Consider the following 55,423-nt stretch of genomic DNA (forward strand, 5'->3'; position numbering starts at 1 on the left):
CACCCGGTTCATCTCCACCGACGCGATGGCCAAGGCGATCCTGTTCCACGACATCGAGAAGAACAACGCCAAGAACCAGTTCGGCGACGGCAAGGGCCGCCACGACGCCGAGCCGGAGCACAAGCTCGCCGTGCAGATGATGGACCGCTACCAGGGCCTGTGGGCCGACCAACGCGAGTTCGACGCGGTCAAGTCGATCGTGGACTCCGACCCGTTCGGGTTCTACCTGCGCAACAAGCTCTCCGCCGATGAGACGTTCAAGTTCATCCACGACCTGGCCGAACGGATCGGCGACCCCGACCCCACGCACAGCGGCCCGCCGAACCCGGACAACGCGCGCAAGTTGTTCGACGAGTTCCACCAGTACTACCAAGCGGACTTCTCGTCCTACACGACGTACAGCAGCTACACCGACGCCGGAGGCAAGGAGAAGCACGGCCCGAACGCCTTCACCAAGAGCTTCGAACCGGGCACGGACGGCATCACCCGCACCGAGGACGGCCGGCACTTCCAGTACGCCGACCCGCAGAAGATGGACGACCTGCGCGCCATGTTCGCCGACCCGGACACGATCACCGCGCACCGTGACCGGATCCGCGAGGTCGACGCCCGCAACCAGGCCGCCGACCTGGGCGCACCGCCACCCGCCACCTCGTGGCTGGCCGACCCGTCCCGGCCCGGCACGCCCGAACCGGCCCAACCCGGCACCCAGGACCCGGCCACGTCCTGGCTCGCCGACCCCAGCCGCGCCAGTTCGCCCACCTCGTGGCTGGACGACCCGTCCCGCCCCACCACGCCGGCCCCGAACGCCCCGACGACACGCCGCGGGCCGAACGGCTCACCGACCCCACCGACCCCACCGGCCCCACCGACCAGGCCGAACGAGCGCCTAACGCGCGGTCCGGCACCGGAGTTGTCGCTGGACATCCCGCCGGCCTCGGTGCCGTCCCCGGAGCAGTCGGCCCGCATCGACGCCCTGGCCGCCGACCTCGCCGAGTCCAACGCGATGCGCGACCGGAACGGCTACCGGCCCGCCGTGGTCGAGGTCTCCGGCCCGAACGCCCAGGTCGTCGCGGACGCACTGGCCGCCAAAGGCATCGACGCGACCGTCCGCGACACCAACGGCACCACCACCGACGTGCACGTCGACCACGACCTGCGCCGGCCGGAAGGCTGGACACCGCCCGCCGCACCGCAAGGCGTCAAGGTCACCGACACCGTCATCACCTCACCCGAACCGCAGGGCCCGCACCCGGTCCTGGACAACCCCGACTGGCGGCACAGCACCGCACCCACCGCACCCTGGTTCGACACCGATCCCAACGCCGCGACCTCCGCCGACATCCGGGACGCCCGCGCCAACACACCCGTCACGACCACCGTCCGCGGTGAGGACGGCGGGGTCCTGGACAGCACCACCGTCGGCCCGGACGGCATCCAGATGAAGGCCTGGCGCGGGCCGATCGCCTACGACACCCGCGTGCTGGACGTCAACGGCGTGCCGGTGCGCGACTTCACCGTCAAGGTCTTCCTCGACCCCGACGGGAACGCGACACCCGACCAGATCGCCGAGGTCCAGACCAAGACCCGCCAAGGCGTCGACGCCTTCTACAACAACGGCAACCGGCTGCCCAGCGGCGAGCAGTTCCACGTCACCGTCGAGTTCACCGACAACCCGGCCGACGCGCACGGCACCGTCGCGATCACCGGTCCGGACGGCCGCGCCAACCAGCTGAACTGGCCGGTCGACTCCGATGCCGCCGTGCTCGGCCACGAGATCGGCCACTTCCTCGGCCTGCACGACGAGTACTTCGAGACCGGCGAGGTCAAGCCGATCTTCCAGCACCAGGAGGGCAAGGGCCGGGTCGTCGACGACAACGGCCCGATGACCGACAAGTTCGACGCACCGGACGCGAGGGTCAAGCCGCGCAACCTGTGGCTGGTCGAGAACCGGATGCACGCGCTGGAGTCGTTCAACCCGCCGAGCGCCCCGGCCACTCAGGACACCGACGTGGCGGCGCCGAACGCGCCGTCCCGCCACACCACGCCGAACCCGGTCATCCCGCTGGTGACCGTCACCCCGGCCGGCCCGCCGCCCGCGGTGCTGCCGGGTGTGCCGCTGCCGTCGTTCTTCCAGAGCAACCAGGCGCTCGGCTCGGTCGCCGTCAACGACGTGCGCGGCGCGGACCAGGTCGCGACCGCGGTGAACGGCCTCCTGCCCGCCGTGAACGGCGTGGCGCCGCAGGGCGTCGACCGCATCGGCAAGGCGCTGGACGACAACTTCGAGTCGTTCCTCGGCAACGGTCGCACGTTCCAGGTCCAGGTGGGCAAGAACTTCTACGACGCCAACGTCACGGCCGTCCTCAACCCCGTGACGGGTCCCGGCACGGCGTCGCCCGCCAAGGTCGACAGCCGGGTGGACAGCGGCGCGACCAGCACGACGACCACGAGCCTGACGACCGGTAACGACGTCTCGCTCAACGCCACCGCGAGCCAGGGCATGGGCGCGTACGGCACGGTCGGCGCGAAGACCACCCTCGCCACCCCGGTCACCAGCAACACCACCACGACGACCGCGCTGGACGACCGCGAGGTCCGCGGCGGCGACAGCTCGACCAAGCACGACGTGCCGGTCACGTACCGGGTCACGCTGACCGACGCGCGGGGCGTCGTCATCGGCACCACCGACGTCCACGACAACGGGACCGGCGTCGCCCTCCAGGTCCCGGACGACCTGGGCAACCTGGCGAACACCGACAACACCGCCGGCGTGGTGCGGCCACCCGACGCCGCATGGGGTGCGAAGGTCGAGCACCTCGTGCCCGAGGCGGTCACGGACATCGACTCCGACCAGGCGTTCAGGGACGTGGCCGCGAAGCTGCACCCGTCGGTGACGAAGCCCGGCGCGGACGGCCGCACGGTGCTGCGCGACTTCCTCAGCGCCACGAACATCCGCGACAACCTGCACGTGATGCTGAACGGCTGGGTCACCTCGCCGAACCTGACCAGCCCGCACTCGGCGTACGGCTCGGCCGTGCAGATGAAGGCGACGCTGCTGGACGCCGAGCTCGTCGGCACGCACGGCGGCACGCAGTTCCGGATGCACGACACGGCGACCACCAACGCGGGCGTCACGGCCACCGTCGGCTCGGGCGTCGAGGTGAACGCGGCCGTCGGCGGCGGTGTCGGTGTGCCGGGCGTCCCCATCGGCGCGGCGGGCATCACGGGTTCGGCGTCCGCCAAGACCTCCGAGACCTCGTCGTCGGGCACCACGTCGGTCAACCGCGCAGGCATGCAGGTCGGTGGGCAGACGGGCCTGTACAAGGTGACCGCGAACGTCGAGGTGCGCACGCCCAACGGCGACACGGTGACCGTCCCGGTGACCGCGCACGTGCGGCTGGGGCTGCCGGAGGCCAACGCGCACGGCCTGCCCGTGCCGGAGAACACCCAGGCGAAGATCACCGAGCCGGGTACGGAGAACACCCGGTTCGAACCGCCCTACCTGGCCGAGGGCTTGGCGGCGGGCAACATTCGCGTCGGCGAGTTCACCGCGGCGAACCAGGTGCAGGCGCAGGTCGAGAACGCCCTCAAGGGCCTGCCCGGCTTCGACGGCTTCCTGCCCGAGTGGAACCGGGGCACCGATCCGCGCGCGGACGGCAAGAACTTCGCCGACGTCGTGGAGATGCTGAACAACCAGCGCAAGCTCGACGCGGAGCTGTCGCCGACCGCGCTGAAGGCGCAGATGGACAGCCTGCTCGGTCCCGGCGTGCAGGTGCAGCTCAAGCGCCAGGGCTTCGCCACCAACGAGTTCGTCAACGTCACGGTCAGGGCCAAGCTGGGCAACGCCAACCACCTCGGCGAGGCCGACGCCCGCCAGGTGCGCGGCCTGTCCTCCACGGCACCGAAGCTGGACAGCTCGACCACCACGACGAAGGGCTGGAGCGCGGGCGTCGAGGGCCGCGGCGGCGCGAACGTCAAGCCGGGCACCGCGTCGCTGACGCCCACCGGCAACGCGGCCGTGAAGTACAGCAGCACTACGGCGAATAAGACCACCGCCGGTCCGGTGGTGAACGACGTGGCGCTCAACGTCGGTGACGCCAAGTCGCAGGTGTTCGCGCACGACATCGAGTTCGAGGTCGAGATCACCACGTTCAGCCGCAACCAGTCGTGGGTCAAGCGGATGACGCCGGGCTCGCCGCTGCTCCAGGTGCCGAAGGAGAAGACCGTCGTCCGGACGGTCGACCCCAAGAAGCTGCTGGACCCCAACGCCCGCGACAACCCGACGATCCTGCCGCAGATCAGCGGCAAGGTGCAGCTCTGGGTGCCGGACGGCTCCGCGCTGAAGACACCGTCGGCCGAGTTCAAGCCCGGCGACCCGGTGGACGGCACGCTACCGCCGAACACCACCATCTCCAGCCTGCTCAAGCCGGGCACGACCCGCCCGCCGCGGCACGAGTGGCTGCACGTCGAGGCGGTGGCGAACGCCGAGGCGTTGCGCAACGGCGCGATCGAGCTGGTGAACGCCTCGGCGGGCGCGGACGGGTCGCTGACCGTGCCCGGCACGGAGGCGCGCAACCAGATCGACATGATGTTCAGCCCGGAGAACCTCAAGGCGAACCTGCGCAAGATGGCCGAGACGGGCCTGGTCACCGACAGCCTGCGGTTCGACCGCCGGGTCACCGACCGCACGGGCGCGATCGGCATGACCGTCAAGTTCGACAAGCCGAAGCTGGTGTCCATCTCGGACACCACGCCGGTCGAGACGTGGACGACCGGTGGCTTCAAGGCGGGCGAGAGCGTCGCGCACGGCCAGTCGGTGGAGGGCTCGGCGGGCTTCGCGCTCGGCGGCAAGCCGAACGACACGACGCCCCAGGGCGGCGGGACGTTCAACGCGGGCGCGAAGTGGACGCCGTGGTCGAAGACCGAGACGACGGCCCGCGAGGTCGGCGGCAACGTCGACCGCAAGCTCGTCCGCCCGTCCGGTGAGCGGACCGTCCTGGTGCAGCTGCACGCGGAGTTCTCGATGGTCGGCGAGAGCCGGTCGGGCAACGCGATCTACAAGGGCACGCCGCACGCCAACGGCAAGACGGTGACCCTGCCGGGCGGTGTGTTCGTGCGGGTCAGCGAGCAGGTCGCGCGGGACATGGGCCTGCTGGAGGACGTGCCGCCGCACACCTCGCCCGACCACGGCTCGATGCGCCCGCCCAAGCGGCTCAACCCCGGCGAACCCGGCGGGCTCGGCCTCAGCGTGGTGGACGACGTGCCGGACCTGTCGCCCGTGGTCGCGCAGCTCACCACGGTCGTCAACCAGAACACCAGGGGCAAGCTCGTCCCCGACTCGGTGCTGGACGACTCGATGCGCAACCTCCAGCGGCTGGTCGACCTGACCTCGCCGACGAGCGTCAAGGGCCTGATCGACTCCGCGGTGGACGGCGGCGTGCCGCTGCTGCTGCACAAGCCGGGCACGGTGATCGGCAAGGACACCTACCAGGTCACGCTGAGGGCCAAGGTCGGGCAGCCGAAGTTCCTGGAAGCGGTCAACGACGGCCGCGACATGGAGCACATCCTGGCCGGCTCGAACAAGGACTCCGACGCCCTCACCAAGGGCAGCTCCTGGGGCGTCAACGCCAGGGCGGGCGGCCAGCACCTGCCGGACGTCCAGAACGGCCAGTCGCCCGCCGTGGGTGGCGCGATCGGCGCCGGCCTCAACTTCTCGCAGAGCAAAACCACCACCGACACCACGACCGAGCTGTTCGGCCACAAGCACACCGCCACCGGCCCGGCCGTGCGCTACGAGGTGCCGGTCGAGTTCGAGCTGGTGGTGCACAAGGGCGGCAAGGAGGTCGGCCGGGTCAAGGCCGACGAGGCGCCGATCACCGTGCGGCTGCACGCCGACAACGTCCGCGTGGACTCGCCGGACGTGCCGGACAACCGCCGCCCGTACGAGGCGGACGCGACCAGCCGGCCCAAGGACGAGGCGACGCAGGCCAAGATCGACGAGTGGCTGCGGGACGGCACCGAGGTGCCCAGCGGCGCGTCGGTCGAGGGGATGCGCGGCATCCAGGACATCCGGATGGCGGCCATCGCGGCGCTGGAACGCGCGGGCGCGGGCAAGGGCATCACCGGCAAGGGCACCGGCTCGCACAACGCGCTGCTGTCCACGCTCAGCTCCGAGACGCTCCAGTCGATGCTGCCCGGCATGACGAAGACGCCGCTGGAGGTGCCCGGCCTGCACGAGGCGACGCTGGGCAAGGCGCAGCACGCCTCCCTGAAGGTGTACGCGAAGGTGGTCGACACCCGGCTCGACTCGCTCAGCGACGGCGTCAAGCTGGAGAACCCGACCTCCACCACGCACACCACCGCGTCCGAGGCGAAGCACACCCAGAGCGGGGACGTGATCATCGCGCCGACGGGCGGTGTGAACAAGAAGACGGACGACGCGCAGGGCAACCCGGACCTGGTCAACTCGGCCAACTCCGCGTTCGCCTTCCCGGAGTTCAAGCACACCAGCGACGACTCGACCGCCGACTCGGGCGGCCCGGTCACCGGCACGCAGCAAAACCTGAAGCCGTCCGAGCGCACCGGCCTGACCGAGTCCACCATCGTGTACCGGTTCGTCGCCGACCTCGGCAACGGCAAGGTCGGCGTCTACGACCTGACCGTGCCAGGCTCGGCGGACCTGCGGATGCCGGTGGCGGACGTGGAGGCGACGCTGGGCCGCACCGTCACGCCGGAGCTGGCGACCGCGCAGGACGGCGTGCGGGACGCGGCGAAGGCGTGGCGCACCGCCGAGGCCGCCGTGGAGGTCGCGCGCCACCAGGCGCAGGACCTGCTCGCCCAGCGCGCCGGCGCGGACATCGAGATCACCAACCGCCAGACCGTGCTGGACACCCGGTCGCAGGAGGTGGTGACGGCGTTCGACGCGCTGGGTCCCCACGACACCGCGGTCGACAACCCTCGCACCGCCCGGGACACGGCGGACACGGCGTTGGAGGACGCGACGACCCGCGCGGTCGACCTCGACCTCGCCTCCCGGCGGGCCGACAAGGCGCTGGGCGACGCGGCGGAGGACGTCCGGACGACGCGGGAGGGCGTCGAGCTGGCGGAGATCCAGGCGGCGGCCGTCGACGACGCGCGTGCCCGGGCGGACCAGGCACTGCTCGACGCCGAGGCCGCCCTGGGCCGGTACGACCAGGCCAACCCGCCGAGCACCGACCCGAACGCCGCGCCCGACCGGGTGCGGGAGGGCCTGGTGCGGGACGTCAAGGACGCGACCGAGGTCCGCGACAACCGGCAGGCCCTGCAGGAGCGGGCCGCGCGGGACCTGGCGGACGCCCGGCAGGAGCACCAGGCCGCCCTCGACCGGCAGCGGGCGGCGGCCGACGCGGCCGCGGATGCCAAGACGGCCGCGGACCAGGCCAAGACCGACCTGGACGCGGCCGAACGCGCCGCCGTCGATGCGCGCAGCGACCTCGACGCGGCCAACGACCGGCTCCGCGAGGCCCGCGCCAACGCCCGTCAGGCCGAGCAGGCCAGGCAGACCGCCGAACAGGAGTACCAGCAGGCCGTGCGGGACCGCGCGGACCTGGAGACGCGGATCGCCGACGCCCAGGCCGACCTGGCGCGCGAGCAGGACGTCGCCGACGGCCGGCAGGCGGACTGGTGGAACGCCAAGACCGCGGCCGACCGGCAGCTGGCGGCGTTCAACGCCCCGCCGACCACCGCCCCGCCCGCCAACGCACCGGCCACGACGGCCACCTCGTCCACCAACGCACCTCCGCCCGGCCCGGGGGTCACCGCTCCCGTGCCGAGCTCGCCCTCGCCGGCACCGCCCGGCGTGCAGACCTTCGGCGCGCCGGCGGCCACCGCCACGAGCACCTTCGGCGCACCCACCGCGAGCGGCACGCCCACCGCGAGCACGTCGACACCGAGCACGTCGACCACGCCGAGCACCACCGCTCAGCGTGACGCCGACGCCGCCGCCCTGGCCTCACGCCACCAGGCCGAGCGGACCGCGGAGAGCAACGCCCTCGCGGCACGCCTGGCCGCCGAGAAGCAGGCCGCGTCACTGGCGCTGCAGGCGAAGCAGCAGGCCGAGCACCAAGCCGAGGGCGTCGCCCTGGCCACGAAGCTCGACGCCGAACGCCTCAAGGCCGAGGCGGACCTGCTCGCCAGGCAGCAGCAGGACCGCACCAACGAGAGCAACGCGTTCGCCGCCCGGGCACAGGCCGAGCGCAACCGCGTCGCCGCCGAGCTGACGGCCAACCAGCAGGCACACCGGCAGCGGGTCGCCGCCCAGGTCCTGGCGAACCAGGAGCTGGAGCGCAACCAGGTGGAGGCGCAGATCCAGCAGCAGCTCGCCGTCGCGCCGGGCTCGTTCGACCCGAACCAGGTCCGCCAGCAGGTCCTGAACAACCAGGCGGCCGTCCAGCGCAACGTGGAGCAGCAGCTCGACAACGAGCAGACCGCCGAGCGGCAGCGGGTCGAGCAGGGGGTGCTCGCCCGGGAGGAGAACGACCGCCGGGCCGCCGAGCACCAGCTCAACCAGCGGCAGCTCGCCGAACGGCAGCAGGCCGCGCAGCAGCTCCAGCTCAAGCAGGACGCCGAGCGCGCCAAGGCGGAGCAGGACCTGAAGGCCAGGCAGCTGCTGGAACGGCAGCAGGCCGAGGCGGCGCTCGACGCGAAGCAGGAAGCCGAGCGCAAGGCCTACGAGGCTCAGCTGAACGCCAGGCAGGACGCCGAGCACGCGGCCGAGCTGGCCAAGTGGCTGCCGTCGGGCACGAGGCACTTCGCCGCGTTCGCCGACGACAACGCCGCGGCGACGTGGGCGAACACGGCCTACCCCGGCCTCGCGACCGTGAACCGGACGAACTTTGAGAGCGGCGTCCCCGGCCACGACGTCAACTGCACGAACTGCGTGATCGCCACCCACGAGACGCTGCACGGCCGCCCGGTCGCGGCGCCGCCGCTGCCCGCACCGGCGCCGGGCACGTACCTGGAGAACACCTTCAAGTCGACGTTCCAGACCGTCGGGAGCTACCACGAGGTGGTCGACTACCTGGCCGCGCAGCCCGGCAGGCACGTCAGCGTCGGCATCACCCGTGCCGACGGCACCGGGCACGTCTTCAACGCCTGGAACGACGGCGGCGACATCACGTTCTTCGACTCGCAGAACCAGCGCCCGGCCAAGCTGGAGCGCGAAGCGGTCAAGATCGAGTTCATCCCGCTGCCGGACCTGCCGAAGCCGGCACCGCCGCCCACCACGGCGACCGCACCGCCCGCCACCGCACCGCCCGCCACCGCGACCCCGCCGACCGGCCCCGTCCCGTAGCGTCGTCGGACGACCCAACCCACCAGCAGACCTTCGGAACTGATGAGGTACGCGTGACGCAAGCACGGGACACCGCCGACCAGTGGCTCGACCGGGTCTACGGCGGCACGGTGAAGTCCAGCAGGCACCCGCTGCTGGAGACGCCGCGGGTCGCGGTCTTCGGCTGCCGGTTCCGGGAGAGCCGGGAGGCGATGCTGGCCGCCGCGATCGCCGTGCCGACGACCGGCGGGGCACCGTACCCGCTGCCGAACGACCGCCCGTTCGACGACCTCGGCCTCAACGACGACGCGGCGGGCTGGCGGGCGCCGGCCGAAGCCGACTGGACCAGGCGCGTCAACGCGCGCAACTGCGTCATCGCGCTGGACGCGGCCGTCGACCACGCCCCGGCCTCCGCCCTGCCGTGGCGCCCCTCCGACGAGCAGCCGGGGTGGTGGGACCGGCTGCGCACCGGGCACTTCCCGAAGGCTGAGGTGGCGACCTGCGCGACGTGGCCCGAGGTGGTCGAGGCGGTGCGGGCGGGTGGTCCGGACACCAGGGGCGTCATCTGGGTGCGGCGTGAGCTGGCGGGCGTGGAGGTGACCGGCCACTTGCTCTACGCGCACAACAACGACGGCGAGGTGGCCGTGCTGGACGCCATGCGGGGCACCGTCGCCCACTTGGAGACGACGGCGGTCGGCAGCCTCCTGCTGGCCCGCTTCCACCGGCCCCGGCCGGACGTGTCCGAACTGGACTTCGCCGCCGCCGTCCGCGCGGCCGAGCGGCACCTGGCGGGTGCCTACGGCGACGAGGTGGTGCTGGTGGACCCGTCGCCGGAGGACGAGCTGGCCAACGGCTGGCTGTTCGCCTGCACGACCCGCGCCTTCCAGTCGTCGGGGGACCTGCGGGACCTGATGCTCGACGCGGCACTGGTCGTGCCGAAGAACCCGGGCCGCACGCCGTTCGCGCTGCCCAACGCCGACCCGTGGGAGTGGCTGTCGCGGTGGGACGCGGGCGCGGCGGACCTGCCGGCACCACCGGCGCCCGGCCCGGCCGCCTGGCTCGCACCCACCCTCGCCCGGCTCGGCGAAGTGACGGAGGCCACCAGCCACGCCCGGTGGAGTGACGTGCTGGCCGACTTCACCACCCGTCCGGTGGGCACCGCCGCGGTGATCTGGATCCGCCGCCACGACCGCCGCGGCCGCGAGTCCGTCGGCCACCTGGTCAACGCGCGACGGGTGGAAGGCGGCCTCGAACTGGCCGACGGCACCACCACGACCCCGTTCACGCCGTCCGACGAGGGCACGACCGGTCTGCACGTCATCTACTACCGCTGACGCGCCGCTCCCCGACCCGCCGACCGGTCCCGCTGACCAGCGGAGAGGTCCGCAGTGGACGGTGTCCGTCACCCGTTCGGGGTGACCTGCACCGCACAACCGAGTGCCTGTCGCTGTGAGGGGAATCGATCAAGTCGCCACCCGGTGTCTCGTCGCTCACAGACGGGTCGGGCTGTTGGGTCGGGTGGCTCGAGCGGGTCTAGCATCCGGGGGTCAAGGTCCGAGTACGCACGTACCGGAGACCAGTCCACCACTGACGCTGGAGGCCGTTGCGCATGGCCGGCACCACCGCACCCGAGCGGGCGGGCACCTCTAAAGGGGGCGGAACGCTCTACCGCGGCGACCTGGGGATGTGGTCCTGGGTCGCCCACCGCATCACCGGTGTGTTGACGTTCTTCTTCCTGTTCGCGCACGTCCTGGACACCGCGCTGGTGCGGGTGTCGCCGGACGCGTACGACAAGGTCATCGAGACCTACAAGAACCCGATCGTCAACCTGTTCGAGGTCGGACTGGTCGGCGCGGTCCTCTACCACGCGCTCAACGGCATCCGCGTGATGCTCGTCGACTTCTGGGAGAAGGGCGCCCGCTACCAGAAGCAGATGCTGTGGGCGGTGCTCGGCGTCTGGGTGCTGGTGATGATCCCCGGCACCTACTACATGATGGTCCGCACGGTTACCGACCTGCTCGGTGGGGGTCACTGATCATGAGCGAATCCCTGACCCTCGACAAGCCGCGCTCGCCGCGCCGCCCCGCCGCCCGCCGCAGCAACTTCGAGCTGTACAGCTGGCTGTTCATGCGCATCTCGGGCGTCGCGCTGGTGGTGCTGGTGCTCGGGCACCTGTTCATCATGAACATCCTCGACGGCGGTGTGCACCGCATCAACTTCGGCTTCGTCGCGGGCCGCTGGGCCTCGCCGTTCTGGCAGTTCTGGGACCTGGCGATGCTGTGGCTGGCCCAGATCCACGGCGGCAACGGCCTGCGCACCGTGATCAACGACTACGCCCGCAAGGACGCGACCCGGTTCTGGCTCAAGGTGCTGCTCTACGTCTCGATGGTGCTGATCATCGCCCTCGGCACGTACGTGATCTTCACCTTCGACCCGAACATCACCGACTGACCCGCCGCGGGGAGTACTCAAGACATGCAGTTCCACAAGTACGACGTCGTCATCATCGGCGCGGGTGGCGCCGGGATGCGCGCGGCGATCGAGTCCGGCCAGCGCGCCCGCACGGCGGTGCTCACCAAGCTCTACCCCACGCGTTCCCACACGGGCGCCGCGCAGGGCGGCATGTGCGCCGCGCTGGCGAACGTGGAGGAGGACAACTGGGAGTGGCACACCTTCGACACGATCAAGGGCGGTGACTACCTGGTCGACCAGGACGCCGCCGAGATCATGGCGAAGGAGGCCATCGACGCGGTCCTCGACCTGGAGAAGATGGGCCTGCCGTTCAACCGCACGCCCGAGGGCAAGATCGACCAGCGGCGGTTCGGCGGCCACACCCGCAACCACGGCGAGGCGGCCGTGCGCCGGGCGTGCTACGCGGCCGACCGCACCGGCCACATGATCCTGCAGACGCTGTACCAGAACTGCGTCAAGCACGGCATCGAGTTCTTCAACGAGTTCTACGTCCTCGACATCTGCCTGACCGAGACCGAGGACGGCCCGGTGTGCACCGGCGCGGTGGCCTACGAGCTGGCGACCGGCGAGATCCACGTGTTCCAGGCCAAGTCCGTGGTGTTCGCCACCGGCGGCTTCGGCAAGGTCTTCAAGACCACGTCCAACGCGCACACGCTGACCGGCGACGGCATGGGCATCGTGTTCCGCAAGGGCCTGCCGCTGGAGGACATGGAGTTCTACCAGTTCCACCCGACCGGCCTCGCGGGCCTGGGCATCCTGCTGACGGAGGGCGCCCGCGGTGAGGGCGCGATCCTGCGCAACGCCTCCGGCGAGCGGTTCATGGAGCGCTACGCACCCACCATCAAGGACCTCGCGCCGCGCGACATCGTCGCCCGCTCGATGGCCCTGGAGGTGCTGGAAGGCCGCGGTGCCGGTCCGAACAAGGACTACGTGCTGCTGGACTGCACGCACCTGGGCGCCGAGGTGCTGGAGACGAAGCTGCCCGACATCACCGAGTTCGCCCGCACGTACCTCGCGGTCGACCCGGTGAAGGAGCCGGTGCCGGTCTACCCGACCGCGCACTACGCGATGGGTGGCATCCCGACCAACGTGCACGGCGAGGTGTTGCGGGACAACGACAACGTCGTCCCCGGCCTGTACGCCGCCGGTGAGTGCGCGTGCGTGTCCGTGCACGGCGCGAACCGGCTCGGCACCAACTCGTTGCTGGACATCAACGTGTTCGGCCGCCGCGCGGGCATCGCCGCCGCCGAGTACGCGTTGTCCCACGAGCACGTGGAGCTGCCGGAGAACCCCGCCGCGGCCGTCGAGGCGCAGGTGGCGCTGGTGCTGTCCGAGCACGGCGAGGAGCGGGTGGCGGACATCCGCACCGAGCTGCAGGCCACGATGGACGCCAACGCGTCGGTGTACCGCACCGAGGACACGCTCAAGCAGGCGCTGCACGACGTGCAGGCGTTGAAGGAGCGGTACTCGCGGATCACCGTGCAGGACAAGGGGAAGCGGTTCAACACCGACCTCCTGGAAGCCGTCGAGCTGGGCTTCCTCCTGGAGCTGGCCGAGGTCCTGGTCGTGGGCGCGCTGGCGCGCAAGGAGTCCCGCGGCGGTCACGCGCGCGAGGACTACCCCAACCGCGACGACACGAACTTCATGCGCCACAGCATGTACTACAAGCAGGGCGACGGCTTGCTGGCCGACATCCGGCTCGACTACAAGCCCGTGACGTTCACCCGGTACCAGCCGATGGAGCGCAAGTACTGATGACCGCTACCGCTGAAGTGTCCACCGGCTCGCGCGGGAACCAGCCCCCCGTGCCGGACGGCGCGATCACCGTCACCCTGAAGGTGCGCCGGTTCAACCCGGAGTTCGACACTGATGAGTCGTCCGCTGGGCCGCGCTGGGACTCGTTCGAGATCCCGGCCCTGCCGTCGGACCGCGTGCTGAACCTGCTGCACTACGTGAAGTGGTACATCGACGGGACGCTGACGTTCCGCCGGTCGTGCGCGCACGGCATCTGCGGGTCGGACGCCATGCGCATCAACGGCGTGAACCGGCTGGCGTGCAAGGTGCTGCTGAAGGACCTGCTGGCGGGCGGCGGCAAGCCGACCACGATCACCATCGAGCCCATCAAGGGGCTGCCGGTCCACAAGGACCTGCTGGTCGACATGGAGCCGTTCTTCGAGGCGTTCAAGGCGGTCAAGCCGTACCTCATCACGTACGGCAACGAGCCGACGCGCGAGCGGATCCAGTCCATCGCCGACCGCGAGCGGTTCGACGACACCACCAAGTGCATCCTGTGCGCGGCGTGCACCACGTCGTGCCCGGTGTACTGGACCGAGGGGTCCTACTTCGGCCCGGCGGCGATCGTGAACGCGCACAGGTTCATCTTCGACAGCCGTGACGAGGGCTCCGAGGAGCGGCTGGACATCCTCAACGACGTGGACGGCGTGTGGCGCTGCCGCACGACGTTCAACTGCACCGACGCCTGCCCCCGCGGCATCCAGGTCACCAAGGCCATCCAGGAAGTCAAACGCGCCCTCCTCTTCAAGCGCGTCTGACCCCACCCACCTCCGCCTCCGGCCCCCGGACTCCGTCCGAGGGCCTCCCCATCCCGCGTGTCGAACGCTCAGGTCCCGTGTGTCGAACACTCAGCGCCCGAGAGTCGAACGCTCAGGTACCCCGAATTCAACGCTCAGGACGGCATGGGGCGACCTCCCGTGCGTCCTGAGCGTTGAATTCAGCGGTCCTGAGCGTTCGACACACGGGACCTGAAGGTTCGACTCTCGGGTTAGGAGGGTTGTTGGCGGGCGGCGCGGGCGGCCTTGGCGCGGCGGCTGCGCAGGTACATCAGCAGGGCGAGGACCAGGCCCAGGCCGGCGATGGCGGTGATCGGGCCGCCCACGTTGCCGAACGCCGTCTGCATCGCGGAGGGTTGGGTGCCGTCCGGCGTGGAGTTGGCCACCTCGCCGACACCCGCGCTGGTCGGCGTCGGCCGGGGCTCGGTGGTCTTCTTCTTCACCTGCGGCGCGCCCTCGACCAGCCTGCCCACCGGGTTGCCGGACGCGGCCGGTGCCAGGGCGAAGCCGTAGTCGAGCAGGCGGACCGCCTGGTCGGTCATCCTGGTCGGCTGCTGCTGCCCGCGCAGCAGCACGACGACGAGCCGCTTGCCGTTGCGCTCGGCCGCACCGACGTAGGTGTGCTGGGCGTCGTCGGTGAACCCCGACTTGCCGCCCAACGCGCCCTGGTACGTGGTCAGCAGCTTGTTGTCGTTGACGATCGGCACGGTCCCGCCGTTGGGTGCCGGGAAGTCGATCCGCCGCGTCATCACGGCCTTGACGAAGTCCGGGTACTTCATCGCCTCGCGGTAGATCAACGCCACGTCGTACGCCGACGTCGACGTGCCCGGCGCGTCCAGCCCGGACGGCGTCACGGCCCGCGTGTCCAGCGCGCCCAGCTCGGCCGCCAGGGCGTTCATCTTCCGGATCGCCGACGGCACCCCGCCCAGCCGACGGGCCAGCGCGTGCGCCACGTCGTTGCCCGACGCCATCACCAGCGCCTGGAGCAGCTGCTCGACGGTGTACTCACGGCCGTTGCGCAGCCCGATGCACGTGCACTCCTGCGCGATGTCCTCCGGTGTCGCCGCCACCGTGGCGTTGAGCGGCAGCTCCTTGGCCACCACCATGGCCAGCAGCACCTTGATCACCGACGCGGGCCGCTGCCTGCCGTGCGGGTCGACGGCCGCGAGCACGGCGCCGCTGTCCATGTCGGCCAGCAGCCAGCTCTTGGCCGTGATGCCGTCCGGCGGCACAGGCGCGTTCGGCGGCAGCACCAGGCCGCACTCACCGAGGCGCTGTCCCCCGATCGGACTCTCGGGTACCTCCAATGGTGGCGGGGGCTTCTCACCCGGCGCAACCTCTTCGGACGCGTCGACCGCCGGGGGCGGTGACACCTTGTTCTCGCAGGCCGGCTGGGCCGCCGCGAGCGGTGCGGCCACGGTCGACACGCCGGTCATCAGCGCGCAAGCAGCCAGGACCAGGGCAACGGGCCGTCGGAACGCGGGGGAACGCACCCGCCCAGGCTATCCACCCCGGATGAGTGACCTGCACCCGCCACGTCGGATACTGCTCCGGTGAAGCTCTCCCGCGGCACGTCCGTGTTCCTGCTTGCCTTCGGGGTGTGGTCCTGGCTGCTCTGGCCGAACTTCCTGCGCAACATCTGGAAGGACCCCCGTTCGTGGGACAGCGGCCCGACCACGTTCTTCACCGTCCACCTGCTGCTGATTGTCGCGTCGCTCACATTCGGCACGATCATCGGCGTGTTGGGCGTGCGCGGGCTGCGCGCGGCCAGGAGCGGCCGAAGCACCAAGACAGACTGAACCCACCACACCTGGAGGCTCCGCCGTGGAGTTCGTGCGCCTACTGCTGGTGTTCCTGCACCTGCTCGGCATGGGCATGCTGATCGCGATGTTCTTCGTCCAGCGCCGGACGGGGGCCGACGCGCCGCTGAACAAGGGCTGGCTGCACGGCAGCGCGCTGCAGCTGCTGACGGGCGTGGCGCTGATGGGCCTGGCCCCGCTCACCGACCAGGACTACAACGACATCAAGATCGGCGTGAAACTGCTGGTCCTGGTCGTCATCGCGGCGCTGGTGGCGGTCAACCTGAAGAAGAAGCCCGCCGCCTGGCTCACCCCGGCGCTGGCCGGTCTGGTCGTGCTGAACGTCGGCCTCGCCGTCTTCTGGACCTGAGCCTCACCTGCGCCGGAACAACGCACCCAGCAGCAGCCCCGCGCCGACGAGTCCCGCGGCGGCGCGGGGGCTGGGTCCCGACCGGACCTCGACCACGGGCCGGATCACGGCGGGAGGCGGCGGTTCGGGTGCGTCGCGCAGCAGGTTCTCCCGCGCGGTGGCGGTCCAGGCCGTGATGAACAGCAGCGACTGCGCCACCAGGTTCGCGAAGAACAGCACACCGATGATCGGCCCGAACGCCGCACCCGCCGGCGACGACGTGACGGTGCTCAGGTAGAGCGTCCCGCCCTGCTTGAGCACCTCGAACACGATCGCGGCGGCGGCGGCGCCCTTGGCCGCGCTGCGCAGGCTGAACGGCTTGCGCGGCAGCTTGGCGAGCACCCAGAGGAACACCAGCCAGTTCGCCACCAGGCCGAGCATTATCGTGCCGACCTTCAGCAGCGCCTCGGCCCACCCGACACCGTCCAGGCCCACCCACCGCAGCACCAGCTCCGCCAGCCCGCCGCCCGCCGCCGTGAGGCCGAACGACACCACGAGCGCCGCGCCGAGGCCCAGCAGCGCCAGCAGGTCCTTCAACGCCGTCTTGAGTAAAGGCAGGTCTTCCTTCGGGTGCCCCCACTGCGCGGTCAGCGCGTCGCGGAGGTTGCTCATCCACCCGTAGCCGGAGTAGACGGCGGCCAGCAGGCCGAGCACACCGACCGTGCCCTTGGACGTGATGGCCTCCTCCACCACCTCGTTGATGGTGTTGCCGAGCGCGCCCGGCACCGCCTCGGCGATGGAGACCTTCAGCTCGTCCAGCAGCCGCGGCTGCGAGACGAGGATGAAACCGGCGACCGCGAAGCCGATCATCAGCATCGGCACCAGCGACAGCACGCTGAAGTACGTCACCGCCGCCGCGTAGTGCGCGCCGTAGCTCTCGGTGTAGCGAGCGGCGGCGCGGAACAGGTGGTCCAGCCACGGCCGTTCCCGGCGCATCCGGTCGAGCTTCGACCCCGTGCCAGCGTTGTCCGCCACCAGGAAAAACTAGCCCGTGCGGTGATCACTCGCCAGTCGGCAGGAACCCGATCCGGTCGTACGCCCTGGCCAGCGTCCTCGCCGCCACCGAACGCGCCCGTTCCGCACCCCGCGCCAGCACCTTGTCCAGCTCGGCCCGGTCGTCCAGGTACTCGGCCACCCGCGCCCGCACCGGCGTGACGAACTCGGTGAACACCTCGCCGAGGTCCTTCTTCAGGTCCCCGTAGCCCTTGCCGTCGTAGTCGGCGACCAGCGACTCCACCGAACGCCCGGTCAGCGCGGAGTAGATGACCAGCAGGTTGCTCACGCCGGCCTTGTGCTCGGGGTCGTAGACGATCTCGCGGCCGGTGTCGGTGACCGCCGAGCGGATCTTCTTGGCCGACCGCTTCGGGTCCTCCAGCAGCTCCACCACGCCCGCCGGCACGGACTTCGACATCTTCGACGTCGGGTCCTGCAGGTCGTAGATCTTGGCGGTGTCCTTGACGATGTAGGGCTCGGGCAGCCGGAACGTCTTGCCGTAGCGGGTGTTGAACCGCTGCGCGAGGTCGCGGGTCAGCTCCAGGTGCTGGCGCTGGTCCTCGCCGACCGGCACGTGGTGCGCCTGGTACAGCAGGATGTCCGCGGCCTGCAGGATCGGGTAGGTGAACAGGCCGACGCCGACACCCGTCTCCTGTCGAGCGGACTTGTCCTTGAACTGGGTCATCCGGCTGGCCTCACCGAACCCGGTCAGGCACTGCAGGACCCAGCCGAGCTGCGCGTGCTCGGGCACGTGCGACTGCACGAACAGCGCCGAGCGGTCCGGGTCGATGCCCAGCGCGAGCAGCTGCGCGGCCGACACCCGGGTGTTCTGCCGCAGCACCTTGGGGTCCTGCTCGACGGTGATCGCGTGCAGGTCGACGACGCAGTAGAACGCGTCGTGCGTCTCCTGCAGCGCCACCCACTGGCGGATCGCGCCGAGGTAGTTGCCGAGGTGGAACGAGCCCGCGGTCGGCTGGATGCCGGACAGCACGCGGGGGCGGCTCACCGGAGCCGGGTTCTCGGCAGGCAGGCCGACGGCCTCGCCTGCGGCGTTCTCAGCGGAGTTTTCGACGGCCACGCCGACGATTCTCCCAGGTCGATCAGACCCCGGTGGTGGCGGGCCGCACCTCGGGCGCGCTGTCGCCGCCGACGGTCGGCTGAGGGGCGACGGGCTCGTTGGCCGCCGTGCGCACCACCGCGGCCCTGCGCCGGCGGACCAGGCCGAACACCAGGCCGATCGCGCCGAACGCCACCGCGGCGATGCCGACCGGCGCATCGAGGGAGACCGGAGCCGCCACCGCGCCGTCGGCCGCCACCGCGACACCTTCGACGACCAGGGAAGACGCCGCGCCCAGGACCAGACCCAGGACCGCACCGCGACCGCGCACCGCCCAGCCTCCTCACCAACACCGTGCCACTCCACGGAGGAGTGAACCTTGTTGACGGACGGCCGCGAACCTACCGAAGCTGTGGGACTGGCGTGCCCGGTTCGGCTGAACGCGACCGGCGGCAGACTAACCACCGCCGCGCTCACCCCTCCCCGCAGGGGGTTACCTTAGGGCGTCCACTCGGCCATATGTCGTAGTGCGCTGCCGGGCCGGGCGACCCGCCAAGGCCGCCGTGGCGTGCAGCTGCTCGGCCGTGCGGGCGGAGCCGTGCTCGGAGCCCGCCATGCGGCTGATGGTCTCCTCCATGAGCGTGCCGCCCAGGTCGTTCGCACCGCCGCGGAGCACCTCGGCGGTGCCCTCGTCGCCCAGCTTGACCCACGAGCACTGGATGTTGGCCACGCGGCCGTGCAGGGCCAGGCGGGCGAACGCGTGCACGGCCCGGTTGTCGCGCCGGGTCGGGCCGGGACGGGCCACGCCCGCCAGGTAGATCGGCGCGTTGCGGTGCACGAACGGCAGGCCGACGAACTCGGTGAGCCCGCCCGTGCGGTCCTGGAGGGCCGCCAGCGCGCGGAAGTGGCCGAGCCAGTGGCCGGGGTGGTCCACGTGGCCGTACATCATCGTGGACGACGAGCGGATGCCCACCTCGTGCGCGGTGGCGACCACGTCCAGCCAGGTGGCGGCGGGCAGCTTGCCCTTGGTCAGCACCCAGCGCACGTCGTCGTCGAGGATCTCGGCGGCGGTGCCGGGGATCGTGTCCAGGCCCGCGTCGCGCAGCTCGGTCAGCCACTCGCGCACGCTCACGCCCGCCTTGGCCGCCGCGGCGACGACCTCCATCGGGCTGAACGCGTGCACGTGCATGCCGGGCACCCTGACCTTGATCGCCCGCACGACGTCGGCGTAGTAGGTGACCGGCAGCTTCGGGTCGATGCCGCCCTGCATGCAGACCTCGGTGGCGCCCGCGTCCCACGCCTCCTGCGCGCGGTCGGCGACCTCGGCCACCGACAGCCGGAACGCGTCGGCGTCGCGCTCGCGCTGGGCGAACGCACAGAACCGGCAGCCGACGTAGCAGACGTTGGAGAAGTTGATGTTGCGGTTGACCACGTAGGTGACGTCGTCGCCGACCACCTCGGCGCGCAGCTCGTCGGCGAGCCGGGCCATGGTCTCCAGCGCCGCGCCGTCCGCGGTCAGCAGCGCCATGGCCGCGTCCGTGTCGTCCAGGAGCTTCTCGGGGCTGTCGGCGGCCAGCTTGAGGGCACGGGCGGTGTCCTCGGGCAGCCGTTCGACGGCCTTGGGGACGGTCAACGACGCCCAGTCGCCGTAGACGCTGTCGAAGTCGCCGCGCCGGTCCTCGGTGCGGCCCTCGGTGTCGATGGCGGTGTGCAGGTCGGCACGACCGTAGGTGTCCAGGCCGCCGTCGGGTTCCTGCCACTCGCGGCCGACCACCGGGGCGTCCGGCTCGGCCAACCCGTCGGGCCGCGCCAACGCGGACACGTGCGCGGTGAGCCGGGTGTCGATCCACTGCCCGGCGGGCGCGGTCACGTACCGCGGGTAGACCGCGAGGCGTTCGCCCAGCTCGAACCCGGCCGCGCGGGTGTGCCCGGCCAGCGCGTCGACCTGCGGCCACGGCCGCTCGGGGTTGACGTGGTCCGGCGTCACGGGCGACACGCCGCCCCAGTCGTCGATGCCCGCGCGCAGCATCAGGTCGAACTCGCCGCCGACGAGGTTCGGCGGTGCCTGCACGCTCGTGGACGACGGCATGACCAGCCGCGCCACCGCGATCGTGGCCGCCAGCTCGTGCAGGTCGGCGTCGGGCATGCCGCGCATCGCGGTGTCCGGCTTCGCCCGGAAGTTCTGGATGATCACTTCCTGGATGTGCCCGTACTGGCGCGCGACACCGCGCATGGCCAGCAGGGACTCGGCGCGCTCGGTGAGCGTCTCGCCGATGCCGATCAGGATCCCGGTGGTGAACGGCACGTTCACCCGGCCCGCGTCGGTGAGCACCCGCAGCCGGACCGCGGGCTCCTTGTCGGGGCTGCCGTAGTGCGGGCCGCCCTTCTGCGACCACAACCGCTCGGCCGTGGTCTCCAGCATCATCCCCATGCTGGCCGCGACCGGCCGCAGCCGCTGCAGCTCCTCCCAGCTCAGCACGCCGGGGTTGAGGTGCGGCAGCAGGCCGGTCTCCTCCAGCACGGCGATCGCGCTGGCCCGCACGTAGTCCAACGTGGACGAGTAGCCGCGCGCCTCCAGCCACTCGCGCGCCTGCGGCCACCGTTCCTCGGGCCGGTCGCCGAGCGTGAAGAGGGCTTCCTTGCAGCCCTGGGCGGCGGCCCGGCGGGCGATGTCCAGCACCTCGTCCCGCTCCAGGAACGCGGCGGGCAGCTTGTGCGGGACCGTGGCGAACGTGCAGTAGTGGCAGCGGTCGCGGCACAGGCGGGTCAGCGGGATGAAGGCGTTGCGGCTGTAGGTGACGACACCCGGCCGCCCTTCCGCCAGCAGGTGGGCGTCACGGACGCGGCCCGCCGCGGCCAGCAACTCCTCCAGGTCGTCACCGCGGGCGTGCAGCAGCACGGCGGCTTCGGTGGCGTCGAGCACCGCGCCGTCGGCGGCACGGCGCAACGCACGTCGCATCGCCGATGCGCTGGGCGGCGGTTCCGGCGGGGTGATCGAGATGTCCAGGGCCACGACAACGACATTAGGGGTGGAAAATTCCTGATCACGACCAGTGTGACGTCCGACACGCAGCGCAGTCGGGTCACGGTGGCGCTACCGCACGGGCGCCCGGCCGGCCACGAGCAGCTCGGTGTTGCGGTCGGTCACCGCGCCGACCGCGGCCGCGTTCGCGTGCGGGTCGTTGCACGCGAACTCGCGGGCCAGCGAGGCCAGGCCGCGCGGTGAGAAGTCGTCGTAGTCGGCCTGGTAGGGCGCGTCACCCTCGACCAGCGTCGTGAACAGCGACAGCGTGCCGTCGCCGTTGTCCGCCAGCTCGATGATCCGGGCGTGCTGCGGGTGGTCGACGTGCGCGGCGGTGTTGATCTCCCAGAACGCGCGGTCGCCCGTGCCGTGCGGGACGATCCGGTTCTCGTGGGTGTGGCCGTTGACCCAGGCGACGACGTTCGGGAACCGGCCGAGGAGGTCGACCAGGGCCTTGCCGTCCAGCCGCGGGTCGAGCGGGCGGCGGCGGTCGGGCAGGACGTTGCCCATGGTCCAGCTCGTGTGGTGGCTGAACAGGATGAACAGCTCGTCGGTGACGTCCTGGCGGTGCCGGAAGCCGAACACGTCGTAGTAGCGGGCGCTGCCGCGCTTGAGGGTGCGCTCCAGCCAGAGGTACTGGTGCAGGCCGATCGAGCCGTCGGCGAAGCCCGCGGTGGTCGTGGTGTCGAGGCTGACGCCCGTGACGCCGGGCGCGATCGGGAACGTGTAGAAGACGTCCACGCCGTCGGCGTTGTCCTGGGTGAAGCCGTGGCCGTGCGGCCCGGGACCGGTGTGGCGCGGGTCGAGGTGGGCCTGGACGAACTCGGCGGTGGTGAACGGGCGGCGGCGGGCGTCCGGGGTGACCGTGCGGACCAGCCCGCCCTCGGCGACGACGGCCGCCGCGTCGAGCACGTGCGCCGGGTCGGTCATGGCCCTGGCGAGCCGCTGCGCCTGTGCGTCCGCGAAGCCCATGATCTTGCGGTTCGAGGTGTAGAGGCCGTCGATGATCGGGAGGCCGTCGGGCAGGGAGCCGACCACGCTGTCGTCGTGGTTGCCGAACGTGCAGTACCAGGGGATGCGCAGGCCGGGGCTGTCGAACGGGCGGATGGCGGCGTCGAGCAGGCCCGGCAGGTGGGGGAAGCCCTTGGCCTTGTAGTCGTCCAGGAGGGTGGAGTGCGGGTTCCAGTAGGCCGTGACGCCGGAGTCCTGCACGCCTTCGTAGCGGGCGGGGTCGCCGGTGTTGGCGGTGATCCGGCCGCCGTTGAGGACGGTGAGGAACCAGTCCAGCTCGACCAGTTCGTGGTTGTCGGTGTTGTCGCCCGTGGTCATCATGAAGTCGATCGGGCGGTTCGTGAACGGCCCGGTGCGGATGGTGTTGACCTTGTTCACCAGGGCGGTCGACGTGTGCTGCGCCAGCGTTTCGTGCGCGCGGAAGGCACCGGCACCCAGCAGCGGGTGGGTGTACTCGAAGCGGGCCGGGCTCTGCGTGTCGACCATGTGCATGTCGGTGAACTGGACGAAGCAGGCCAGCGGCGTGCGCCGGTCCGCCCGCCCCGCGCCCGGCGTGGCCAGGTCGGACCGGACCACCAACGGCCAGCCGGGTCCGGCCTGCAACCTTCGGTAGCCCGTGGTGCCGACCGCCGTCGCGGCGACGTCCAACGTCGTGTCGGTGGTGGCCGCCCAGGCGGGCCCACCCCACAGCAGCACCGCACCCGCCGCACCCGTCGCCTGGAAGAAACGCCGCCGGCTGATCCCCATCGAACGCTCCCGTGTCTCGGTTAGGTGAAAAGTTCTCACGAACCGGGAAGCGCGTCACGAACTCGGGATGAAGTGCGGCCGAACGAGCGAAGTCGATCGTCGGGTGGATCGGTTCCGTTGCCCCGCAACGACTTCACCGCGACCGGGCGTCCTGAGCGTTGAACTCGGGGGTCCCGAACGTAGGACACGCGCGTTCTGAACGTAGGACACGCGCGGGGGTCAGCCGTAGACGACCGTCACGGGGGCGTGGTCGGACCAGCGTTCGGAGTAGGTGGCGGCCCGCTCGACCACGGCGGAGGTCGCGGTCCGCGCCAAGGCTTCGGTGGCGACGTGGAGATCGATGCGCCAGCCCGAGTCGTTGTCGAACGCCTTGCCGCGGTAGGACCACCAGGTGTACGGCCCTGCCACGTCCGGGTGGAGGGAGCGGACCACGTCGACGTAGCGGGCCTCGCCGAAGACGCGGTCCAGCCAGGCGCGCTCCTCCGGCAGGAAGCCCGATGACTTCTGGTTCGTCTTCCACGCCTTCAGGTCCTCGGGCCGGTGGGCGATGTTCCAGTCGCCACACACCAGCACCTCGCGCCCGTCGGCGGCGGCTTTGTCGCGCAACTCCACCAGGTACGGCAGGAACGCGGCCATGAACCGGTCCTTCTCGTCCTGCCTCGGCGTGCCGACGTCACCGCTGGGCAGGTACAGCGACGCCACCACGACGTCGGCCAGCTCCACCTCGACGTACCGACCCGAGTGCTCGAACTCCGCCACGCCGAACCCGATCCGCACGGCCTGCGGCGCCTCGCGCGTCAGCACCGCGACCCCGTTGCGCCCCTTGACCTCCGAGTACGCGTGCGCGACGTGCCAACCCTCCGGCGACCGCACCTCGTCCGGCAGCTGGCCGGGCTCGGCCCGGACCTCCTGCAGGCACACGACATCCGCCGCCGTCGCGGCCAGCCACTCCAGGTAGCCCTTCTTCGCGGCGGCGCGCAGCCCGTTGACGTTGATCGTGGAGACAGTCAGCACCGGGGCAGCCTAGCCGCGCGGGGCGACCGCCCAGGTGTACGGGTATTCGGCGCCGCAACCGGTGCAGGACGCGGACAGGCCCAGCATCAGCACCAGCGGGCTGCTGCCCTCCGGCGACGGCACCCCCGCCACCTCGTGCCCGTCCACCACCGCGCGCAGACCCGGCCACTCCGGCTCGCACGCGCACGTCACCACGCCACGCCGGAACGACCGCCACTTGAAGAACATCCGCGTATCAGATCACGTGCAGCCGCTGTCCGACGTCGGCGTCACGAACTCGTCCTTCACCCAACGCCCGTCCGACAGCAGCCGGAAGCCGTTCTCGACCCGGTGCTCCGCCCGCACCACCGCGTCGCGCGGCAGGGTCGCCACGATCGGCTGGGTGTCGGCGGGCCCCGAGCGCACGTTGAGGATGTCGGCGATCACCGTCACCTTGCACTCGCGGGCGGCGACTTCCTCCACCCCGAGCTTCTTGCCCTCGTTGGCGACGTACATCAACCCGGCCGCCGCCAGCACACCCGCGACGACCATGCCGCGCACCGGAATCCCGAACATCACGCCTCCCGACACCTCTGCTGAAGTGCAGATATAGCGCGTGCCAGGTGGCCGGGAGCCGCCCGAGGGCACATTCCACCCCACCGGGGAACCGGACGGGTGACGCCGTCACGGAAACGGATCAGGGGACCGCCCGCAGGCGGTCCCCTGATCACCAACCCCGGAGAAGTGGTCAGCCGGCCATCTTCTTCTGCAGGTTCTCGTCCAGCGTGCCGAGGAAGTCCTCGGTGGTCAGCCACTCCTGGTCCTTGCTCACCAGCACGGCCAGGTCCTTGGTCATCCGGCCGCTCTCGACGGTCTCCACGATGACCTGCTCCAGCGTCTCCGCGAAGCCCGTCACCTCCGGGGTGCCGTCCAGCTTGCCGCGGTGCTTCAGGCCACCGGTCCACGCGAAGATCGACGCGATCGGGTTGGTGGACGTCGGCTTGCCCGCCTGGTGCTGGCGGTAGTGCCGGGTCACCGTGCCGTGCGCGGCCTCGGCCTCGACGGTCTTGCCGTCCGGCGTCATCAGCACCGAGGTCATCAGGCCCAGCGAGCCGAAGCCCTGCGCGACCGTGTCGGACTGCACGTCACCGTCGTAGTTCTTGCACGCCCAGACGTAGCCGCCCTCCCACTTCATCGCGGCGGCCACCATGTCGTCGATCAGGCGGTGCTCGTAGGTCAGGCCCGCCGCGTCGAACTGCGCCTTGAACTCCTCCTCGAACACCTTCTGGAAGATGTCCTTGAACGCACCGTCGTACGCCTTGAGGATGGTGTTCTTGGTCGACATGTACACCGGGTAGTTGCGCTGCAACCCGTACGAGAACGAGGCGCGCGCGAAGTCCTCGATGGACTTGTTGAAGTTGTACATGCCCATGGCCACGCCGCCGTCGGGCCCGTAGTTGGCCACCACGTGCTTGATCGGCTCGGAGCCGTCCTCGGGCGTGAACGTGATGGTCAGCTCACCCGCGCCGGGGACCTTGAAGTTGGTCGCCTTGTACTGGTCGCCGTGGGCGTGGCGGCCGATGATGATCGGCTTGGTCCAGCCCGGCACCAGCCGCGGGATGTTGGAGATGATGATCGGCTCGCGGAACACCACGCCGCCGAGGATGTTGCGGATCGTGCCGTTCGGCGAGACCCACATCTTCTTCAGGCCGAACTCCTCCACCCGCGCCTCGTCGGGCGTGATGGTGGCGCACTTGACGCCGACGCCGTGCTTCTTGATGGCGTGCGCGGCGTCGATCGTGACCTGGTCGTCGGTCGCGTCCCGGTACTCGATGCCCAGGTCGTAGTACTCGAGGTTGACGTCCAGGTACGGGTGGATCAGCTTGTCCTTGATGAACTGCCAGATGATCCGCGTCATCTCGTCGCCGTCGAGTTCGACGACGGTCCCCTGAACCTTGATCTTGCCCATACTCAGGGCGCTCCTCTCGCGACAATGCAAGCAAGACAAGCGTACTGCTATGTCGGGTTGCTTGCTCCACCCAGGCGGAAAAAGGGAACGGCGTCACACCCGCTCGCTCGCCGCGACCGCCGGTGGCACGTGGGTTCTCGGGGCCAATACAACCAGCCGCGCCGCCGGACCGCCGCACGGGGACGCCCCACGGCGACACTCGAACACGCGTTCGCGGAATGCGCCCTCCACCCGCGTCCGCCCCGCTAACCTCGCCTCCGTACGAGTGATCAAGGGGGCAGCGTTGTCGACGGGTCCGACCCACGCCATGAGCGGTCTGCTGGCTTGGGCGGCGGTGACCGCGATAGCCGAGAACCACCCCATCGGCCAGCTCACGCCGCAGAGCTGGGCGGTCGGCGCGGTGCTCGCCACCGGCGCCGCCCTGCTGCCCGACCTCGACCACCCGTCGTCCACGATCTCGCGCACGTTCGGGCCGGTCAGCGCCGGTGCGTCGGCGCTGATCAACACGGTGAGCTCGTTCGTCTACCGCACCACCCGCACCCGCAAGGACTCCAACCGCGACGGCGGGCACCGCGGCCTGACCCACACGCTGGTGTTCGCGCTGGCCGCCGCCGTCGGCACGACCGCCGTGGTGCAGCAGTCGCAGAAGTGGGCGCTGCCCGCGCTGATGTTCGTGTTCGCGGGCCTGGCCGTGCGCGGGATCATGAACGACTGGTGCCCGCAGAAGGACGCCCTGCTCATCACCGGCGTCTCGGCCGCCATCACGGTCGCCTGCGTGGCCTGGACGGCGCAGACACCGGCCAGCGCGGCGGCGTGCGGGGTGGCGGTCGGCGTCGGGTGCGTGGCCCACTACCTGGGCGACGCGATCACCGAGCAGGGCTGCCCGATCCTGTGGCCGCTACCGCTGATGGGCAAGACGTGGTTCCCGGTCGCGCCGCCGAAGATCATGCGGATGAAGACCGGCGGCAAGGTCGAGATGGCGATCGTCGGCCCGCTGATCACGATCCTGAGCATCTGGCTGTCCGCCGCCGCGCTCCAGCAGGCCGGCGCGATCCCGTTCCTCGAAACTTTCGACCTGCTACCGATCTAGGTTTCAGATAACGGCCATTCGGCGGCTACCACTACATCACCCGATCGGACTAGCCTCCACCGAAATCCTGTCCCGCGCTCACCCGCGTCGAGGAGGACTTCGTGCCCCACCCCACGCACGACAACGTTGTCGAGGCGGCCGGATGACCACCTGGCTCGGCCTCAACGCCGGTCACGACGACCGGGCGACCGCGGACACCGTCGCGGTCTCGCTCTACGAAACACTGCTGTTCCACGCCCAGCTCGTGTGCGTGCACGAGGTGGAGGGCCGACACGCGATGTCGTTCCGCCTGGCCGAGGAGCCGTCCGAGAACACCGTGTCCACGCTGATCGAACGCGGCTACGGCGTGGCGGTGCACAACGGCTCGCTGCAACGGCTCGCCGGACCCGAGGAGCTGACCCGCGGCGCGCTGCGGGCCGCGTTGGCGCACCGCCACCGGCGGGAGGGCCGGGCGCTGCGGTTCCCCGGCCAGCGCACGCTGCGCGGTCGTTACGGCGTGTCCGACATCCTCGCGTTCAGCGCGATCGAAGAGGTGCTGCCGCACGGCACGAAGAGCGTGGACGCGCGCGGCGACCTGCAGCCGACGTTCGTCAACGGTCGGCTGGTGCTGCACTGCGACTGAGCCCCGGTCAGCCCGGGTGCGCGCCGACGGTGTCCTTGATCTGGGCGCCGAGGTCGTCCGCGCTGCGCGCGCAGTGGGCGCAGCAGAAGAACTTGCCCTGCACCTCGACGCCGTGTCCGATGATCCGGCAGTCGCAGTGCTCGCAGCGCGGTGCCAGGCGTTGGATCGCGCACTCGAAGCTGTCGAAGGTGTGCACGCCGCCGCCGGACGTGCGGACCTCGAAGGACATCCAGTAGTCGTTGCCGCAGACGTCACAAGTAGCCATGGTCGAAGCCTGCGCCGGGCGGTGGGCACCGGCAACTCGACCTCGTGCCGCGAGGCCCCGTGCTCCAAGACCCCGTGCTCCGAGACCTCGTGCCCCTCGTGCTCCGAGCGGACCAGGCCGGACTCGAACCGGCGTCCTCCCTCCCGAGGGGAGGGCGCGTCAACCACTGCGCTACATGGTCCCGAGCCGGGCCGGATTCGAACCGGCGTCCTCCCTCCGAGCAGGAGGGCGCGACAACCACTGCGCTACCGGGCTCCTGCCCAACACTAACCATGACCACGGCCCCGGAGACAGGGCCGCTAAGGTCTGCCCTCGTGCGCGGAGTCGACTACTACGAACTCCTCGGGGTCGGCCGCTACGCGTCCGAGGCGGAGATCAAGTCCGCTTACCGCTCCCTGGCCAAGGTGATGCACCCCGACGCGGGCGGGTCCTCCGGCACGTTCCGCATGCTGCAAGAGGCATATGACACCCTGCGAGATCCCGCTCGGCGACGGGACTACGACCGGAGTTGGTCGTTCACCCGTCCGGGCGCACGGCCGACGTCGCCGACCCGCCCGCCGCGCTCCGGCCGGACCGGTCGGTTGCGCAACTTCGGCGAAGATCCGGACTTCGTACCTCCGAAGCCCGTGGTCGACCTCGGCGGCGTCGCGTGGTGGCACCTGGTCGACGTCGGGCAGCGGGTGCGGTACGTCCCGGCCGCCGGTCCGGGTCACGCGCCCGCGTTGGCGGCCCTGTGCGGGTGGTTCTTCCTGCTGCTGCCCGTGGTGGTGATCGACTTCTCGCCGTTGGCGCTGGGCGTGTGGCTGGTGCTGGTGGCCGCGGCGGCGGCAGTGGCGTTCCGGTTGGTGCGGCGGTACGTGGCGGCGATCCGGGCCGACCGGGCGTTCACGCTGGACCACGACACCGGGGTGGTGCACGGGACCACGGACGACCGGGCGTGCGAACGGCTCACCGCCGACCTGCTCGGCCAGTACCTGACCCGGCTGCCCGGCGCGCGGATCTTCCACGGCCTGGCCTGGCCCGGCTCGGTGTTCGCCGACGTCGACCACGCCGTGCTGTGCGGGCGGCGGCTCGTGCTGATCGAGTCCAAGTCGTGGCTGCCGGGGCACTACGAGGCCGAGGACGACGGCACGGTCTGGCGCAACGGCCACCCGTTCCGGGGCGGTGGCATGCGGATGCCGCGCAGCCTCGCGGTGTACCGGAAGCTGTTGCCGTGGCTGGACATCCGGACCGCGTTGCTGGTCTACCCGAGCCGGGACGGCGTGGTGACCACCGAGGAACCGGCGGACGCCATCGTGCCGCCGATGACGCCCGCCCAGTTCGTCGAGGAGATCGGCGACTGGCTGGCCGAGGACCCGGCCACGGTGGACCGGGAGGCGTTGCGCGTGCTGATCGGTCAGGTCGTGCCGATCGTGCGGCCTGCTAGCTGAACACGCCCACCTCCCACAGGGAGTAGCCGTACGGGGTGGCGCGTTGGAAGGCGTACAGCTTCGCGTAGCGCGCGCTCGTGTTGAGCGAGATCTCGTCGGTGCCGCCGTCGGCCGCGTAGTTCTCGTGCACGGTCGTCCACGTCGTGCCGTCGGTCGAGACCTGGAGCTGGTACTGCCTGGCGTGCGCGGTCTCCCAGTCGAGCCGGACGCGGCGGATCGGCTTCGTCGAGCCGAGGTCGACCCACAGCGAGTGCTGGTCGGTGAACGCGCTGCTCCACCGGGTCGCCGGGTTGCCGTCGAACGCGTGGGACGACGGGTGCGCGGAGCTCTCCGTCGCGGTGGACCAGGACGGGCGGTGGAGGGCGAGGTTGGCCGTGGTCGTGAGCTGACCCTGGTTCACCGCGCGCGGTGAGGCGTAGGTGGCGCGGACGGCGCTGTCGGGGTTGAGCTGCTTGTCGTCGAAGAACTCCGGCCACGCCATGAAGTACGCCCAATCGGGTTGGGACGCCAGCTCCGCCGGTGACGGCACCTTGCCGACCTCGGCCAACGCCAGCGGCTTGCCCTGGGCCAGCGCCTTGAGGGTGTCGTAGTAGGTGGTGGCGGGCCAGAAGCTGTTCCACGCGTCGAGCGACACGACGTCCGCGTACGACGGGCCCGGGTAGTAGTCCGCGATCCCGGCCGGGTCCAGGTCCTTGACGTTCCACACCCACGCCATGCCGGTCAGGCCGCGGGTCCGGACGAGGTGGTCGTAGGTCAGCTGGTAGAGGCGGCGGCTGCCGTTGGCGCCGGGTCGGCCGCCCCACCACGACCAGCCGTCGTTCATCTCGTGCAGCGGCCGGAACAGCGGTTGCACGCCCGCGTCCAGGAGTTGGCGCAGGAACGGGACGATCTCGTCCAGGCGTGCCTTCCAGGCGTTGTTGAGGGCGGTGCCGTCGGTGATCAGCTGTGCCCACTGGGCATCGGTGAGGTCGTCGTTGACGCCCGCGTCCCAGCCGCAGGCGGTGGGGCGGGTCGGCGGGCAGACGTGCCAGGTCAGCGTGACGAGCGAGCCGTTGCGCCACTCGGTCTTGGCCTGGTCGACCATCGTCTGGCGATGGGTGACGTCGTCCTGCGCGAAAAGGAAGTCACCGCCCCACAGGCCGGGGTACACGCCGGTGATCGCGTGGACCTTGGCGGTGTGGCGGGCGGGGTCGGAATTGGGCTCCTTGTTGTGCATCCCGGTCACCGTGCGGGTGCCGGTGATCCGCTTCAGGTAGTCGACGACGGGGATCGGCGGTGGCGCGGCGGCGGCGGTCGGTGGGGCGAGGGTGGTGAGGAGTAGGGCTACCAGCGTCAATGCTGTTCGCACTGCGTCCTGCCTCTCGAAAGGGTGGCGGCCTTTTGAGCGTGGCGGCGGGCTGGGTGGACGGTAGCGATTAACCGGTTAAGCAGTCAATCGAATGGCGCATGTCGCGGACGGCCGTCGCGGGCTACTTTCGGCGGACCCACGGGAGGAGTCGCCGGATGAAGATCGACGTCTTCAACGAGGTCCAGGACCCGCGCCCGTGGCAGGAGGGCCACCAACACGCGCGCATCACGGAGGCGTTGGCGCAGGCCAGGCTGGCGGACGAGCTGGGCTACGGGTGCTGGTGGCAGGTCGAGCACCACGGCGCCGAGGAGTTCAGCCTGTCGTCCGCGCCGGAGCTGCTGCTGGCGGCCATCTCGCAGCAGACGTCCCGGATCAGGCTGGGGCACGCCGCGGTGCTGGCGCCGGCGCGGTTCAACCACCCGATCAGGGCAGCCGAACGTGCCGCGACACTGGACCACCTCAGCGGCGGACGGCTGGAGTTCGGCCTGACCAGGTCCACCGCGCCGGAGTGGCGGCTGTTCGGCATCGACCCGGCGGACGTGCGTCGGCAGACCCAGCGGGCGTTCGAGATGATCCCCCGGATGTGGACGACGGACCGCTTCTCGCACTCCAGCGAGGACTTCGAGATCCACGACGTGCCGATCGTCCCCAAACCGCTCCAACAACCCCACCCGCCGCTGTGGCAGGCGGCGGCGAGCCCGGCGTCGTTCGAGGAGGCCGGGCGGCGCGGCGTCGGGGTGCTCGGGACGACGATGTGGGAGTCCGTCGAGCGGGTGCGGCGGATGGTGGGGCTCTATCGCGCGGCGGCGGAGGCGTGCACGTCACCGGTCGGCTCGTACGTCAACAACCAGGTCGCGTTCTTCACGTTCGTGCACTGCGCGGAGACCGATGAGCAGGCCATGCGCAACGGCGCCGTCGCCGCGGCGGCTTGGTACACGGTCAAGGCGCTGACGTTCTTCGAGGCGGCGGACGCGTTCGTGGAGAACGTGCGACGACAGGAAGAGCTGATGGGCCAACCGGACGGCGGCGGCCTGACCGGCGAATTCCTGCGGGCAGAGGCCGAGGCGTTCACCGGCCCGAACCGCGCCCAAGCCGTGATCGGCCGCGTGCTGCAGGGCGAGGACGTGCGACCGGAGGAGATCTTCGAGGCGCTGGACGAGCAGGACTCGCTGATCGTCGGCAGTCCCGAGACGTGCCGGCGGAAGCTGCGCGTCTACGCGGACCTGGGCATCGACCGGCTGATGGCCTTCCAGCAGGTGGGCAGCCTGCGGCACGAGGACGTGATGCGCAGCCTGCACCTGATCGGCGAACTCATCCCCGAGTTCGACAAGTGAGGACGCGGGGTTCGGTGTGGATCAGCGCCCCTCCGGCCTCTCTGCAACGGCGTCCCGGATCCCATCGCACATCGCGCCCACGAGTGCGGAAGCCCTGACCACCGCCATGTCCCGCGCCAGTCTTGCCATCAAGTCCGCGTTTCCAGCCAGATCGAGCAGCGCCGAGACGTCCTCGTCACCGAGCAGCTCCGACATGTGCGCGCCCAAGAGCCACGCGCCGGCCCGGGACGGGTCGTAGTCGAACCGTTCAAGGAGGTCCAACTCCTCGAGCAGGGCAAGTGCCGGAATCGAAGGAACTCGGACCGACACCTCACCGGGCAGCAGCGCGGTCTCCGCAGACTCGACAGCTTCACGCAGGCCCAGGACGTTCATCTCGTAATCATCGGGCCACAAGATCGTCCGATCGGCACGCTCAACCCCTCCGTAGGGCATCACATCGACCTCAGTGTCCATGACGACGAACTTGTGCACCCCCTTGCGCCCGTCCAATTTCCGCGCCAAGTGTTCGAACTCGCCCCAAGAGTCGACTTCTGTGGCGATGTCGATGTCCCGGGTCTGCCGTTCGGGCGATGTTCCGAGCAGTCCGATCGAGGTGATCGTGCGAGCCATCGCGCCCACCACTAGAAAGGCGACTCCGGCTTCACCCGCTACCTGGGCGATGCGGGCCAGGACCTTCGCGGCGCGCAACACCTCAAAGTCGGTCGAGTCCCGCAAGTCGATCGTCATTCGTCCTGATCCTGTCCGCGTGTTCACGTTGCCGAGGGTCGCCGGAGGCCAGGAGATCCGCGTAGATCAGCACTGGCGGCACGGATCGGCCTTCGTCGCTCATCTGCCAGAAACGTCGGCGGAACTGAACATTGCCACCGCGGTCCACACTCGCCATGCGCCGCTTGCCGACGAGCGAGCGCGGCACTCGATCGACGTACAAGGTGAGAGTGGATGGGACAAGGTGCGGATCGATCAGGCTCGCCGCGACCTCGCCACCGAGCTGGGCATGCGATTCCGCCAGTTCGTCGTCCGCCGTCGACCACCACGAGATGTCCCCAGCCGAAAATTCGCCGAGGAGGAGCGTCGGCGAGAGCGTAGTCGAATACGCCTCGGACCACCGGCTGAGCAACTCCCCCGCTCTGGCCAGCCTGCGAGTCCCTCGGACGTCGTACAAGTAGCCCGCCCTGGACAGATCATCGATGACGGCCTTGGCCGTGCCGAGGGAGACCCCGCCGGCGCCGGCGAGTCGCCGCAGCGGCTCCGCGGCCAGATGAGGCCAAGCGAGCAGCACGAACCCGACTTGAAGCCCGGCGCGACTGAAGGCCTTGCTACCACGCGACGCGGGCAGGTCCTTCGGCCCGACAGCTTTGCGCCGACCTCGGACGTGGATGAGAACGTCGTTCCACGCTATGTGCGCGTTGCCGGCCGCGTCGACGTAGTCGACCCCCCGCTCACGGAGCAGTTCGGCGGCCCGCTCGGTGATCGAGCCCGCGACGACGAGAGTCGGCAGCGCGGCGTGTGGGTGGAGCGCCGTGGCGAGTTCGGGGGGCACGTGTCGCCTGATCTCGACCACGTACGTCCGACTCGCCCCTGATGGCCTGCTGACTTCCACCAGCGCATCCGCACCTCTGTCAGCGGGGCCGGAGGAGTTCCGCACAACGGCTTGGAGGCCGAGCTGTTCCAGCAGCCCTCGGAGGTTGCTGTTCAAAAAATCGCCGTGTTCACTCCCGCTGAACATGGCGTCATGGTGAACGAAGCCTCGGCGCGGCGCAACCTCACGCCGATCCCGAGTTCGACCAGTGAGGTCTCGGGGTTCGGTGCGAGGATGGGCGCATGCCGAAGAAGCTGCGGCTGACCGGTGATCCGGCGGCCGACAAGTTGCTCAGCGAAGATCCCTTCGCGCTGCTCACCGGGCTGTTGCTGGACCAGCAGTTCCCGATGGAGCACGCGTTCGCCGGACCGCGGAAGATCGCGGACCGGATGGGTGGGTTCAGCATCGACAAGATCGCCGAGACCGACGTGGACGAGTTCGTGGAGCTGTGCGTGCAGCCGCCCGCGATCCACCGGTACGGGGCGTCGATGGCGCGGCGGGTGCACGCGTTGGCGTTGCACGTGATCGAGAACTACAAGGGCAAGGCGGCGAACATCTGGAAGGCAGGCAAGCCGGACGGCAAAGAGGTGTTCCGGCGGGTGAAGGCGTTGCCCGGGTTCGGCGACCAGAAGGCGCGGATCTTCGTGGCGTTGCTCGGCAAGCAGCTCGGCGTGACGCCGGACGGGTGGCGTGAGGCCGCCGGCGCGTACGGGGAGGAAGGGTCGCGGCGGTCGATCGCGGACGTGACGAGCGCCGAGACGTTGGCGGAGGTGCGGGCGTTCAAGAAGGCCGCGAAGGCGGCGGTGAGCGCGGGGAACGAGGCGGCGAAGAGTTAGAGTCCCCGCGTGCAGTTGCCGGGACTCGTCGATCTCACGCCGCTGGGCGCCGGTGGTTTCGCCACGGTCTACCGCGCCCGCCAGGTCCAGCTGAACCGCGAGGTCGCCGTCAAGATCGACAACCGGATGCTGCGGACCGAACGCGACCGGCGGCGGTTCCTGCGCGAGGCGCACGCGGCGGCACGGCTGTCCGGGCACCCGCACGTGGTGTCGGTGCACGACGCGAACTTCACCCCGGACGGCACGCCCTACCTGGTCATGGAGCTGTGCACGGGCGGATCACTCGCCGACGTGGTGCGGCGCGACGGGCCGCTCGCGGCGGATCGGGTGCTGGCTCTGGGCGTGCAGTTGGCGGACGCGCTCGCCGCCGCCCACGCGGAAGGTGTGCTGCACCGCGACATCAAGCCGGCCAACATCCTGCTCGACCGGTACGGCACGGCGAAGCTGGCCGATTTCGGGCTGGCGGCGCTGCTGGACGCCGAGGGGTCGAGCACCGTCACCCGGGACGCGCTGAGCCCCAGTTACGCGCCGCCCGAGGCGTTCGCGATGGCCCAGCCGACGCCGGCGGCGGACGTCTACGCGTTGGCGGCGACGCTGTACGACCTGCTGGCGGGCAGGCCACCGCGTCCGGTGCCGTGGCCGGTGGAGTCGTTCGACCACCTCGGCGAGGTGCTGCGCTCGCCGGTACCGCCCGTGCCCGGCGTGCCCCGAGAGCTGCACGAGGCGTTGGTGCGGGCGTTGGAGCCGGAGGTCGGGCGCCGCACCGCCAGTGCGGCCCGACTGCGGCAAGAACTGAGCCAGGCCACCGGGCACGTGCCGGGCCAGGTCGCGGGGCAGGTCCAAGACCGGGTGCCGGGCCGGAGTGCGGACGTCCGTCCCCGGTACAGCGCCTCCTACACGCGCCCGCCCACCAAGAAGCCCTGGGCGTTGGTGATCGGCGCGGCGGTGTTGGCGACCGTGGTGGCGGCCGGTACGTGGTGGTGGGCGACCAGGTCATCCGACGCGCAGACGACGCCAGGTGCCCCGACCGGCAGCACGACGTCGAGCGAAGCCCTTCCGCCACCCGGCCTCAAGGAGTGCGCCACCGGCTACTGCGTGGCCGAGCCGACCTGCTACCGCGGCATCGTGTCGGTGGGCGGGCAGGCCTCCAGCGCGCGGAAGGTCGGCAGCTGCTCGGAGGATCACTACTGGGAGGCGTTCGCGGGCGGGTGGTTGTCCGGCACCGTCCCGGACGTCGACAACGACGAACTGCTCAAGGCGCCCGAGGTGGCCGACGTCTGCACGGCCGAGGTGATGAAGGCCAACACCCGACCGACGGTGGACACGTCGAACTGGCAGTTCACGGCGGTCGGGTTCACCGACGGCGAGCGGAGCTACTTCCACTGCTTGGCGAGCGAGCCGGGCGTCGGCGAGGTCACCACCAGCGCGTTCGGGTCCTGAGGCGGTTCCGGCTTGAGCGCGAAGACCAGCATCACCAGCGCCGTCAACGCCGGCAGCGCCGCGATCGGGGCCAGCGGCACCAAGCCGACCCAGCTGATCACCAGTCCGCCGACCACGCCGGACAGGCCGACGCCCAGGTAGATCGCGGAGGCGTTGAGCGACAGCAGCAGACCGCTGTTGGCGGGTGCGAGATCGATCAGCCAGCTCTGGATGGGCGGGTTCGCCGACCAGGTGAGCGCACCCCAGGCGAACAGCGCGACGGCGGCCGACACTGGGGTGGCCGTGGTCAGCGGCAACGTGGCCAGCACGACGGTGAAGCAGCTGAACAGCACGACGAGCAGCTTGCGCGTGTCGAAGCGGTCCGCGAGGCGACCGGCGGCCCAGTTGCCCAGGACCGAGCCGAGGCCGTAGGCGACGAGCAGCACGCCGATCGTGGCGCCCTCGACGTTCGCGGTCACGGCCAGCAGGGGCGCGATGTAGTTGAAGACGCTGAACACCGCCAGGCACGCGAGCACGGTCAGGCCGAGGACCATCAGCACGCGCCGGTCGTCGGCGGGGGCGAAGCGTTGGCGCAGGCCGACCGCCGGTGGGGCGTCGACGCGGGGCAGCCAGAGCCGGACCGCGAGGGCGGCGAGCACCGAGACGGCGGCGATGAGGGCGAACACGCCCTGGTAGCCGAGGGGCCCGCCGAGCAGGTTGCCCGCGGGCACGCCCAGGACCAGCGAGAACGTCAGGCCTCCGAGGACCAGGGCGACGGCACGGCCGCGGTGTTCCGGTGGGGACAGGACGGTGGCGACGAGCGTGGCGGCGGGTGTGTAGACGGCCGCGCCGAGCGCGCTGACGATGCGCGCGACCAGGAGGAGGGGGTAGTTCGGGGCGAGGGCGGCGAGGAGGTTGCCGAAGGCGGCGACGCCCAGGGCGACCACGAGGAGCGTGCGGCGCTCCCAGCGGCCCGTGAGCGCGGCGAGGAGGGGTGACGAGATCGCGTAGGCGATGGCGAACGCGGTGAGCAGTTGGCCCGCGGTGGCGTGGGAGACGTCCAGCTCCTCGCTCACGGCAGGCAGCACGCCGGAGACGATGTACCCGCTCGTGCCGATGGCGAACGCCCCGGCGGCGAGCAGGTAGGTGCGTGCCGACATGAGACTCCCCCGGTCAGGTGACATTCGGTCGAGCGCGCGCCCGAGTGGGTGATCGCACGGCTTTTGTTCGACGGGGATCGTACTACGGCGATCATCGAACTTCGATGGGTCTCGTAGTATGTCCGTCATGACCACCACGCTCGCCCACCCGGAGCGGGACGAGATCCGGATAACGACGGTGCTGCAGGCGCTGGCCGACCCGGTGCGGCTCCAGATCGTGCGCGCGTTGGCGATGCACGAGGAGGGCCTCTCGTGCGGTGTGCTGCCCTTGGGGGTGACGGCGTCTACCTTGACGCACCACGTTCGGACGTTGAGGGAGGCGGGTGTGGTGCGCGTTCGACCGCAGGGGACGTCGCGGATCAGTTCGTTGCGGCGGGACGACTTGGACGCGTTGTTCCCGGGGCTGCTCGACGGCGTGTTGGCGGCACGGCGGTGAGCGACGCGAACGACTGGGAATGGGTGCGGGTGCTCGCGCAGGGGCGCGTGTACGACGAGGACCGGCCCGCGGTGAACCGGTTGGCGTGGGCGGCGGTTGCGCTGGCGGCCTCGCACGGCGGTGAGCGCAGTGGCGTGCGGCGCGCTCGGGCCGTGGCGGATCGGTTCGCGTTGCGCGCACGCGTGACGCGGTCGTTGGGCGCTTGGGCGGCGGACCCGGACGTGCTCGCGGCGGACGTGCTCCAGGAGGCCGAGGTCGAACTGGGCGGGCGGTTCGCGAAGTCGGTGGCACAAGCGGTGGGGCCCGTGGTGCCTTCGGTGCGCGACGAGTTGTTGCGCGAGCGGTTCGGGCGGTGGGTGGAGGGGTTCGGCCGTTAGGGCGGTTATTCGGTTGCGGCGGTTCCTAGGGTGAACAGACGTGCGCGCTTACGTCTCGCTAGCGCTGGCCGGATTCCGCAGGTACTCCACCTATCGACAGGCGATGGTCGCCGGCATGGCGACGAACGTCGCGTTCGGCCTGCTCAGGATGGCCGTGCTGGTCGCGGCCGTCGGGCAGGCGCCGATCGCGGGATATGACGTCGCCGCCACGGCCACTTACGTGTGGCTCGGGCAAGGGCTCATGGCCGTTGTGGTGCTCTGGGGCGACAAGCAGCTGGCCGACCGGGTGCGCAGCGGTGACGTCGTGGTCGACCTCTACCGACCCTGGCACCTGCAGTGGGCGCTGTTCGCGGAGGACGTGGGACGGGCCGGGTACGCGGTGCTGGTGCGGTTGGCGCCGCCGGTGGCGTTCGGGGCGTTGCTCTTCCCCTTCCGCTGGCCGGAGTTCGGCACGGCGCCCGTGTTCGTGATCAGCGTGGTGCTGGCGGTGGCGGTGAGCTTCGGGATGCGGTTCCTGCTCAACGCGACCACGTTCTGGCTCTTGGACAACCGCGGTGTCCAAGCGCTGTACACGGCACTGACGTGGCTGTTCTGCGGGTTGGCCGTGCCGCTCGCGTTCTTCCCCGACTGGGCGCTCCCGATCGTGTGGTCGACGCCGTTCGCGGCCATGCTGCAGGCGCCCATCGACATCTTCCTGGAACGCGGCTCGCCGTGGCCTTTGCTGGCGGCGCAGGGGTTCTGGGCCGTGGTCGTGCTCGCGGTGGGCCACTTGGTGCTGTACCGCGCGGTGCGCAAGGTGGTGGTCCAGGGTGGCTGAGAGCGTCTACCTGAAGCTCGTCGGCGCGCGGTTGCGCGGGCAGATGTCCTACCGGACGTCGTTCCTGTTGCAGTGCGTCGCGCAGGCGATCAACCAGCTGGCCGAGTTGGCGATCATCCTGGTGCTGTTCAACCGGGTGAGCGCGTTGGGCGGGTTCTCGGTCGCGGAAGTCGTGTTGATGTACGCGATCGCGGGCACGGCGTTCGGGATCGCGGACATGGTGGCGGGCCAGCTGGACGAGTTGCCCACCTACCTCCGCACCGGGACGTTCGACGTCCTGCTGCTGCGGCCGCTGGGGACGTTGGCGCAGATGATGGCGTCGGACCTGCACCTGCGCAAGGTCGGGCGGATCGTGGCCGGGCTCGTCGTGCTGGGGTACGCGTTGAGCCACAACGACATCGCGTGGTCGGCGGGGACGGTCGCGCTGGTGGTCCTGGCACCGATCAGCGGTGCGGTGATCTTCTCCTCGATCTGGGTCACGGCGAACGCCGTGTGCTTCTGGGTGGTGGACGGCCAGGAGTTGGCCAACACCGTGACCTACGGCAGCAACGCCTTCACGTCCTACCCCGTCACGGTCTACGGGCCGTGGTTGCGACGGTTCTTCGCGTTCGTCATCCCCGGCGCGTTCGTCGCCTACTACCCCAGCCTCGCGTTGCTGGACCGCCCGGACCCCCTCGGCGGGCCCGCGCTGCTGGGCTGGATCTCACCGCTGGTGGCGGTCGCGGCGGCGGTGGTCGCCGGGCTGGTGTGGCGGACCGCCGTTCGGCACTACCGAGGGACAGGGTCATGATCGAGGTGCGTGAGCTGCGGCGGGAATTCACCGTGACGACGAAGGTCGGCCGGTTCCGGCGGGAGCGGCGGGTGGTGCGGGCGGTCGACGACGTCGGGTTCGAGGTGGCGGCGGGTGAGGCCGTCGGTTACGTCGGGCCGAACGGGGCCGGCAAGTCGACCACGATCAAGGTGTTGACCGGCATCCTGGTGCCGACCTCGGGGTTCGTCCGGGTGTGCGGGGTGGACCCGTCACGGGGCAGGCGGGAGCTGGCGCGGCGGATCGGCGTGGTGTTCGGTCAGCGCAGCCAGCTGTGGTGGGACCTGCCGCTGCGGGACAGCTTCGAGCTGTTGCGGGCCATCTACCGGGTGCCGGGGGCCGACTACGCGAGCCGGTTGCGCGAGTGCGTCGACCTGCTGGACCTCGGCCCGGTCCTGGACACGCCGGTCCGGCAGCTCTCGCTGGGGCAGCGGATGCGGGGCGAGGTCGTCGCGTCGCTGCTGCACGGGCCGGAGCTGCTGGTGCTGGACGAGCCGACGATCGGGCTGGACCTGGAGTCCAAGGAACGGCTGCGGGAGTTCCTGGCGGACCTGAACCGGGAGCGCGGCACCACACTCTTGCTCACCACGCACGATTTGGACGACATCGAGCGGCTGTGCCCGCGGCTCGTGGTGATCGACCGGGGCACGGTGCTCGCGGACGGCGCGCTGGACGAGTTGCGCGCCGAGGTCGCGCCGGAACGGGTCCTGGTGGTCGACCTGGAAAAGCCGGCGGAGCTGGTCGGGTTGCCCGGGGTCAGGTCGAGCCGGGTGGAATCGAACGGTTTGCGACACCATCTCACGTTTTCCCGGGACACCACCGCGGCGAAAGTGATTTCGGCGGTCGCGGCGCGGGCGGAAGTGCACGACTTGGTAGTGGTGGAACCGGAAATCGACGACGTGGTGCGTCGGCTGTACGCGCGTCGGTAGAGTCGGGCGAAACGGTCAACGTAGAACGGGAGCACCTCATGCGCGCAGGTCGTCCGGTAGCCACCCTCCTGCTGGCGATGGGCCTCGCCGCCGCGGTGTCGGGCTGCGAAGCCGTGCAACAGGCCTCCGACACGGCCAACCAGGTGGGCCAGGCCGCGGACAAGGCGCAGCTGTGCATCGACGCGCTGCAGCTCGCCGGTTTCACGCCCAACACGGCCGACCCGCAGAAGGCGCTGGAGGAGACCCAGCAGAAGGCCCAGGAGCTCAACGACCTCGCCGCCAAGGCCGGTGACGCCACGCTCAAGGACGCCATCACCGGCGTCTCGGACACGATGAGCAACGTGACGATCCAGGACCTCGACCCGACCAACTTCGCCACGTGGGCCAAGGAGAAGTCCGACCAGGTGGTGAAGTTGACCAGCGCCTGCTCCTGAGCGGAAATGCCAGGCTGTCGGTACCTTCGGAACAGTCCTACGCTGTGACGCACCGGAGGTGTTGCAGATGCACGCGACAGTAGGCGACCGGTTGCACATCCACAGCCGCGCGGTGGGTCTCGACGAGACGGTCGGCGAGATCCTCGAAGTCCGCGGCCCGGAAGGTGCACCCCCGTATCGGGTCCGCTTCTCCGACGGCCACGAAGGGCTGGTCTACCCCGGCCCCGACAGCCTGGTCGAGCCGCGGACCCCGGAATCACCCAGGATCAAGGACTCGACCTCGGCGCGGTAGAGCGGCGCCGGGTCGATCCCCATCGGCCCGAACTGGCCGGTGACCTCCAGGCTCAGCACGCCGTGCAGCCTGGAGAAGGCACGCAGGCCGGTGAGCAGCACGGCGGGGGGGGCACTTCCCCCTCGCCGCGCGAGCCCGCCCGGGCCACGAGCCGGGCGTCCAGAGTGGACGACCCGGGCAGTGGCCTCGCCTTCGTGCGGCAGAACGCCGAGCAGCGCGCTCATCGTGCGGTGCGCGGCCATGATCGTGTCCGGCGGCGCGCGGTAGCCCGGTAGCGGCGTGCCGAAGAGCAGCAGGTACCGGTGCGGCTGGGTGACGCCCCACGCCCGGAAGGCGTCCGCGAACGCCCGGAACCGCTCGCCGCCCGATGCCGCCGCCACCGACTCCTCGACGGTGTTCGCGAGGTCGTGCCACGCGTCGCGGACCAGGTCGTCGAGCAGGTCTTCGCGCCCCTTGAAGTACCGGTAGACCGCGGGACCCGTCACGCCCATGCGCTTGGCGATGGCGTTGACCGAGATCCCGGCGAGCCCCTGTTCGGCCGGCTGCTCCAGCGCGATGCGCTTGGCCTCGACCTTCGTCTCCTCGCGGAACCGCTCTCGGCGGACGTGCTGGATGCGGGACGGGGTATCGGGCGGGAGATCACCCGGCAGCTGGTGGCGGACGGCCGGGAGGTTCGGGCCGTCACACGTTCGGGTGGAGTTCCGGAGGGTGCGGAGGACGCGCAAGCCGGTGCGGCTGCCGGCGGTGACCGTCACGGTGGGTTCGTTGTTCGACAAGAGGCTGCGGGGCAGCCGCGAGGTGGACCACCAGCGGACCGCGCCCTGGGTGGTGGACCACTCCGCGTTCGAGGCCGCTTTCGGCCCGCTGCCCGTCACGCCGCACGAGCAGGCGATCGAGGACACCGCGCGCTGGTACCGGGGATGAGCGAAACGGCAACCTGGGAACGGTCTCAGCCCAGGATGGTCGTGATCAGGTCGTCGGCCAGGGCGGGCGTGGCGGCGGCGATGCCCGACCAGCGGCGCGAGAGGTCGAGGTCGAAGGTGAGCGGCCTGCCGCGCAGGTCGAGCAGCGCTCCCCCGGCCGCCGGGACGGTGACGAGGGCGGCGATCAGGTCCATCAGGCGGTGGGTGTCCGAGCCGGGGTCGGCGAACGCGTCCACCGCGCCCTCGGCCACCAGCACGGATTCCAGGCACGTGGTGGACAGGATGCGGACCCGGTCGACCTGGTTGGCCACCCGCATCCACGCGTCCTCGGTGCCGCGCTTGGGCCGCATCATGCAGATCGACGCGCCCTTGAGGGCGGTGCGGCCGGTGGTGCGGTAGGGGGTGGGCTGCCCCGCGTGCGCCGACCAGGCCCGGCCGGTGTCGAACCAGACGGTGAGGGCCTCGACGGGCTGGTCGTCGATCACCAGGGCACCGGCGAAGCAGGACAGCGGCACGCCCATGGCGGCGTTCGCGGAACCGTCCACCGGGTCGATCACCAGGGTGGCGGCGGAACCGTTGTCGAGGAACCCGGCCTCCTCGGACAGCAGGTTGGCGCCCGCCTTCGCGGCGGCCTCGGCGATCGCGGCCTCCACGATCGCGTCCACCCGCATGGTGGGCGTGCCGTCCGCGCCGTCGGCGATCTCCTCGCGCAGCTGCGCGCGGGTGAACTCGCGGCGGGCGCCGTCGTAGGCGGCCGACGCGGCGAGCGCGGTGGCGGCGAGCGCCGGGTGCACGTCGGAGGGCAGGTTCGGGGTCGGCACGGGCCACTGGTCCATGCCCACAACATGCCACGAGAGGGCCACCGGCGGTGGCCCTCTCGTGGTGTGAGCCTCAGATCAGGCCCAGGGCCTTGACCGCGTCGCGCTCCTCGACCAGCTCGGCCACGGAGGCGTCGATGCGGGCGCGGGAGAACTCGTCGATCTCCAGGCCCTGCACGATCGAGTACTCGCCGTCGGTCACGGTGACCGGGAACGACGAGATCAGGCCCTCCGGCACGCCGTACGAGCCGTCCGACGGGATCGCCATCGACACCCAGTCGCCCTCGGCGGTGCCGTTGACCCAGTCGTGGACGTGGTCGATGGCCGCGTTCGCCGCCGACGCCGCCGAGGACGCGCCACGCGCCTCGATGATCGCCGCGCCGCGCTTGGCGACGGTCGGGATGAACTCGTTCTCCAGCCAGGCCTGGTCGTTCACGGCCTGCGCCGCGTTCTGGCCCTTGACCTCGGCGTGGAACAGGTCGGGGTACTGGGTGGCCGAGTGGTTGCCCCAGATGGTCAGCTTCTTGATGTCGGTGACCGACACCCCGAGCTTCTTGGCCAGCTGCGACAGCGCCCGGTTGTGGTCGAGGCGGGTCATCGCGGTGAACCGCTCGGCGGGCACGTCGGGCGCGTGCCGCTGGGCGATCAGGGCGTTGGTGTTGGCCGGGTTGCCGACCACGAGCACGCGCACGTCGCTCGCCGCGCCCGCGTTGATCGCCTCACCCTGCGGCTTGAAGATGCCGCCGTTGGCCTCCAGCAGGTCGCCGCGCTCCATGCCCTTCGTGCGCGGGCGGGCGCCGACCAGCAGCGCCACGTTGACGCCGTCGAAGGCGGTCTTGGCGTCGTCGGTGATGTCGATGCCGGACAGCAGCGGGAACGCGCAGTCGTCCAGCTCCATCGCGGTGCCCTCGGCGGCCTTGACGGCCTGCGGGATCTCCAGCAGGCGCAGGCGCACCGGGACGTCGGGGCCGAGCAGGTGGCCGGAGGCGATGCGGAACAGCAGTGCGTAGCCGATCTGGCCGGCCGCACCGGTGACGGTGACGTTCACGGGCGTGCGGGTCATGTGCCTTCCCGAATGTTGTGGCTTCAGTCCTCGGGCACGACCACTAGGCAGGCTGACGACCTGTCAGCGGCGGTCTCTACTCCGGGACCGCGCACCGGGCGGGTTGCCCGGCAGGTCGGAGGTTACCAACTGGCGAACGATGACAAGGTGTGACAGTGGACATCATCGGCGCGCGGCTGCACGGGTGCCGGCTGGAGGGCGCGGACCTGCGCGGCGCGCGACTGGACGCGGACGGGCTCGTCCAGGCCACCCTGCGCGGTGCGCGGGTGGACCTGGACACGGCCGTCGCCTTCGCCGCCGCGCACGGGCTGCGCGTCGGCTAGTGGCGCGGCGTTCGCCTAGTGGCCTGGTGGTTCCTGGCCCGAGACCTCGACCAGCACGCCGTCGGCGACCAGGTCGTCGATCGTCTTCGGCATCAGGTAGGCCGTGCCGCCGCCCGGCTGCTCGAACCACGGCACGGCGACGCCGGTCAGCACCTCGACCGGGCGGCGCAGCCGGTACACGTGGTACGGGCGGTTGATCCACGACGGCACCAGCGAGCGCTGCGCGAACGGGGTGCCCGCCGCGTAGACGAGGTTGCCCTCGCCCTCGCCGAAGCGGTCCACCTCCATGCCGGCGGGCAGCTCGATCATCTTCTTGTGCCGGAACAAGGTCAGCGGCGGTTCGCCGTTCATCGGGTTGATCGGCCACGACCGCTGGGGCTTCGGCTCCTGCGTCGACGTCGTGGCACCCGAGGGCTGCGCCGCGGCCTGCGCGGGCACCGGTGCGGGCGGCTGCTGGGGCGGCGGCACCGGACGGCGCTGCGGTTCCTCGCGGAAGCCGTTGTTCATCGGCGGGCGCGGGCGCTGCGGCGGCGGGGGCGGCATCGGTGCCGGGCGCGGCACCCGCCGGTTGGTCAGCACCAGCTTGCCGATCAGGTACGCGGCGGCGTCCTCCAGCCGGTCGAAGCGGACCGGGTTGGTAGGGCCGTGGTCGAACCACGACACCTCCCAGTCCGGGCCCTCGGTGCGCAGCAGCCAGGTGCGGTCGGCGGGCTCGCCGAACCGGTAGGCGGCGGGTGGCACGTCGAGCTCGTCCAACGCGCGGCGGATGCCGGACAGCTCGCGCTCCTCGTCCGGCGTGACCTGGCGCGGTTCGACCGGCTTCGGCGGCTGGACCGGCGGAGGCGGCGCCAGGCTCGGCGCGGGGACCGGTGCCGGCGTCACGTCGTCGAACGGCCGCACGGCCTCGGCGAACTCGGTCGCCTGGTCCGCGAACGGCGGCGGCACCTGTTCGGCGAACTGGTGCTCGGCGGCCGGTTCATCGCGGTCTTCGCGGTGCTCGGCGCGGTCTTGGTGGTCTTGGTGGTCGTCTTCGTGGTGCTCGGCGTGCTCGTCGTGCTCGGCCTGGTCGGTGAACCGGGGCTCGGGCTCGGCGTGGGCGTGCTCGGCGAACAGCGGTTCATCCGGATCGCCGAACGCCTGGTCGGCGATCCGGGCGTCCTCGTGCGCGTCGAACGGCTCGTCGTCGCGTTCCGGCGTGTAGAGCCTGGCCTGGTCGACCTCGAACTCGGCGGTGACCTCGGCCTCGTCGGCGGAGTGCCGCGACTCGGACTCCGGCTCCGCCACCGCGGCCGGCTGCGGCTCGGGTTCGGCGGGCTCTTCGTGCTGGTCGTGCTGGTCGTGCGCGGGCTCGTCGGTGACCGCCTCGACCTCGGCGGTCTCCTCGGCCGGTTCGGTCTCCGGTTCCTCGTCGGTGAACGGGTTCCAGGTCTGGGTGTCGTTCAGCTCGCGCTCGTAGGCGCCGGGTGCGAACAGGTCCATGCCGTCCACGTAGGACTCGCGCCGGTACCGCTCGTCGATCACCGGGCCGTCCTCCTCGAACCGCACCCGGTACGGCGGACCGTCCTGCGCGTACTCGATGACGTCCGGCGTCAGCTCGGTCAGGTTCGCGGTCTCCTCGACGTCCACCTGCCCGCCCGGCTCCTCGGCGGGCCGCGGCTCGTCGTCGGCCGGCAGCTCGGGCAGCGGCGCGGCCACCGTCGCACCCACCTCGACCGGCGGCTCGACCGGCGCGGGCGGTGGTTCGGCGACCGGCAGCTCGGTGCCCTGCGGCGCGGCGGGCGCGCCCAGGTTCGCCGCGGCGGCGACCCGTGCCTCCTCGGTCACCTCGGGCAGCACGAAGTCCAGCGCCTTGGCCCGTTCCACCAGCTCCGGCTCGGGCGGCACGCCGTAGGCGCGCAGGTAGTAGCCGACCGCGGCGGGCCAGATCCAGTGCCCGTCGGTCTGGAACGCCACCGGCACCACCGACGGCGCGTCCGGGTTGAGCACGTCGGCGTCGAAACCGCGCCCGATCACCGCGACCGGCGCCCGGTCCAGGTAGCTCAGCAGCAGGTCGTGGTCGGCTTCGGCGACCGGGGGCCGGTTCACCGACGGCCGACCGCCGGGACCGGCGCCGTCGAACACCCTGGCCGTGCGGAACGCGCGCGGCGGGGGCAGCTGGTCGGCGGGCGGTGGCGGCGGAGGTGGCGGCGCGGCCTGCGCGATGCGGCGGCGCAGCCAGTCCGGCACGTTCTCGTCGGTGCGCGGGAAGAACCGCATCTCGTCCAGGTACGCCTGCGGCGGCGGTGGCGTGGTCCAGGACGGCTCGGCGCGGTCGAAGTCCAGGTTGTAGCTGGACGGGTGGTCCAGCTGGTAGCGCGCGTTGGACCAGCTGCCCCGGCCGTCGCGGTACATGCCCGCGCGCAGCCGCGAGAACAGCCCGGCCACCTCCTGGGGCGGTGACCAAGCACGCAGGGCGCCGTCGGCGGTGCGCACCTCGGCGGCCAGCTCGAAGTACCGGCCGGTCGCGCGGTACTCCGCGGTCACGTGCCGCCACTCCTCCGGCGCGGCCCGCATCAGCGTCAGGCCGATCTGCTTGACCAGCGCATCCTGCTCGGTCGGGTTCAGCGGCTTCAGCTCGGACACGTGGGACATCTTCCCCCGCGACTCACCGTGCCCGCACGGGACCCCGATGAGCCGAACGGAGTAATGACCGCCCACGAGGGTGGCCGGCGCCGCGACAGACCGCCTCCACCGCGTCGTCCCGCGCTCGGCGGTAGCAGGTTCAGACGCCCGGTTGCGGCTGCTGGATCGCCGCCCCGGCCACCTCGACCAGGCTTCCGTCGGCCAGCAGGTCCCGCACGGAACTCGCCAGGAAGTAACCCGTACCACCGCCCGGCTGCCCGAACCACGGCACCGCGACGCCCTTCAGCGCCGGCACCGGCTTCTGCACCCGGTAGACGTGGTAGCGGCGGTTCAGCCAATCCGGTGGCAGCGACCGCTGGCCGAACATCGTCCCGGACGCGTAGACGAGGTTGCCGGTCTCCGCGCCGAACCGGTCCAGCTCGGTGCCGACCGGCACGACCACGCTCTCGCGGTCGCGGAACAGCGACAGCGGCGGCTCGTCCGGCAGCGGCTGGATGTCCGCGACCGGCAGCACCAGCGCGCCGGTGTCCGCCGCGGCCCGCGTCCGGTCCAGGTCGACCTGCCACAGCACCTCGGCCAGCAGCACCTTCGCCGCGTCCACCGCGTGCTCGTAGACGCGCGGGTGGCCGTGCGGGCCGCGGTTGGAGTCCCAGAACTGGACCTGCCAGCCGGACGGTCCGGGCGCGGGTTCGAGCACGAACACGTCCGGCTTCGGCTCGACGATGCCGTACTCGTGCTCGGCGACCCCGAAGTGGTCCAGCCGCTGCTTGAGGCGGTCCAGCGCCCGCTGGTCGGCCTCGGTGATCACGCGGGGCCGGTGCTCGGGCAGCGGCGCGCCCTCGGCCTGCCCGGTGGCCACGGCGGCGGCCGCCCGCTCCGCCTCCGGGGTGACCGGCGGCACGGCGTAGCCGTTGTCACGGATGTGCTGCACGAGCTGCGGCACCGGCGGCACGTGGTGGTGGCGCAGGTAGTACGCCACCCCGCCCGGCCACACCCAGGTCCCGTCGGTGTGGAAGGACAGCGGCACGGACGGCGTGGCGTCCGGCTTGAGCGCGTCCGGCCCGTAGGACCGCGCGGCCAGCACGACCGGCGCGTTCTCCAGGTAGGCCAGCACCTCGTCCCGCTCCTGCGGGTGCACGGCGGGCCGGTCGCGCACCACCGGCTCCGGCCCGTCGAACAGCGGCGCGGCGATCACCGTGCCCGCGGCCGGGCCGAGACCCGCGCGTTCCCGCAGCCACGCCGGGATCGCGTCGTCGTCGCGCGGGTAGAGCTCCAGCTCCTCGGCGTAGTGCTCCGCGCCGGGCGGCTGCGCCCAGTCCGGCTCGCCGTCCCGGTCGAACTCGGCCGAGTAGGTGTCGGGGTGCACGAGGTGGAACTTCAGCGTGAACCACGTGCCGTGACCCGGTCGCGCCATGCCGTCGCGCAGCTGCACGAAGAACGGCAGCGCCTCCGGCGGCAGCTCCCAGTCGAACGACGAGCCGTACATGGTCAGCCCGGAGACCTGCGCCTCCAGGTGGCGGCCCACCATCCGGAAGTCGACGAACAGCTGCTCCCAGTCGCCGGGCAGGCGCTGCACCAGCAGGGTGGTGACGGAGCCGAGGATCGCGTTCTGGTCCTCGACGTCCAGCTGCGGTGCGGTCATGCGTTCTGCTCCTCGGTCGTCTCGCTCGCCTCGACCAGCTTGGCGCGCAGCCAGTCGGGGATGAAGGCCTCGTCACGGGGGAAGGCCTGGAGGTCGCGGGCGAAGTCCGCGGCCGGCACGGGCGGGTCGAACTGCGGGTCGTGGTCGAAGTTGTAGGTGATGTCGATCTGGACCGGCGCGTTCACCACGCACCGCGCGGAGAACCAGGTGCCGCGGCCGGGCTGGAACAGCACCTGCCGCATCTCCCCGAACGCGGGCATCAACCCGTCCGGCGGCATCACCTCGGGGGTGGTGCCGTCGGGCATGTACACCTTCAGCGTCGCGTCCTGCACGGCCACGGTCATCCGCACCAGCAGGTCGATCCGCCGGAAGCCGTCCGGAGCAGCGTCCAGCAGCATGCCGCCGATGTGCTGGAGCAGCTCGTCGTGGCGCTGCTCAGAAGTCGGCCGGCCAGAGGGCTGCGTTGTGCTCATTCGGGTAGCTCCTGACGTAGATCTCGGTCGTGCCGTCGGCGAGCGTCACACGCCACCGCGTCTGGTAGGTGTGCGGGTGGCGCTGCAGCGGGTCGCGCAGGGCGAACGTGTCGATCATCTCGACCGTACCGCCGGACTTCATCAGCGTCGCGCGGTCCCGCTCCATCCGGTGCCACGTCTCGGCGGTCACGAACGCCGGGCGCTCGTTGCCCTGGTTCTGGTCGCGCTGCTGGCTCGACTGGTTCGCCGCCTCACCGGGACCGCCGGTCTCGTTGCCCTGGTGGTGGCCGCCGTCGGACAGCTTCTTGCCGTCCGCGTCGACCTCGCCGTGGCTGCCGACCTCCAGCTGGGCGCTGCCGTCGCGCCGGATCGCGCCACCGGACCTCAGGTCCGGGCGGCCGGTCGTCGCGACCGTCTCGCCGTCGCCGTTCGTGCGACCGCGCCACGCGTCGTTGTCGGCGACCAGCACCGCGTTGGGCAGCGGGTTGTTCAGGTCCGGGCTGAACGGCCGGAACGTGTGCACGTGCGAGGCCGCGCCGTCACCGCCGGTCTGGAACGTGCCGTAGCCCTGCTTCTTGTGGTCGTCCAGCACGAACCGGGTGTCCGGCGGCAGGTCGGCCCGGCCGGCGAACGGGTCGGCGTTGTTGAACGGCCGGGTGACGGCGGCCCGCTGCTCCGGCGTCCAGCCGCTGGTGTCGCCGCTGACGACGTTCACCGAGTACACGTACCCGTCGTCGGTCTTGGTGCGCTGCATCGCCAGCCGCACCTCGCCGTTGGCGGGCGTCGGCCAGGTCGCGGTCGGGGTCTGCGCCGTGCCGAGGCCGTAGAAGCCGTCCGAGGTGACCTGCGCGGTCGACGGCGCCTGGGTGATCTCGGCGTTGACCCGGCTGCGCTGGCCGGAGTAGGTGTCCTCGAACACCACGTGACCGGACTCGTCGGTGAGGAACCGGCCGCGGCGCTGGCCGTGCTCGTCGCTGACCACGTACTCGGTGTTGGGGTCGTGCACCTGGCCGGGACGGCTGAACGGCTCGCCCTGCCCGAGGTCGGTGACCGGGGTCTGCCTGGTGGTCGGCGGCTCGGTGCGCTCGACCGCGTGCTGCGGGTGGCCCTCGGCGTTGGTGGAGTACTCCTGGTGCAGGGGGCCGCGGTCGATGTTGTAGTTCGTGCCCTGCGAGGTGTGCTGGACCTCGGGGTTGCGGACGTCGGTGGACAGGTAGTCCGGCGCGGCCACCCACCTCGGCTTGCCGTCGGCGTCGGTCTGGACCGTGCCGCGGTACGTGCCGTCGGTGTCGTGCACCTCCATGCGCGTGTTCGGCGGCAGGTCGGTGCGGGCGGTGAACGCCTCATCCGGTCGGGGTGCCAGCGGGTGGTCGCGGTCGATCGTCACGCGGCCGTTCACGGGCTCGGGGATCGGCTCGATGATCACCGCGCGGTCGACCGTGACGACCCGGTCACCGATCTTGATGGTGTCCTGGGTGGTCTGGCGGGTGCCGTCGGCGTTGGCCACGAACACGTCGTGCCGGTGGCCGAGCTCCACCCGGTAGTGCGCGTTCGGCGCGGGGTGGCGGACCTCCGGGTTGTCGCCGTGGCGGGTGTTGGGCGCGATGGCGTCGACGTGGACCTTGCCGTCGGCATCGACGTGCACGACCGTGCGGACGCTGCCGTCCTCGCCCTGGATCGTGATCCGGGTGTCCCGCGGCAGCTCTTGGCCGCTGTGGAAGAACGACTGGTCGTCGCGCAACTGGACGGTGCGCTCGTGGATGGTCTCCGGTGCCGTCCACGGCTGCTGGACCTGCGGCTCGATGTCGAGCCGGCCGCGGTGCTCCTGGCCGTCGGTGGCGAGGTCGCCCTTCGGCTCGTGGCCGGGCGGCATGCCGTTCTCGCCCGCGGGCGCGTGCGTGCCATCCGGTTCGAACGCGTGCCAGCCGCCGTCGGGCGGGAGCTTCGGGCCGCCGGTCTCGTTCGGGGAGCTGCTGTAGACGTTGCCGTCCCGGTCGGACCAGGCCAGGCTGTCCGGCGCGATGACCCGCTGGCCGGTCTCCCGGGCGACGTGCGCGGCCAGGCTGTTCTCGCCGCCCGCGCCCGCGTCGCAGCCGACGAACATGATCGGCCGGCCGGCGAGGTCCGCGTGGTTGTTGATCAGCTGGACCAGTTCGGCGCGGGTGTAGTGCGTGTTGCCGATGCGGACGCCGTCGCCGTCGGTGTGGATGTCGAGGACGACGTGATCGGCGGTCGCCGGGATCCGGCTGGAGAGGTCGCGCAGGCTGTCCTCGGTGTGCAGCGCGACGCCCGCGTCGGTGACCTGGCTGTTGCGGATCGCCTGGTCGACGCGCTGGGACACCTCGCCGATCGGAATCGGCCCCTGGTGCGCGACGGGGCCGAGGTCGGGGTTCGGCGTGAGGGTCGCGGGCGGGTCGGCCGGGGTGTAGTTGTCGAAGGCGCCGTTCTGCGCTTCGGTGACGGTGACCGGGTCGGGGGTGCGGACGTTGCCGTCGCTGTCGAACGTGCCGAAGTCGGGCGGTAGCACGCGGCCGTCGGCCGGTGGCACGTCCACCTCGTGCAGCACGCCCAGGTCGATCAGGCGCTGCACGCTCATCTGGCCCGTGTTCGGGTCCGCGAGGGCGGCGTCGAGGACGGGCTGGAGCTGGCGCGCGCCGCCGTTCTGGTCGAACGCGGGGGCGACCGGGGCCAGCTCGACGGTGAGCGGTGCGTCCAGGACGTAGACGTGGTAGCCCTTGCCGAGGCTGTCCGGCATGATCGCGCGCTCGCCGAACCCGTAAGCCTGGCCGTCCGGGCGCAGCGGGGAGAGGAAGTCGCCGTTCGGGCTGCCGAACCGGTCGAGCACGGTGCCCGCGGGCAGTTCCACGACCACGCGCGGGCCGTCCGCGCCCTGGTTCGGCGGCCAGTCGATGCTGCCGTCGGGCTTGGAGTGGGCGTCGCGGAACGACTGGTAGTCGCCGTACGGGCCGTAGGGCTGGTAGGTCGGCTCGATGAGGGCCGCGGCGCGCTGGTCGTACGTGCCGACGGACTGGTCCGTGGGGCCGGTGCTCTCGTGGACGGAGACGTAGGGGCCGTCGTGGGAGAAGCCCGGCACGACACCCGCGGGCTGGTTCCAGACGTTCTTCTGGGGGAACGGATCCGCGCCAGCGCCAGGGTCGGTGTCGGTCTCGGCGGGCCACTCGTGGCTGGAGGCCGGGGAGTGCTCGTCACCCGGCTCACCGACCAAGTCGGCGGGCGCCTCGGCGCTGTCCGGGGTGTCAGCGCTGTCCGGGGTATCGGCGCTGTCCGGGCTGCCGGCGCTGTCCGGGCTGCCGGCGCTGTCCGGGCTGCCGGTGTTGTCGGGAGCGTCCGGTCCGTCCGTGGCGGGGGTGGCGTCGGTCGGCGTGCTGTCGGGCTTGGGCCCTTCCACCGCAGGCGCGGGACCGTCGGTGGGCGGCGTCGGGCTGGTGGTCGGCGGCGTCGGGCCGTCCCCGCCACGAGCGGCGGGAGCAGGCCCGTCCGTGCGGACCTGCGTGGTCGGCGGCGTGGCGGGACGTGCCGCCGGTTCCGAGGTACGGGCGGGAGCTGAAGCCTCCGGCCGTGCCGGCGCGCCGGTGTGCGGCGCGGGCCCTCCAGGCTGCGGCGCGGGCCCTCCGGGCTGCGGTGCGGGTCCTCCGGGCTGCGGCCCGAAACCACCGGGCTGCGGGCCGAAGGCACCGGGCTGGGTCGTGGGCATGGACGTCTGCGGCGGCGCGGTGGACGCGGGGCCGCGCTGCTCGGGCATCGACAGGGGACCGGTCGCCGGCAACGGCTGGACCGGCATCCCGGTCAGCGAACTCGCGCTGACGGCATCTCCACCACGACCGTGCTGATCCCGGCCGGACGACGGCGAACCGGAAGTCTGAGCTCCGGCAGACGGCGAACCTGCGACATCCGGCGCCAACCCGCCTGCCGGCGCAACGGGCCCACGCCCACCACCGGCCGCACCACCGGCAGGCGGCGCAGCCCCACCAGCCGCACCCGCCATCGGAGCCCCGGCTGCCCCGGCAGGAGTGCCGGCACCAGGGGCACCCGCGGCCGGCCCACCAGCCGCCGGAGCACCACTGCCACCGGCAGGCGGGCCACCGTTCACCGGCGCGGAACCAGGCGCAGGCCCACCCGTGGGCACCGGCCCACCAGGCGCGGCACCACCAGAAGTCGAACCACCAGGCGTGGCGCCACCAGAAGTCGAACCACCAGGCGTGGCGCCGCCGGACACGGAACCGCCAGGCGCGGCCCCGCCAGGCATGGCCCCGCCAAGTGGCATCCCGCCTGCGATCACGCCGCCCACAGGCGCACCGGGCACCGCTCCGCCGACAGGCGCACCACCCGGCGTCGCTCCACCAACGGCCGGCCCGCCGGGGAGCCCACCACCCGGAACCGCCCCACCGGGCGTGGAACCCCCGGGCAGCGACCCACCCGGAACCGCACCGCCGGGCAGCGCCCCACCGGGCGTCGAACTCCCGGGCAAAGGTCCGCCAGGCGTCGAACCACCCGGCATCGCACCACCCGGCATCGCACCACCCGGCATCGCACTACCGGGCATGCCACCGGGCACGGCACCGCCGGGCCGCATCCCGGGCGCAGCAGCCCCGCCCTGAGGCGTCGCACCAGGAGGCGCGGTGCTCAACCCGTTCGCCGAACCACCCGCCGTCCCCGGCGCGAACGCCGACCCGCCGGGAACCGGCCCACCAGCCGGCATCCCACCGGGCATCCGAGCCGCGGAACCACCCGGAGCCGAACCGCTGGCCGCCGAACCACCGGGAGCACTCGTCGGTGCCGGCCCGCTCGGTGCCGGACCACTCGAAACCGGACCGCCGAGGGCCGGGCCACCGGGCGCCGCGCCGAGTCGGCTGCTGATCGACGGGCCGGTCCCACCACCGGCGGGCGACGTGGGCACCGAAGCACCGCTGCGCCCACCACCGGCAGGCGGCCCGCCAAAACCAGAGGGCGCCGAAGAACCACCCGGCGAAGACCCGCCAGGCGAAGAGTCCCCACCGACCGAAGGCGGCGCACTCACCCTCGGCGCGGGCGCGGGAGGTGCGGCCACCGACGAAGTCGCGGTCGTCCCCCCGACCGGCCGGTCCAACCCGGCACGGTTCACCGCGGGTCCACCCGGCGTGGCGGCCGGCCCGCCAGGCACTCCACCCGGCGGGGGTCCCACGTTCGGCGGCCCGCTGACCGGCGCACCGGCGTCGACCCGCGGCGGGTCGACGGAGATCCCGTCCTTCGCACCGCCGATCCCACCGGACACCGCACCGGCCGACGCGCCCATCAGCACGTCCCGCGCCGAGATGTCCTGCCCCATCGCGGCCGCCGTGCCCACCGTGGACACCGCGCCCTCGACCGCGCCACGCGTCGCGCCGACCGCCACCTGCCCGGCCAGCCCGCCACCCTCGAACTTCAGCCCACCCGACACACCGCCGACCAGACCGGACACCGCACCCGAGACCGCCGCCTCGGTCGTCTTGCCCCAGTCCCACGACTCGCGGTCTCCGCGCGCCACCTGGATCGCCTGGATGGCCGCGTCGATGCCGACCGAGATCGCCACCTCGCGCAGGATCGCGATGATCAGCTGCCGGAACGTGAACTGCACGATCAGCCGCGTCGCCTGCTGCGCGATCGGGATGCCCGCCGTCGACGCGCCGAACGTGCCGAACGCCGCGGCGATCAGCGCGGCGATCTCGATCGCCAGCATGATCAGCGACGCGATGATCGACAGCTTGGTGTACTCCACCTCCAACGCGGTGTTGTCGCAGCTCTCCGCCAACTGCTCGCAGATCTTCTGCAACTTCGGCAGGTAGGAGTCGTCACCGTCGGCGAACTTCTTCCAGTACTCCTCGAACGCCTGGACGGCCTCGCCGGTCTGGCTCGCGTACACGGTGGACGCCGCGCCGTTGCCCTCGTCGATGACCGACTTCACGCCCTGCGCGGCCGTGCGGTAGGCGTCGGCCATCCGCCGGAGCGCCGTCTCGTCACCCTCCGGCCAGCTCTGCCCGACCACGATCGGGAA

Annotated in this window: 44 protein-coding genes, 2 tRNA genes and 1 pseudogene (1 of these 47 running past the window's edge); 23 read left to right on the forward strand and 24 right to left on the reverse strand. The window is 71.3% G+C overall.

Annotation, left to right across the window (positions count from 1 at the left end; translation table 11 throughout):
- The 6 genes from A6A25_RS00805 to A6A25_RS00830 all read left to right on the forward strand — a co-directional run.
- Positions 1-9,331: the 3' portion of a toxin glutamine deamidase domain-containing protein gene (locus A6A25_RS00805; protein WP_143192901.1), read on the forward strand. It extends 2,591 nt beyond the left edge of the window; the window shows 9,331 of its 11,922 coding nt (coding positions 2,592-11,922); its start codon lies off the left edge, out of view; it ends in the stop codon at positions 9,329-9,331.
- A gap of 53 nt (positions 9,332-9,384) precedes the next feature.
- Entirely contained in the window at positions 9,385-10,644 is a 1,260-nt protein-coding gene (locus tag A6A25_RS00810) for a YrhB domain-containing protein (protein WP_073885780.1), read from the forward strand.
- Positions 10,645-10,919: 275 nt separating this feature from the next.
- Complete coding sequence (sdhC, locus tag A6A25_RS00815; protein ID WP_053722475.1) at positions 10,920-11,345, forward strand: succinate dehydrogenase, cytochrome b556 subunit; 426 nt, start codon at positions 10,920-10,922, stop codon at positions 11,343-11,345.
- Between the two features lie 2 nt (positions 11,346-11,347).
- Positions 11,348-11,761, forward strand: coding sequence for a succinate dehydrogenase hydrophobic membrane anchor subunit (locus A6A25_RS00820; protein WP_073885781.1), 414 nt, complete (start codon positions 11,348-11,350; stop codon positions 11,759-11,761).
- Between the two features lie 24 nt (positions 11,762-11,785).
- The gene (gene sdhA, locus A6A25_RS00825) at positions 11,786-13,537 is read left to right on the forward strand and encodes a succinate dehydrogenase flavoprotein subunit (RefSeq protein WP_073885782.1); all 1,752 of its coding nucleotides are present in this window, start codon (positions 11,786-11,788) and stop codon (positions 13,535-13,537) included.
- The gene (locus A6A25_RS00830; protein WP_073885783.1) at positions 13,537-14,334 is read left to right on the forward strand and encodes a succinate dehydrogenase iron-sulfur subunit; all 798 of its coding nucleotides are present in this window, start codon (positions 13,537-13,539) and stop codon (positions 14,332-14,334) included. Before sdhA ends, A6A25_RS00830 begins: the two co-directional genes overlap by 1 nt.
- Positions 14,335-14,564: 230 nt before the next feature.
- Here A6A25_RS00830 and A6A25_RS00835 read toward each other — a convergent pair whose 3' ends face one another.
- On the reverse strand, positions 14,565-15,845 hold the full coding sequence (locus A6A25_RS00835; RefSeq protein ID WP_073885784.1) for a D-alanyl-D-alanine carboxypeptidase family protein: 1,281 nt from the start codon (positions 15,843-15,845) through the stop codon (positions 14,565-14,567).
- A gap of 60 nt (positions 15,846-15,905) precedes the next feature.
- On the opposite strand from A6A25_RS00835, the gene A6A25_RS00840 reads away from it, so the two are divergent.
- A complete protein-coding gene (locus tag A6A25_RS00840; protein ID WP_073885785.1) occupies positions 15,906-16,151 on the forward strand; it encodes an SCO4848 family membrane protein in 246 nt (81 codons plus the stop codon).
- A gap of 25 nt (positions 16,152-16,176) precedes the next feature.
- Positions 16,177-16,521: a hypothetical protein gene (locus A6A25_RS00845; RefSeq protein ID WP_073885786.1), complete on the forward strand. Its 345-nt coding sequence runs from the start codon at positions 16,177-16,179 to the stop codon at positions 16,519-16,521.
- A gap of 3 nt (positions 16,522-16,524) precedes the next feature.
- Here A6A25_RS00845 and A6A25_RS00850 read toward each other — a convergent pair whose 3' ends face one another.
- The 9 genes from A6A25_RS00850 to A6A25_RS00890 form a co-directional block, all read right to left on the reverse strand.
- Positions 16,525-17,496 carry a YhjD/YihY/BrkB family envelope integrity protein gene (locus A6A25_RS00850; RefSeq protein WP_073886336.1) on the reverse strand — a complete coding sequence of 324 codons (972 nt, stop codon included), beginning with the start codon at positions 17,494-17,496 and terminating at the stop codon, positions 16,525-16,527.
- A gap of 64 nt (positions 17,497-17,560) precedes the next feature.
- A complete protein-coding gene (gene trpS / locus A6A25_RS00855) occupies positions 17,561-18,583 on the reverse strand; it encodes a tryptophan--tRNA ligase (protein ID WP_073886337.1) in 1,023 nt (340 codons plus the stop codon).
- 70 nt (positions 18,584-18,653) lie between these two features.
- The gene (locus A6A25_RS00860; protein ID WP_073885787.1) at positions 18,654-18,941 is read right to left on the reverse strand and encodes a hypothetical protein; all 288 of its coding nucleotides are present in this window, start codon (positions 18,939-18,941) and stop codon (positions 18,654-18,656) included.
- 162 nt (positions 18,942-19,103) lie between these two features.
- A complete protein-coding gene (locus A6A25_RS00865; RefSeq protein WP_073885788.1) occupies positions 19,104-21,623 on the reverse strand; it encodes a bifunctional FO biosynthesis protein CofGH in 2,520 nt (839 codons plus the stop codon).
- An 81-nt stretch (positions 21,624-21,704) separates the two neighbouring features.
- On the reverse strand, positions 21,705-23,390 hold the full coding sequence (locus A6A25_RS00870) for a TIGR03767 family metallophosphoesterase (RefSeq protein ID WP_073885789.1): 1,686 nt from the start codon (positions 23,388-23,390) through the stop codon (positions 21,705-21,707).
- A gap of 219 nt (positions 23,391-23,609) precedes the next feature.
- Positions 23,610-24,404 (reverse strand): exodeoxyribonuclease III, encoded by a 795-nt coding sequence (locus A6A25_RS00875; RefSeq protein WP_073885790.1) that lies wholly within the window; start codon positions 24,402-24,404, stop codon positions 23,610-23,612.
- Positions 24,405-24,413: 9 nt separating this feature from the next.
- Complete coding sequence (locus A6A25_RS00880) at positions 24,414-24,632, reverse strand: hypothetical protein (RefSeq protein WP_073885791.1); 219 nt, start codon at positions 24,630-24,632, stop codon at positions 24,414-24,416.
- A 12-nt stretch (positions 24,633-24,644) separates the two neighbouring features.
- Entirely contained in the window at positions 24,645-24,959 is a 315-nt protein-coding gene (locus A6A25_RS00885) for a hypothetical protein (protein ID WP_143192902.1), read from the reverse strand.
- 172 nt (positions 24,960-25,131) lie between these two features.
- Positions 25,132-26,352: an NADP-dependent isocitrate dehydrogenase gene (locus A6A25_RS00890; protein WP_073885793.1), complete on the reverse strand. Its 1,221-nt coding sequence runs from the start codon at positions 26,350-26,352 to the stop codon at positions 25,132-25,134.
- A 283-nt stretch (positions 26,353-26,635) separates the two neighbouring features.
- Here A6A25_RS00890 and A6A25_RS00895 point away from each other — a divergent pair, with 283 nt between their 5' ends.
- Positions 26,636-27,442: a metal-dependent hydrolase gene (locus A6A25_RS00895; protein ID WP_073886338.1), complete on the forward strand. Its 807-nt coding sequence runs from the start codon at positions 26,636-26,638 to the stop codon at positions 27,440-27,442.
- Positions 27,443-27,584: 142 nt separating this feature from the next.
- Entirely contained in the window at positions 27,585-28,064 is a 480-nt protein-coding gene (locus A6A25_RS00900) for a hypothetical protein (protein ID WP_073885794.1), read from the forward strand.
- A gap of 7 nt (positions 28,065-28,071) precedes the next feature.
- On the opposite strand, the gene A6A25_RS00905 is transcribed toward A6A25_RS00900, so the two are convergent.
- The 3 genes from A6A25_RS00905 to A6A25_RS00915 form a co-directional block, all read right to left on the reverse strand.
- Positions 28,072-28,329, reverse strand: a complete 258-nt coding sequence (locus A6A25_RS00905) for a Prokaryotic metallothionein (protein ID WP_073885795.1) — start codon at positions 28,327-28,329, stop codon at positions 28,072-28,074.
- Between the two features lie 108 nt (positions 28,330-28,437).
- Positions 28,438-28,511, reverse strand: a tRNA-Pro gene (locus A6A25_RS00910).
- Positions 28,512-28,585, reverse strand: a tRNA-Ser gene (locus A6A25_RS00915).
- A 58-nt stretch (positions 28,586-28,643) separates the two neighbouring features.
- Between A6A25_RS00915 and A6A25_RS00920 the strand changes: the two genes are divergently transcribed.
- The gene (locus tag A6A25_RS00920) at positions 28,644-29,759 is read left to right on the forward strand and encodes a J domain-containing protein (protein ID WP_143192903.1); all 1,116 of its coding nucleotides are present in this window, start codon (positions 28,644-28,646) and stop codon (positions 29,757-29,759) included.
- On the opposite strand, the gene A6A25_RS00925 is transcribed toward A6A25_RS00920, so the two are convergent.
- Positions 29,752-31,107, reverse strand: coding sequence for a glycosyl hydrolase (locus A6A25_RS00925; protein ID WP_083667778.1), 1,356 nt, complete (start codon positions 31,105-31,107; stop codon positions 29,752-29,754). The genes A6A25_RS00920 and A6A25_RS00925 overlap by 8 nt on opposite strands.
- Before the next feature lie 155 nt (positions 31,108-31,262).
- On the opposite strand from A6A25_RS00925, the gene A6A25_RS00930 reads away from it, so the two are divergent.
- Positions 31,263-32,441: an LLM class flavin-dependent oxidoreductase gene (locus A6A25_RS00930; RefSeq protein ID WP_073885798.1), complete on the forward strand. Its 1,179-nt coding sequence runs from the start codon at positions 31,263-31,265 to the stop codon at positions 32,439-32,441.
- 21 nt (positions 32,442-32,462) lie between these two features.
- Here A6A25_RS00930 and A6A25_RS00935 read toward each other — a convergent pair whose 3' ends face one another.
- Both A6A25_RS00935 and A6A25_RS00940 read right to left on the reverse strand, forming a co-directional pair.
- On the reverse strand, positions 32,463-33,167 hold the full coding sequence (locus A6A25_RS00935) for a hypothetical protein (protein ID WP_073885799.1): 705 nt from the start codon (positions 33,165-33,167) through the stop codon (positions 32,463-32,465).
- Positions 33,133-34,167, reverse strand: a complete 1,035-nt coding sequence (locus A6A25_RS00940; RefSeq protein ID WP_083667780.1) for a type IV toxin-antitoxin system AbiEi family antitoxin — start codon at positions 34,165-34,167, stop codon at positions 33,133-33,135. Before A6A25_RS00940 ends, A6A25_RS00935 begins: the two co-directional genes overlap by 35 nt.
- A 95-nt stretch (positions 34,168-34,262) precedes the next feature.
- On the opposite strand from A6A25_RS00940, the gene A6A25_RS00945 reads away from it, so the two are divergent.
- Both A6A25_RS00945 and A6A25_RS00950 read left to right on the forward strand, forming a co-directional pair.
- On the forward strand, positions 34,263-34,856 hold the full coding sequence (locus A6A25_RS00945) for an HhH-GPD-type base excision DNA repair protein (RefSeq protein WP_073885801.1): 594 nt from the start codon (positions 34,263-34,265) through the stop codon (positions 34,854-34,856).
- 9 nt (positions 34,857-34,865) lie between these two features.
- Complete coding sequence (locus A6A25_RS00950) at positions 34,866-36,296, forward strand: serine/threonine-protein kinase (RefSeq protein ID WP_073885802.1); 1,431 nt, start codon at positions 34,866-34,868, stop codon at positions 36,294-36,296.
- Here A6A25_RS00950 and A6A25_RS00955 read toward each other — a convergent pair.
- Entirely contained in the window at positions 36,230-37,435 is a 1,206-nt protein-coding gene (locus A6A25_RS00955) for an MFS transporter (RefSeq protein WP_073885803.1), read from the reverse strand. The genes A6A25_RS00950 and A6A25_RS00955 overlap by 67 nt on opposite strands.
- 118 nt (positions 37,436-37,553) lie before the next feature.
- On the opposite strand from A6A25_RS00955, the gene A6A25_RS00960 reads away from it, so the two are divergent.
- From A6A25_RS00960 to A6A25_RS00990, 7 genes are all read left to right on the forward strand, one after another.
- Positions 37,554-37,871 (forward strand): ArsR/SmtB family transcription factor, encoded by a 318-nt coding sequence (locus A6A25_RS00960; protein WP_073885804.1) that lies wholly within the window; start codon positions 37,554-37,556, stop codon positions 37,869-37,871.
- Complete coding sequence (locus tag A6A25_RS00965) at positions 37,868-38,248, forward strand: hypothetical protein (protein ID WP_073885805.1); 381 nt, start codon at positions 37,868-37,870, stop codon at positions 38,246-38,248. Before A6A25_RS00960 ends, A6A25_RS00965 begins: the two co-directional genes overlap by 4 nt.
- A gap of 40 nt (positions 38,249-38,288) precedes the next feature.
- Entirely contained in the window at positions 38,289-39,065 is a 777-nt protein-coding gene (locus A6A25_RS00970; RefSeq protein WP_073885806.1) for an ABC transporter permease, read from the forward strand.
- The gene (locus A6A25_RS00975) at positions 39,058-39,855 is read left to right on the forward strand and encodes an ABC transporter permease (protein WP_073885807.1); all 798 of its coding nucleotides are present in this window, start codon (positions 39,058-39,060) and stop codon (positions 39,853-39,855) included. The genes A6A25_RS00970 and A6A25_RS00975 overlap by 8 nt, the downstream gene beginning before the upstream one ends.
- Positions 39,852-40,802, forward strand: a complete 951-nt coding sequence (locus tag A6A25_RS00980; protein WP_073885808.1) for an ABC transporter ATP-binding protein — start codon at positions 39,852-39,854, stop codon at positions 40,800-40,802. The genes A6A25_RS00975 and A6A25_RS00980 overlap by 4 nt, the downstream gene beginning before the upstream one ends.
- Before the next feature lie 38 nt (positions 40,803-40,840).
- On the forward strand, positions 40,841-41,236 hold the full coding sequence (locus tag A6A25_RS00985) for a bacteriophage spanin2 family protein (RefSeq protein WP_073885809.1): 396 nt from the start codon (positions 40,841-40,843) through the stop codon (positions 41,234-41,236).
- 67 nt (positions 41,237-41,303) lie between these two features.
- Positions 41,304-41,528 (forward strand): DUF1918 domain-containing protein, encoded by a 225-nt coding sequence (locus A6A25_RS00990; protein ID WP_073885810.1) that lies wholly within the window; start codon positions 41,304-41,306, stop codon positions 41,526-41,528.
- Here the strand turns inward: A6A25_RS00990 and A6A25_RS00995 are convergent.
- Complete coding sequence (locus A6A25_RS00995) at positions 41,450-42,283, reverse strand: TetR/AcrR family transcriptional regulator (RefSeq protein WP_241828445.1); 834 nt, start codon at positions 42,281-42,283, stop codon at positions 41,450-41,452. The genes A6A25_RS00990 and A6A25_RS00995 overlap by 79 nt on opposite strands.
- A gap of 10 nt (positions 42,284-42,293) precedes the next feature.
- Between A6A25_RS00995 and A6A25_RS43790 the strand changes: the two genes are divergently transcribed.
- On the forward strand, positions 42,294-42,452 hold the full coding sequence (locus tag A6A25_RS43790) for a hypothetical protein (protein WP_158073666.1): 159 nt from the start codon (positions 42,294-42,296) through the stop codon (positions 42,450-42,452).
- A 25-nt stretch (positions 42,453-42,477) separates the two neighbouring features.
- On the opposite strand, the gene A6A25_RS01005 is transcribed toward A6A25_RS43790, so the two are convergent.
- Together A6A25_RS01005 and A6A25_RS01010 are read right to left on the reverse strand one after the other, a co-directional pair.
- A complete protein-coding gene (locus tag A6A25_RS01005; RefSeq protein WP_073886340.1) occupies positions 42,478-43,287 on the reverse strand; it encodes an inositol monophosphatase family protein in 810 nt (269 codons plus the stop codon).
- Between the two features lie 55 nt (positions 43,288-43,342).
- Positions 43,343-44,332: a malate dehydrogenase gene (locus A6A25_RS01010; RefSeq protein WP_073885812.1), complete on the reverse strand. Its 990-nt coding sequence runs from the start codon at positions 44,330-44,332 to the stop codon at positions 43,343-43,345.
- Positions 44,333-44,490: 158 nt separating this feature from the next.
- Here A6A25_RS01010 and A6A25_RS01015 point away from each other — a divergent pair.
- Positions 44,491-44,655 (forward strand): annotated as a pseudogene (locus A6A25_RS01015) (pentapeptide repeat-containing protein); the annotation flags it as partial.
- A gap of 15 nt (positions 44,656-44,670) precedes the next feature.
- Here A6A25_RS01015 and A6A25_RS01020 read toward each other — a convergent pair.
- The 4 genes from A6A25_RS01020 to A6A25_RS46190 all read right to left on the reverse strand — a co-directional run bounded on the left by A6A25_RS01020 (position 44,671) and on the right by A6A25_RS46190 (position 55,414).
- A complete protein-coding gene (locus A6A25_RS01020; protein ID WP_241828446.1) occupies positions 44,671-47,277 on the reverse strand; it encodes a TNT domain-containing protein in 2,607 nt (868 codons plus the stop codon).
- A 139-nt stretch (positions 47,278-47,416) separates the two neighbouring features.
- The gene (locus tag A6A25_RS01025; RefSeq protein WP_073885814.1) at positions 47,417-48,919 is read right to left on the reverse strand and encodes a TNT domain-containing protein; all 1,503 of its coding nucleotides are present in this window, start codon (positions 48,917-48,919) and stop codon (positions 47,417-47,419) included.
- A complete protein-coding gene (locus tag A6A25_RS01030) occupies positions 48,916-49,392 on the reverse strand; it encodes a hypothetical protein (protein WP_073885815.1) in 477 nt (158 codons plus the stop codon). Before A6A25_RS01030 ends, A6A25_RS01025 begins: the two co-directional genes overlap by 4 nt.
- The gene (locus tag A6A25_RS46190) at positions 49,355-55,414 is read right to left on the reverse strand and encodes a WXG100-like domain-containing protein (RefSeq protein WP_143192904.1); all 6,060 of its coding nucleotides are present in this window, start codon (positions 55,412-55,414) and stop codon (positions 49,355-49,357) included. Before A6A25_RS46190 ends, A6A25_RS01030 begins: the two co-directional genes overlap by 38 nt.
- Between the last annotated feature and the right edge of the window lie 9 nt (positions 55,415-55,423).

The organism is Saccharothrix sp. CB00851, from assembly GCF_001905065.1.
Taxonomy (GTDB): domain Bacteria; phylum Actinomycetota; class Actinomycetes; order Mycobacteriales; family Pseudonocardiaceae; genus Actinosynnema.

Coding starts and splice junctions, on each gene's coding strand:
- sdhA (WP_073885782.1), top strand. CDS start 11,786: ATGCAGTTCCACAAGTACGACGTCGTCATCATCGGCGCGGGTGGCGCC.
- A6A25_RS01030 (WP_073885815.1), bottom strand. CDS start 49,392: ATGAGCACAACGCAGCCCTCTGGCCGGCCGACTTCTGAGCAGCGCCAC.
- A6A25_RS00890 (WP_073885793.1), bottom strand. CDS start 26,352: ATGGGCAAGATCAAGGTTCAGGGGACCGTCGTCGAACTCGACGGCGAC.
- A6A25_RS00945 (WP_073885801.1), top strand. CDS start 34,263: ATGCCGAAGAAGCTGCGGCTGACCGGTGATCCGGCGGCCGACAAGTTG.
- A6A25_RS00980 (WP_073885808.1), top strand. CDS start 39,852: ATGATCGAGGTGCGTGAGCTGCGGCGGGAATTCACCGTGACGACGAAG.
- A6A25_RS00830 (WP_073885783.1), top strand. CDS start 13,537: ATGACCGCTACCGCTGAAGTGTCCACCGGCTCGCGCGGGAACCAGCCC.
- A6A25_RS00820 (WP_073885781.1), top strand. CDS start 11,348: ATGAGCGAATCCCTGACCCTCGACAAGCCGCGCTCGCCGCGCCGCCCC.
- A6A25_RS00935 (WP_073885799.1), bottom strand. CDS start 33,167: ATGACGATCGACTTGCGGGACTCGACCGACTTTGAGGTGTTGCGCGCC.
- sdhC (WP_053722475.1), top strand. CDS start 10,920: ATGGCCGGCACCACCGCACCCGAGCGGGCGGGCACCTCTAAAGGGGGC.
- A6A25_RS00985 (WP_073885809.1), top strand. CDS start 40,841: ATGCGCGCAGGTCGTCCGGTAGCCACCCTCCTGCTGGCGATGGGCCTC.
- A6A25_RS00870 (WP_073885789.1), bottom strand. CDS start 23,390: ATGGGGATCAGCCGGCGGCGTTTCTTCCAGGCGACGGGTGCGGCGGGT.
- A6A25_RS00990 (WP_073885810.1), top strand. CDS start 41,304: ATGCACGCGACAGTAGGCGACCGGTTGCACATCCACAGCCGCGCGGTG.
- A6A25_RS00850 (WP_073886336.1), bottom strand. CDS start 17,496: ATGCGCCGGGAACGGCCGTGGCTGGACCACCTGTTCCGCGCCGCCGCT.
- A6A25_RS00885 (WP_143192902.1), bottom strand. CDS start 24,959: ATGTTCGGGATTCCGGTGCGCGGCATGGTCGTCGCGGGTGTGCTGGCG.
- A6A25_RS00880 (WP_073885791.1), bottom strand. CDS start 24,632: ATGTTCTTCAAGTGGCGGTCGTTCCGGCGTGGCGTGGTGACGTGCGCG.
- A6A25_RS00960 (WP_073885804.1), top strand. CDS start 37,554: ATGTCCGTCATGACCACCACGCTCGCCCACCCGGAGCGGGACGAGATC.
- A6A25_RS01025 (WP_073885814.1), bottom strand. CDS start 48,919: ATGACCGCACCGCAGCTGGACGTCGAGGACCAGAACGCGATCCTCGGC.
- A6A25_RS00955 (WP_073885803.1), bottom strand. CDS start 37,435: ATGTCGGCACGCACCTACCTGCTCGCCGCCGGGGCGTTCGCCATCGGC.
- A6A25_RS01010 (WP_073885812.1), bottom strand. CDS start 44,332: ATGACCCGCACGCCCGTGAACGTCACCGTCACCGGTGCGGCCGGCCAG.
- A6A25_RS00930 (WP_073885798.1), top strand. CDS start 31,263: ATGAAGATCGACGTCTTCAACGAGGTCCAGGACCCGCGCCCGTGGCAG.
- A6A25_RS00940 (WP_083667780.1), bottom strand. CDS start 34,167: ATGTTCAGCGGGAGTGAACACGGCGATTTTTTGAACAGCAACCTCCGA.
- A6A25_RS00905 (WP_073885795.1), bottom strand. CDS start 28,329: ATGGCTACTTGTGACGTCTGCGGCAACGACTACTGGATGTCCTTCGAG.
- A6A25_RS00900 (WP_073885794.1), top strand. CDS start 27,585: ATGACCACCTGGCTCGGCCTCAACGCCGGTCACGACGACCGGGCGACC.
- A6A25_RS01005 (WP_073886340.1), bottom strand. CDS start 43,287: ATGGACCAGTGGCCCGTGCCGACCCCGAACCTGCCCTCCGACGTGCAC.